Annotated in this window: 57 protein-coding genes (1 of these 57 only partly in view); 28 read left to right on the plus strand and 29 right to left on the minus strand. The window is 63.0% G+C overall.

Annotated elements, in window-relative coordinates:
• Together BUS12_RS35930 and BUS12_RS35935 are read left to right on the plus strand one after the other, a co-directional pair.
• Positions 1-147, plus strand: partial view of a serine hydrolase domain-containing protein gene (locus tag BUS12_RS35930; protein WP_074302241.1) — the end only. 1068 nt of this gene lie to the left of the window's left edge; only the last 147 of its 1215 coding nucleotides appear in the window; its start codon lies beyond the left edge, outside the window; the stop codon is at positions 145-147.
• Positions 140-1363 (plus strand): MFS transporter, encoded by a 1224-nt coding sequence (locus BUS12_RS35935; protein ID WP_074302242.1) that lies wholly within the window; start codon positions 140-142, stop codon positions 1361-1363. Before BUS12_RS35930 ends, BUS12_RS35935 begins: the two co-directional genes overlap by 8 nt.
• 248 nt (positions 1364-1611) lie before the next feature.
• On the opposite strand, the gene BUS12_RS35940 is transcribed toward BUS12_RS35935, so the two are convergent.
• Positions 1612-2067 (minus strand): GNAT family N-acetyltransferase, encoded by a 456-nt coding sequence (locus BUS12_RS35940; RefSeq protein WP_074302243.1) that lies wholly within the window; start codon positions 2065-2067, stop codon positions 1612-1614.
• Positions 2068-2214: 147 nt separating this feature from the next.
• The gene (locus tag BUS12_RS35945) at positions 2215-2910 is read right to left on the minus strand and encodes an immunity protein Imm33 domain-containing protein (protein WP_074302244.1); all 696 of its coding nucleotides are present in this window, start codon (positions 2908-2910) and stop codon (positions 2215-2217) included.
• Between the two features lie 165 nt (positions 2911-3075).
• On the opposite strand from BUS12_RS35945, the gene BUS12_RS35950 reads away from it, so the two are divergent.
• Complete coding sequence (locus tag BUS12_RS35950; protein WP_216352749.1) at positions 3076-3729, plus strand: nucleotidyltransferase domain-containing protein; 654 nt, start codon at positions 3076-3078, stop codon at positions 3727-3729.
• Positions 3730-4120: 391 nt separating this feature from the next.
• Here the strand turns inward: BUS12_RS35950 and BUS12_RS35955 are convergent, their stop codons facing one another.
• The 5 genes from BUS12_RS35955 to BUS12_RS35975 all read right to left on the minus strand — a co-directional run bounded on the left by BUS12_RS35955 (position 4121) and on the right by BUS12_RS35975 (position 7641).
• On the minus strand, positions 4121-4579 hold the full coding sequence (locus tag BUS12_RS35955) for a hypothetical protein (RefSeq protein WP_074302246.1): 459 nt from the start codon (positions 4577-4579) through the stop codon (positions 4121-4123).
• 154 nt (positions 4580-4733) lie between these two features.
• The gene (locus BUS12_RS35960) at positions 4734-5186 is read right to left on the minus strand and encodes a GNAT family N-acetyltransferase (RefSeq protein WP_074302247.1); all 453 of its coding nucleotides are present in this window, start codon (positions 5184-5186) and stop codon (positions 4734-4736) included.
• Positions 5187-5267: 81 nt separating this feature from the next.
• Positions 5268-6506, minus strand: a complete 1239-nt coding sequence (locus BUS12_RS35965) for an EAL and HDOD domain-containing protein (protein WP_143788581.1) — start codon at positions 6504-6506, stop codon at positions 5268-5270.
• Between the two features lie 163 nt (positions 6507-6669).
• Positions 6670-7194, minus strand: coding sequence for a DMT family transporter (locus tag BUS12_RS35970; RefSeq protein ID WP_074302248.1), 525 nt, complete (start codon positions 7192-7194; stop codon positions 6670-6672).
• A 45-nt stretch (positions 7195-7239) separates the two neighbouring features.
• Complete coding sequence (locus tag BUS12_RS35975; RefSeq protein WP_074302249.1) at positions 7240-7641, minus strand: hypothetical protein; 402 nt, start codon at positions 7639-7641, stop codon at positions 7240-7242.
• Positions 7642-7851: 210 nt separating this feature from the next.
• Here BUS12_RS35975 and BUS12_RS35980 point away from each other — a divergent pair, with 210 nt between their 5' ends.
• The 3 genes from BUS12_RS35980 (at position 7852) to BUS12_RS39165 (ending at position 9779) form a co-directional block, all read left to right on the plus strand.
• On the plus strand, positions 7852-8895 hold the full coding sequence (locus tag BUS12_RS35980; protein WP_074302250.1) for a rod shape-determining protein: 1044 nt from the start codon (positions 7852-7854) through the stop codon (positions 8893-8895).
• Between the two features lie 323 nt (positions 8896-9218).
• Positions 9219-9470, plus strand: coding sequence for a DUF1488 family protein (locus BUS12_RS35990; RefSeq protein ID WP_074302252.1), 252 nt, complete (start codon positions 9219-9221; stop codon positions 9468-9470).
• Between the two features lie 111 nt (positions 9471-9581).
• Positions 9582-9779 carry a hypothetical protein gene (locus tag BUS12_RS39165; protein WP_074302253.1) on the plus strand — a complete coding sequence of 66 codons (198 nt, stop codon included), beginning with the start codon at positions 9582-9584 and terminating at the stop codon, positions 9777-9779.
• Between the two features lie 100 nt (positions 9780-9879).
• Here the strand turns inward: BUS12_RS39165 and BUS12_RS36000 are convergent, their stop codons facing one another.
• The 4 genes from BUS12_RS36000 to BUS12_RS36015 all read right to left on the minus strand — a co-directional run bounded on the left by BUS12_RS36000 (position 9880) and on the right by BUS12_RS36015 (position 15596).
• The gene (locus BUS12_RS36000) at positions 9880-10284 is read right to left on the minus strand and encodes a GFA family protein (protein ID WP_367117702.1); all 405 of its coding nucleotides are present in this window, start codon (positions 10282-10284) and stop codon (positions 9880-9882) included.
• Positions 10285-10371: 87 nt separating this feature from the next.
• A complete protein-coding gene (locus BUS12_RS36005) occupies positions 10372-11634 on the minus strand; it encodes a multidrug effflux MFS transporter (RefSeq protein ID WP_074302254.1) in 1263 nt (420 codons plus the stop codon).
• 251 nt (positions 11635-11885) lie between these two features.
• Positions 11886-14597, minus strand: coding sequence for an aminopeptidase N (pepN, locus tag BUS12_RS36010; RefSeq protein ID WP_074302255.1), 2712 nt, complete (start codon positions 14595-14597; stop codon positions 11886-11888).
• A 234-nt stretch (positions 14598-14831) separates the two neighbouring features.
• Entirely contained in the window at positions 14832-15596 is a 765-nt protein-coding gene (locus BUS12_RS36015) for an SDR family oxidoreductase (protein ID WP_074302256.1), read from the minus strand.
• Positions 15597-15735: 139 nt separating this feature from the next.
• Between BUS12_RS36015 and BUS12_RS36020 the strand changes: the two genes are divergently transcribed.
• The 4 genes from BUS12_RS36020 (at position 15736) to BUS12_RS36035 (ending at position 19705) form a co-directional block, all read left to right on the plus strand.
• Positions 15736-16650: a LysR family transcriptional regulator gene (locus BUS12_RS36020; protein ID WP_074302257.1), complete on the plus strand. Its 915-nt coding sequence runs from the start codon at positions 15736-15738 to the stop codon at positions 16648-16650.
• A 163-nt stretch (positions 16651-16813) separates the two neighbouring features.
• The gene (locus tag BUS12_RS36025) at positions 16814-17554 is read left to right on the plus strand and encodes an ATP-binding cassette domain-containing protein (protein ID WP_074302258.1); all 741 of its coding nucleotides are present in this window, start codon (positions 16814-16816) and stop codon (positions 17552-17554) included.
• An 11-nt stretch (positions 17555-17565) separates the two neighbouring features.
• A complete protein-coding gene (locus BUS12_RS36030) occupies positions 17566-18606 on the plus strand; it encodes an ABC transporter permease (RefSeq protein ID WP_083640832.1) in 1041 nt (346 codons plus the stop codon).
• A gap of 1 nt (position 18607) precedes the next feature.
• On the plus strand, positions 18608-19705 hold the full coding sequence (locus tag BUS12_RS36035) for a sugar-binding protein (RefSeq protein WP_253190306.1): 1098 nt from the start codon (positions 18608-18610) through the stop codon (positions 19703-19705).
• A 69-nt stretch (positions 19706-19774) separates the two neighbouring features.
• Here BUS12_RS36035 and BUS12_RS36040 read toward each other — a convergent pair whose 3' ends face one another.
• Positions 19775-21292 (minus strand): aminotransferase-like domain-containing protein, encoded by a 1518-nt coding sequence (locus tag BUS12_RS36040; protein WP_083640859.1) that lies wholly within the window; start codon positions 21290-21292, stop codon positions 19775-19777.
• A 385-nt stretch (positions 21293-21677) separates the two neighbouring features.
• Between BUS12_RS36040 and BUS12_RS36045 the strand changes: the two genes are divergently transcribed.
• Positions 21678-22601, plus strand: coding sequence for an NHL repeat-containing protein (locus tag BUS12_RS36045; protein WP_074302259.1), 924 nt, complete (start codon positions 21678-21680; stop codon positions 22599-22601).
• A gap of 44 nt (positions 22602-22645) precedes the next feature.
• On the opposite strand, the gene BUS12_RS36050 is transcribed toward BUS12_RS36045, so the two are convergent.
• The 4 genes from BUS12_RS36050 to BUS12_RS36065 form a co-directional block, all read right to left on the minus strand.
• The gene (locus BUS12_RS36050) at positions 22646-23074 is read right to left on the minus strand and encodes a TOBE domain-containing protein (RefSeq protein WP_074302260.1); all 429 of its coding nucleotides are present in this window, start codon (positions 23072-23074) and stop codon (positions 22646-22648) included.
• Between the two features lie 77 nt (positions 23075-23151).
• Positions 23152-24213 (minus strand): glycosyltransferase, encoded by a 1062-nt coding sequence (locus tag BUS12_RS36055; protein WP_074302261.1) that lies wholly within the window; start codon positions 24211-24213, stop codon positions 23152-23154.
• 57 nt (positions 24214-24270) lie between these two features.
• On the minus strand, positions 24271-25584 hold the full coding sequence (locus BUS12_RS36060; protein WP_074302262.1) for a glycosyltransferase family 87 protein: 1314 nt from the start codon (positions 25582-25584) through the stop codon (positions 24271-24273).
• Positions 25581-26822, minus strand: coding sequence for a glycosyltransferase family 87 protein (locus BUS12_RS36065; RefSeq protein ID WP_074302263.1), 1242 nt, complete (start codon positions 26820-26822; stop codon positions 25581-25583). The genes BUS12_RS36060 and BUS12_RS36065 overlap by 4 nt, the downstream gene beginning before the upstream one ends.
• A 618-nt stretch (positions 26823-27440) precedes the next feature.
• Between BUS12_RS36065 and BUS12_RS36070 the strand changes: the two genes are divergently transcribed.
• The 14 genes from BUS12_RS36070 to BUS12_RS36135 all read left to right on the plus strand — a co-directional run bounded on the left by BUS12_RS36070 (position 27441) and on the right by BUS12_RS36135 (position 39136).
• On the plus strand, positions 27441-27680 hold the full coding sequence (locus BUS12_RS36070) for a hypothetical protein (RefSeq protein WP_074302264.1): 240 nt from the start codon (positions 27441-27443) through the stop codon (positions 27678-27680).
• Positions 27681-27773: 93 nt separating this feature from the next.
• The gene (locus tag BUS12_RS36075) at positions 27774-27944 is read left to right on the plus strand and encodes a Flp family type IVb pilin (protein WP_074302265.1); all 171 of its coding nucleotides are present in this window, start codon (positions 27774-27776) and stop codon (positions 27942-27944) included.
• A gap of 96 nt (positions 27945-28040) precedes the next feature.
• Positions 28041-28271, plus strand: a complete 231-nt coding sequence (locus tag BUS12_RS36080; RefSeq protein ID WP_429306411.1) for a Flp family type IVb pilin — start codon at positions 28041-28043, stop codon at positions 28269-28271.
• Positions 28272-28288: 17 nt separating this feature from the next.
• Complete coding sequence (locus tag BUS12_RS36085) at positions 28289-28834, plus strand: A24 family peptidase (protein ID WP_074302266.1); 546 nt, start codon at positions 28289-28291, stop codon at positions 28832-28834.
• Between the two features lie 229 nt (positions 28835-29063).
• The gene (gene cpaB, locus BUS12_RS36090; protein WP_074302267.1) at positions 29064-29903 is read left to right on the plus strand and encodes a Flp pilus assembly protein CpaB; all 840 of its coding nucleotides are present in this window, start codon (positions 29064-29066) and stop codon (positions 29901-29903) included.
• Between the two features lie 118 nt (positions 29904-30021).
• Entirely contained in the window at positions 30022-31755 is a 1734-nt protein-coding gene (locus tag BUS12_RS36095) for a type II and III secretion system protein family protein (protein ID WP_083640834.1), read from the plus strand.
• Positions 31756-31776: 21 nt separating this feature from the next.
• Positions 31777-32088 carry a hypothetical protein gene (locus tag BUS12_RS36100; RefSeq protein WP_074302268.1) on the plus strand — a complete coding sequence of 104 codons (312 nt, stop codon included), beginning with the start codon at positions 31777-31779 and terminating at the stop codon, positions 32086-32088.
• Positions 32089-32114: 26 nt separating this feature from the next.
• Entirely contained in the window at positions 32115-33323 is a 1209-nt protein-coding gene (locus BUS12_RS36105) for a CpaE/TadZ family protein (RefSeq protein ID WP_074302800.1), read from the plus strand.
• A 19-nt stretch (positions 33324-33342) separates the two neighbouring features.
• Entirely contained in the window at positions 33343-34710 is a 1368-nt protein-coding gene (locus BUS12_RS36110) for a TadA family conjugal transfer-associated ATPase (protein ID WP_074302269.1), read from the plus strand.
• A 49-nt stretch (positions 34711-34759) separates the two neighbouring features.
• The gene (locus BUS12_RS36115) at positions 34760-35737 is read left to right on the plus strand and encodes a type II secretion system F family protein (protein WP_074302270.1); all 978 of its coding nucleotides are present in this window, start codon (positions 34760-34762) and stop codon (positions 35735-35737) included.
• Between the two features lie 55 nt (positions 35738-35792).
• A complete protein-coding gene (locus tag BUS12_RS36120) occupies positions 35793-36764 on the plus strand; it encodes a type II secretion system F family protein (RefSeq protein ID WP_074302271.1) in 972 nt (323 codons plus the stop codon).
• Between the two features lie 28 nt (positions 36765-36792).
• Positions 36793-37245: a TadE/TadG family type IV pilus assembly protein gene (locus BUS12_RS36125; protein ID WP_074302272.1), complete on the plus strand. Its 453-nt coding sequence runs from the start codon at positions 36793-36795 to the stop codon at positions 37243-37245.
• On the plus strand, positions 37242-37763 hold the full coding sequence (locus BUS12_RS36130) for a TadE/TadG family type IV pilus assembly protein (RefSeq protein ID WP_074302273.1): 522 nt from the start codon (positions 37242-37244) through the stop codon (positions 37761-37763). Before BUS12_RS36125 ends, BUS12_RS36130 begins: the two co-directional genes overlap by 4 nt.
• A 35-nt stretch (positions 37764-37798) precedes the next feature.
• Positions 37799-39136 carry a vWA domain-containing protein gene (locus BUS12_RS36135; RefSeq protein WP_074302274.1) on the plus strand — a complete coding sequence of 446 codons (1338 nt, stop codon included), beginning with the start codon at positions 37799-37801 and terminating at the stop codon, positions 39134-39136.
• 71 nt (positions 39137-39207) lie between these two features.
• On the opposite strand, the gene BUS12_RS36140 is transcribed toward BUS12_RS36135, so the two are convergent.
• From BUS12_RS36140 to BUS12_RS36155, 4 genes are all read right to left on the minus strand, one after another.
• Complete coding sequence (locus tag BUS12_RS36140) at positions 39208-39546, minus strand: YbjQ family protein (protein WP_074302275.1); 339 nt, start codon at positions 39544-39546, stop codon at positions 39208-39210.
• A gap of 9 nt (positions 39547-39555) precedes the next feature.
• Positions 39556-40872, minus strand: coding sequence for a hypothetical protein (locus BUS12_RS36145; protein ID WP_074302276.1), 1317 nt, complete (start codon positions 40870-40872; stop codon positions 39556-39558).
• 67 nt (positions 40873-40939) lie between these two features.
• On the minus strand, positions 40940-41776 hold the full coding sequence (locus tag BUS12_RS36150; protein ID WP_253190307.1) for a glycosyltransferase family 9 protein: 837 nt from the start codon (positions 41774-41776) through the stop codon (positions 40940-40942).
• Positions 41777-42356: 580 nt separating this feature from the next.
• On the minus strand, positions 42357-42722 hold the full coding sequence (locus BUS12_RS36155; protein ID WP_074302278.1) for a hypothetical protein: 366 nt from the start codon (positions 42720-42722) through the stop codon (positions 42357-42359).
• A gap of 182 nt (positions 42723-42904) precedes the next feature.
• On the opposite strand from BUS12_RS36155, the gene BUS12_RS36160 reads away from it, so the two are divergent.
• Entirely contained in the window at positions 42905-43924 is a 1020-nt protein-coding gene (locus BUS12_RS36160) for a Crp/Fnr family transcriptional regulator (RefSeq protein ID WP_074302279.1), read from the plus strand.
• 14 nt (positions 43925-43938) lie between these two features.
• Here BUS12_RS36160 and BUS12_RS36165 read toward each other — a convergent pair whose 3' ends face one another.
• The 3 genes from BUS12_RS36165 to BUS12_RS36175 form a co-directional block, all read right to left on the minus strand.
• Positions 43939-44265, minus strand: coding sequence for a hypothetical protein (locus BUS12_RS36165; protein WP_143788582.1), 327 nt, complete (start codon positions 44263-44265; stop codon positions 43939-43941).
• Positions 44266-44718: 453 nt separating this feature from the next.
• A complete protein-coding gene (locus tag BUS12_RS36170) occupies positions 44719-45363 on the minus strand; it encodes a response regulator (protein ID WP_074302281.1) in 645 nt (214 codons plus the stop codon).
• Positions 45360-46775, minus strand: a complete 1416-nt coding sequence (locus tag BUS12_RS36175; protein WP_074302282.1) for a cache domain-containing protein — start codon at positions 46773-46775, stop codon at positions 45360-45362. The genes BUS12_RS36170 and BUS12_RS36175 overlap by 4 nt, the downstream gene beginning before the upstream one ends.
• Before the next feature lie 218 nt (positions 46776-46993).
• Between BUS12_RS36175 and BUS12_RS36180 the strand changes: the two genes are divergently transcribed.
• Together BUS12_RS36180 and mctP are read left to right on the plus strand one after the other, a co-directional pair.
• Positions 46994-47191: a DUF3311 domain-containing protein gene (locus BUS12_RS36180; RefSeq protein ID WP_074302283.1), complete on the plus strand. Its 198-nt coding sequence runs from the start codon at positions 46994-46996 to the stop codon at positions 47189-47191.
• Positions 47188-48669: a monocarboxylate uptake permease MctP gene (gene mctP, locus BUS12_RS36185; RefSeq protein WP_074302284.1), complete on the plus strand. Its 1482-nt coding sequence runs from the start codon at positions 47188-47190 to the stop codon at positions 48667-48669. The genes BUS12_RS36180 and mctP overlap by 4 nt, the downstream gene beginning before the upstream one ends.
• A gap of 170 nt (positions 48670-48839) precedes the next feature.
• Here the strand turns inward: mctP and BUS12_RS36190 are convergent, their stop codons facing one another.
• From BUS12_RS36190 to BUS12_RS36215, 6 genes are all read right to left on the minus strand, one after another.
• Positions 48840-49622: a tetratricopeptide repeat protein gene (locus BUS12_RS36190; RefSeq protein WP_074302285.1), complete on the minus strand. Its 783-nt coding sequence runs from the start codon at positions 49620-49622 to the stop codon at positions 48840-48842.
• A complete protein-coding gene (locus BUS12_RS36195; protein ID WP_074302286.1) occupies positions 49594-50130 on the minus strand; it encodes a tetratricopeptide repeat protein in 537 nt (178 codons plus the stop codon). The genes BUS12_RS36190 and BUS12_RS36195 overlap by 29 nt, the downstream gene beginning before the upstream one ends.
• Positions 50131-50187: 57 nt before the next feature.
• Positions 50188-51021, minus strand: coding sequence for a hypothetical protein (locus BUS12_RS36200; protein WP_074302287.1), 834 nt, complete (start codon positions 51019-51021; stop codon positions 50188-50190).
• A gap of 199 nt (positions 51022-51220) precedes the next feature.
• Positions 51221-53407 (minus strand): prolyl oligopeptidase family serine peptidase, encoded by a 2187-nt coding sequence (locus BUS12_RS36205; protein WP_074302288.1) that lies wholly within the window; start codon positions 53405-53407, stop codon positions 51221-51223.
• A 129-nt stretch (positions 53408-53536) separates the two neighbouring features.
• Positions 53537-55735, minus strand: coding sequence for a prolyl oligopeptidase family serine peptidase (locus tag BUS12_RS36210; protein ID WP_083640837.1), 2199 nt, complete (start codon positions 55733-55735; stop codon positions 53537-53539).
• A 27-nt stretch (positions 55736-55762) separates the two neighbouring features.
• Positions 55763-56416, minus strand: coding sequence for a glutathione S-transferase family protein (locus tag BUS12_RS36215; protein WP_074302290.1), 654 nt, complete (start codon positions 56414-56416; stop codon positions 55763-55765).
• Positions 56417-56511 lie beyond the last annotated feature (95 nt).

Raw genomic sequence — 56511 nt, forward strand, 5'->3', positions numbered from 1 at the left:
TTCGTCGACCGCGCGCGCGGACTGAGCGTGGTAGCGTTCACGAATACACTGTACGAAGGGATGTCGGGCGGGTTCGTTGCCGAGTTGCGCGATGCCGTGTACGGCGCGGCGCGCGTCTCGAACGACGGAGACCACGAGCATGAGTGACGTCGATCTCGCCGCGTGCGACGTCACGTCCGATGCCGTGGGTTCCGGACGGCCGCAGCGTCTGCCGGTTGCGGGCCTGCTTGTGCTCGCGACGTGCGGTTTCATCACCATCCTGACCGAGGTGCTTCCAGCAGGATTGCTGACGCAGATGAGCGGCGATCTCGGCGTCTCCGAAGCGCTGATCGGGCAGTTCATGACGACATATGCTATCGGCTCGTTGCTCGTCGCGATCCCGCTCGCTATCGTCACGCGTCACTGGCGGCGTCGGCCTTTGTTATTGCTGTCAATCGCCGGATTCGTCGTCGTCAATACAATCACCGCGGTCTCGACGCGTTATCCGGTAATACTCGTGGCGCGATTCCTTGCGGGCGTGTCGGCGGGCGTGATCTGGGCCTTGCTGGCCGGTTACGCCGCGCGGATGGCGCCGCCGCATCTTCGAGGACGCGCTATCGCGGTTGCGATGGTCGGGACACCACTTGCATTGTCGATCGGCATTCCCGTCGGCACGTGGCTGGGTGCGTCGGTGGGCTGGCGGATGACGTTCGGCGCGCTGAGCGCGCTGGCTTTGGCGCTGACGATTTGCGTGCGCTGGATCGTGCCGGATTTTGCGGGGCAATCGTCAAGCAAGTCTGGCGGTGTGGTGGCGACGCTGCGTCGACGCGGTCTCAAGACGGTGCTCGTGGCAACCTTTCTCTATGTGCTTGCGCATAACGTGCTCTACACGTATATCGCACCATTCCTCGCGTTGTCGGGCAACGCGAATCGTGTCGATGCAGTGTTGCTGGTATTCGGTTTGACGGCACTCGTGGGGATCGGTGTGGTCGGGTTAATGATCGATTCGCGGCTGAGGCAGTTGCAAATCGCGAGTACGCTTTTGTTCGCCTTTGGAGCGGTCTTGATGGGCGTTGCTGCTTATCAAACCGTTATGGTTTTTGCGGGTGTTGCCATGTGGGGGCTAGCATTTGGCGGCGTGGCAACCGTGTTTCAGACAGCAGCGGCGGAAGCGGCCGGCGAACTGGGTGACATTGCGCAATCGTTGATCGTCACGGTATGGAATCTGGCGATCGCGGGCGGCGGCATACTCGGCGCGATGACGATCACCTCGGTCGGTCCCGGAGCGCTGCCGTGGAGCGCGGCCGGATTGCTCGTGATTACGCTTTCGGTGGTGTTAGGGACTTGGCCGCGGGCGCTACGGCGTGGTAACAGGGGTGCCTGACGCTCGGTAATGTGCCGAATGACGTTCGTCCGGGATGGGAAACGGCCGTGATTGTTCAATCTACGCGCTCGAGTCGAGTGGCTGAAATTGGCCGAACCCCGCCCGATGCTGACTGGATCACCGATCCACCGGAGGCTGCCTGGTGTCGGGCTCAATTCGACCCGCAAGAGCCGGTCGCAACTCCAAAGAGGGGACACTCACTCAGCGCGTCTATGGGAGATGCGACATTGTCGCTTCACGCACTCGGCTCAATGTGACGGCACGATTTCGGCGATTACGTCGTTGTCTTCCTCATCGAAGCCTGACTCAACGAAACCGAAGCTCGCATAAAAATCCTTAGCGACCGGGTTGTCCGTCTTGTAGCAAATTTCGATGCGATCGACCCGGAGATTCTGCCTGATTTCGTCCAAGGCAAGTTGCAGTGCTTGGCGGCCGACCCCGTTTCCTTGATGGCGATGATCGATCATAAATCGAAATATTTTATAGTCATGAGGTTTGCCATCTTCTGTCAACGGCGCATACATCAAGAAACCTACCAACTCCTCGCCACTGTAAATTGCCCTGGGTCGAAAATCTGGATAGAAATGTAGTTGTGCCAGAGAGAAGGCATTACTTGCAAGGTATTTCCGCTGACTTTCGAGAAGCTGCAGCGCCCCTACCTTTTCATAATTTTCTCGGGTTACGTCTCTAAGGGTTACGGTCATTTGTAGTGGTATTGACAGAAGGTGGGAGATATCCGTCTTTGCCCTATCAATGCAGGAGGCGGCTTAATTGTCGACGAACTGGGCCTCGATGTCGACCGGCCGAAACTGGCCGCGTCCTGCCCGATGCTCAGCCGGAAATGTGCCGTGTCAGCTGCCGCCTTGAATCATGCGGCGATTCAATTCGCTCAGATATGACCCGGGAATCAGGGAAATCTCTCCGTTCGGACCGCAGACGCGCGTTCGACGATTGTCGATCGAGACTTCCACCATCGGCGGCAACGCGAAAAATTTGATCAGTTCTGGCCTGTCCAACCCCAACTGATATAGCGACGTCGTCAAGAGCCGCGCCGGGTCGCGTAAGCCGGCCGAATCCTCCGTGTCCGTGATAACCCAGCCGGAGCTTACCCCTTCCACCACTTTCCGCTTCAGCGAGACGGAGGCTGCGTGTTTGTAGTTGACGTGGACGACAGCACTTTGCCTTAGCGATGGGAAATGCGGATCGATTGCCGGGGACAGGCTTCTAACTACGTCGTTTTGGTTTCGCAAATGGACGAGCGTACGGTCTACGGAATCGACAAAGTTAACCGGGAAGCTTTTCATATCCGGCTCGGTTAATCGCAACGCTCCTGCCCGGCCTTCCTCGATGCGCACAAGCATCCATCCAATCTGCATGGTCTCACCGATGTTTAGGCGGGTGCCAGATGCGATGTAACTCTCGATAAACCCAAGGAGCCAGGTAATGTCTACTTTGGGAATCGCGGGATTTGACACGCGAATCTCGCATTCCGGATGATCGAAGCGCTTACAGCCGGTTGTCGAATGTATTGTTGCCACGGTGTCCATCAAACTATTGTTTTCGGCCAATCAAACGGTTAAGAATTGCACAGGTCCGAAGTCGATTGTTGACGAACTACGCCGCTATGTCCAACGTCCCTTCATGGCTGGTCGCTGTCTCATGCGACGGGCATAAGCGGCCTGCATTTGTGAACTGTGCGCGCCGATTATATTGTGAAAAAATCCGAAGCTCCGAAGCAAACGAGGTCGCTCGAAACGATGAACACTCAAGTGGACATACCGGACCAAGAAGCATGGAATGCGTGGCAACCGGCCGAACTGGCTCAACGGTTGAGCGATATCAGTTTGCCTTGGTGCGTCGCGGGTGGATGGGCACTCGATCTTTGGCACGGTGCCCAGACTCGCGAACATAGCGATCTGGAATTCACAATATTGCGAGAGAATTTCAGCAGCTTTCGTCGGACGTTCAGTGATTTGGAGTTCTACACTGCCCACGCTGGCGTAGTCGCAAGTCTGCCGGCAGATCGGGATCCGCCGACCGAGGTCATGCAATTTTGGGGTTTTGACCGCGCTGCAGAATGCTGGCGGATCGATATGATGATCGAGCCGGGAACTAACGAATTCTGGGCCTACAAGAGAGATCCATCGTTCAAGCGACCGCGCGCCGAAATGGTGATGAGAACCGCTGACGACATCCCCTATCTGAACCCGTCCGCTGTGCTTCTGTTCAAGGCTAGGGATCAGCGCCCAAAAGACCAGCAAGATTTCGAGAGAGCGTTGCCCCACCTGCCGGTTATCGAACGCGCCTGGCTGAAAGACTGCCTTGATGCCCTCCACCCCGGAAATGAATGGGCGCGAGCGCTGTAGATCGCTACTTATTAACCTCGCGGGATAGAGGTGTCGACGATTCCTGGAGCAGTGTCGAATGCCCCTTCATGGCCGGACTGAGGCCGACAACAACCGGCTCCGTGCGCCCCACATCCGCCTAGCGTCTTTCCTGAAGCAGTCGTTAAAAGATGATTAGGATCACGATCTATGGATGGCGTTCTTCGAGGACCCGGATAGGCACACTCTAGCGCCAATGCATGAAGCGCCGAAAGGTTACATTCCGATGATCACCTAAGGTAACGGCGTCTGCCCAAACTTTTATTCATCTAACAAATACAGGACCGTCAACTCAACGGTCCGTATTTGGCCTCCTCGCACGCCACCGCCACGACGCCCGGCCTAGGCAATACATCAGCGCATCTCTGGCGTCTCAGCGTACCGGTTCGATCTTGAAAGCATCGACTGCTACACCAAGGTCCACGCCTTCGCCGCTGCCGCTCAACGCCATCGACGTCGTTCCCTTGGTCAGCACCTGTGCGGTACCGCTACTCCCTGCACCGGCCGAAGCACCGGCCTGCGCATAACTGCCGTACACATCCCTGATGCTGTAGACATGGGTGATATCGCCGTGGCCGCTGACGTGAAACTTGCCGGCCGTCAGGCCACCGCCATGCACGCTGATGGTGACAGCGGCCCTCTGCCCATTATCGCAAGTTACTCTGCCGCGTCCTTCGGCGTGCTGATAAATCGCCGACCATCCGGACATGCTGAAGGTCAGATGGCATTTCACCGGCGCGCCGCCTGCCTGGGCCGGAGTAGCGGTCAAGCCCGTCAGCGCACCCACGCACAGCAATGTGGCGGCAGTCGATACAAGGGTATGCTTGCTCATAGAAGTCTCCTGGCACGTGAAACATGAACATAGGATAACCAGTGTAACCGTCATTCGCAGTGGCCCACCGGTGATGAACGCAGGAACGCAAATGGGATTGCGAACACAAACCGAATATCTGGTCACGCCGGGCGCCGGTAGACACCACCAATGATCAGGCCAGGTGCTTAGCCATAAATACCCGCTTCAGGCCATTCTCCTCGGCGCGGTGCGTCTCGGCATAACCAATGCGAGAGTAAAGCGCGATATTTTCCGTCATGGTCTCGTGGGTGTAGAGCCTGATGACGCGGTAGCCTGCCGCTCTGGCTGAGTACTCGGCGTATTCCAACAGGCTGCGGCCTATTCCTGTTCCCTTGGCGGAAGGTGCTACGGCCACGTTGTCCAGTAGCATCGCATCCTGCTCCGGGATCAGCACAAGAAGGCCTTGTATGGCACCTTCCAGTTCGACAACATAGACCCGGCCCTCGCTGATCAGTACTTCATAGTCGTCCAACATCGGTCCCGGCTGCCGCCCGATACGACTGATATAAGGCGAGTAGGCGTGTCGAACGATCTCCTCGATAGCTTGACGGTCAGCGAGAATGGCGATTCGGGGATGGGGATGCATTGGAATGTTTCCGAAGTAGTCGGCGACTAACAGCAGTTCACCGGAACGAGCGCATGGAATCCAAAACGGCGAGAACCCACATCAATAGCACTCCACAACCTTCCGAACCCCCGCCGGCGAAACCGCCAGCCGTTGAAGTTCCACCCTCGCCGCGTCCACCTCGCCCCGCTCCAGCACTTCCGCAATCGACAGCAATTCGCCGAGCACACCACCACCGCTAAGAATAGCCACCCGGATGGAATCGGAAACAGGTAGCTCCTCGACAAAGCTGCGCAATTCCATGTGATACGCGACATGCAGTAGCGACAGCATACCCGTCAGATAGGCCGTAGCCGCCAGCGAGCGCGATCCGTCCTCCATCGCCTCGATCGCTTCTTCCATGAAAAGCGCCCGTCGTTGCGCAAGCAGCACAAGCGGATCATCCGCGACCGGAAGGCCGTCCCGGTTAACGTAAAGCAGAAGTCCACACCAATGCAAAAGTCTGCGGCTACCCGCGATTGACAACGCTTGCTTCAGCGATGAAATGCGCTCCGTTTTACCGTTCGACTGCTCGCTGCTATTTGCAAGCCGCAACAGTTGAGCAACCAGCAGTGGCGTCTCTCTTAGCGCCCCCGCAATACTACCCAACGCGGCATCGCTGCCGACCAGTTCGACCACGTGAAGAATCGCCTTGACTGGCGGCATCGCGTGCTTGCCTGAAAGAATCTGCGGTTTGGCGAAGTAATAGCCCTGCAGCAGATCACAACCCAGTTGCCGGGCCAGCTCCGCATCCTCAGTACTTTCGATTTTCTTGGCGAGCACGACCTTTCCCGCCCGTTTGAACTGACCGACCAGCTCCGCTAACACCGAACGCTCCACAGACGGCCAGTCGATCTTGACGATGTCGACGGAAGGAAGAAACCCTCGGATCTCGTCAGTCATACCCGTGACGTCGTCCAGCGCTATCTGGAAGCCCGCTCCTCGCAACTCGCTGCAGCGTCGCGAGAGGTTCGATGTCAGTTCGGCAGACTTCCTGATCTCAAGAACGAAGCGTGACGCCGGCAGCACATACGGGTAATCCGAAAACAGAAAATCATGCGCGCAGTTCAGAAAGCAGGCCTTACTGGCGGAAAGCCGTTCGAGACCGATCGAGCCCAATGCGCGTTCTATCAGCGCCGTCGTACTCCGCAGTTCGTCCCCTATCCGTGCCGCTCCCGCGGCCCCGTCCCTGAAAAGCAGTTCGTAAGCGACAACGCGCCCCGCCCGATCCATGACGGGTTGACGTGCCACAAACACGTCGGCATCGCCCGGCGCGACGGGATCAATGGGAATGCTGCTCACGACGACCTCTGAAAGGAAGGCTTGAAGATGGATACGACGACACACCTAGGCTCGAACCTCAAGGCAGGATTGTCGGCGATTCCAGCGTGCCTGTCCAAAGGACACATCGTGGCCGCTCGCTGCTTCATGCGAACGGCATGGATTGCCTGAATCCAGGCCGGGTTTAAGACCGGGCGGCAGTTGTACCCAATGATTGCGCAGTCTCGCGCGCTGCCCGTTGCCTTCCAATCTGCAACATCGCGATACTGGCAAGAATCAAGGCGATGGCGCTCACTTCCAATACACCAACCTTTTCCCCGACGACCCACCCAATCAGTAGCGCAACGGTAGGTGTAATGTAAGTTGAACCCGAGGCCGCAACGGCTCCGAGTTCCTGCAGCAGAAAGTAGTAGAGCAGAAAGGCGGTTCCGGTTCCCAGGATACCCAGTCCGACCACGACGCCGGCTGCCGCCCGCCAATCGTGCAGGATGTGCCCTATCCCGGTGAAGTCTGTGAGTACGGTCAGGATCAGCAGGGCCAGTCCCATCTGCCACGTGACCAACGCCAGCGGCGGAAGGCTGAATGGCGATAGAAAACGGCGGACGTAAACATACGACGTCCCGAGGACGATCGAACCGGCCAGCATCCAGAAGACGTCGGCGAGATCGATGGGGTTGCCTGCACCTTCCCAAGGCCGCGCCGTCAGCACAATGCCGGATCGAAACAGGCGTACTGCGCGAATTCAGAGGACAAGCTAGCCGAAAACCCGTGTCCATGCTGACCGGAGACGTCGCGCGCGGTCCTCGAAGAGATATGACGCAACGAGCGTCAACAGACCCGAAATCAGCCCCGTCACGACGTGCTCCACAAAGGGAAACCGGTAGTGGCTCTTATGCGAGAAGACGTCGCCTGACATCGTCAGCACGCCCATGACCAGCGCGTTGCCGTAGCGGTTTTCGTAGCATTTCGCCGCGGGCGTGAAGGTCAAAAGGATGGCGAGGAGTCCAGTGAAGAGACCCGTCTGAAATGCAATGGTCCAGTGGGCGAGGCTCATGACATTGCCCCAGCTCCCCGGCATGCAACTCATGCACGCGCTGGTCGGCTGCCAGAAACGCTGGACAAACAGCTTGATACGCCGCTTCCATTCGCTTGACACAACGTATCTCCATCTATGCCCTTGCCACGGCTGAAGCCCATACTACACCGCGATGACGCGGCCATCGCTTCGACCGGGACCACAATGGGCGCGTGCACAAGCGGCACAGCGTCTCGCGATTGATGAAACTGTTATTCTGTCTTCTTCCGACTGTCGCATGGTCGCTCCTGGTGGACCAACCGCCTGGCATGAAGCCAGTCAGGATTTTGCATGTTCGGTTTTTTGCGCAGCTATTTCTCAAACGATCTGGCGATCGATCTCGGCACCTCCAACACATTGATCTACATGCGCGGCAAGGGCATTGTGCTCGATGAGCCGTCGGTCGTGTCGATCCGCCAGGAAGGCGGCCCCAATGGCAAGAAAACCATTCTGGCAGTCGGCAAGGAGGCCAAGCAGATGCTTGGCAAGGTGCCCGGCAACATTGAAGCCATCCGCCCGATGAAGGACGGTGTGATCGCCGACTTCAACCTCACCGAGCAGATGATCAAGCAGTTCATCCGCATGGCCCACACGCCGCGCGTTTTCGCGCCCTCGCCGCGCATCATCATCTGCGTGCCGTGCGGATCGACCCAGGTCGAACGGCGTGCCATCAAAGAAGCCGCGCACAGCGCGGGCGCGTCGCAGGTGTTCCTGATCGAGGAACCGATGGCCGCTGCAACCGGCGCCGGCCTGCCCGTCTCCGAGGCGACCGGCTCGATGGTGGTCGATATCGGCGGCGGCACCACCGAAGTCGGCGTGATCTCGCTTGGCGGCATCGTGTACAAAGGTTCGGTGCGCGTCGGCGGCGACCGGTTCGACGAGGCCATCGTCAACTACATCCGCCGCAACTACGGCATGCTGATCGGCGAACAAACCGCCGAAGCGATCAAGAAAGAAATCGGCTCGGCGTTCCCCGGCTCCGAAGTCAAGGAGATGCAGGTGAAGGGGCGCAACATGTCGGAAGGTATACCGCGCAGCTTCACCATCTCCAGCAACGAGATCCTCGAAGCCCTCACCGACCCGCTGAACCAGATCGTATCCGCGGTCAAGATCGCGCTCGAACATACCCCGCCCGAACTGGGCGCCGATATCGCCGAGCACGGCATCACGCTCGCGGGCGGCGGTGCGTTACTGCGCGATCTCGATCGCCTGCTCGCCGAAGAAACCGGTCTACCGGTGTTCGTTGCCGAGGCTCCGCTGACCTGCGTCGTGCGCGGCTCCGGCATGGCGCTCGAGCGCATGGACAAGTTCGGCGGGTTCTTTTCCTACGAATGAGCCTGGCGACGCACCACGCCGGCGCACTATCGAGCCTTTCGGGTAATAAACGACGCCGCCACTCCAAGAAGGGTATACAGTGGGCAAAGGACGGCTCGCGCCTCGCGACCTCCAGCTTCGGGATCAATCATGCAATCAAAGACCAAACCCGCTTCGGCCACTGTCCATAGCGTGAGTTCGTACGCCCACGAACGCCGGACGAATGCCCTTGTTCTCGAGACGGCGGACGCTTTGCGTGCAGAACAGCGCCGCGTGAATGATGCCACTATTGATTCGAACGCCAGTAAGTGGCGTTACTCCGTCACACGCAGGGAAGGCTGATCGTGGCGCTTGAATTCCCCAATCCCAGTCGTAGTTACGATGCCGCAAGACATTGTGTGTGTTTCTGGGGTTACGACAATTCGCGCGAGATCACTTTCCAGATTGACGACGCGATGATCCGAAATCTGCAGCCCGATGCCGGCTCAGACGAGCGTTCGATACTCAGTGCGTTCGACCAGTTCCGCGAGAAGCTCCTCGATATCGCTCGCAAGCGGTATGTAGCCGGCCCACAGAACCGGTATTCCATTTCCTGAGCAACCGTCTCCGGCGATAATTCGCATTCCTGCAGATGGGCGCGGACAAAGCGCGCCACTTCCGCTCGCAGTTCCCGGTCTTCCGGCGCCCCCATAAAGCCGCCGTGGGGCATGGTTTCGAAGATGTGCAACTCGCAGGGAACGCTCGCGCGCAACTGGCCGGCCAACTGGGCCATGGCGGCGCCGTATTGCGCGTCGACGGCGGCTTTGAAGCGCATCCAGCCGTCGATGTCCTCGGGGTGGGGCGGGCTATGCAAGGCGTTCAGCGGCATGCCGTCGGCATTCACCGGGCGGCGCAGCGCGGCCTGAGCCTCCGCGCTGATGCTTTGAGGAAAGCGGATGTCATGGACCAGCTCAGCCTCGGGCAACGCATAGCCGCGCAGCTCAGCTTTAGGACACACATGCAGGGTCAATTCGCCGGCGGCCATTCGGGGTGGCGCGGAATCGGCTCGTCTTCGCAGATCCACGAACGATCGTGCGAAGTCCAGATATGCATAGCAGGCGTGACGCCGGGATCGTCGTCGAGGGTCGGCACTCGCAGAATGACGTGCGGCTGTTCGGGACGTTCGGCAACGAGGTGCGTGCCGCAAACCGAACAGAAGTGCCGCAGCTTGCCCGGAGAAGATTCGAAACTGCGCAACAGGCTCTCGCCGGAGGTCCAGCGAAAGTGCTCTCGCTGCACGCGGGCAGTCGTGGCATATGCACTCGCGTGGGCCTTCTGACACGTCCGGCAGTGGCAATGAGAAATAGCCGTGGACAGCGCGTCTACCTGATAGCCGACCGCCCCGCATAAGCAGCTGCCTTTCATTTCCATCCGCCTCGATCCAGGTTGATCAACCGTTGACCCGTACACCTGCCAAACGAATCGCAGTGCGGGCCGCCGCGGCTTACGCGCCGCTACCTACGCCGCCTCGCCGTTGGGGCACGCGACGGCCTCGGTCTGCAGTTGCGCCAGATGCCGCAGCAGTTTCGTCACCATGCCGACGACCGTGAGCGCGAGGATCACGAAGAACACTGCGAGCGGCGTCAGGACCTGCACCGACACGAAGCCGGCGAGCCCCATCATCGCCGACGACACCAGCAACAGCGCACACCCCAGGATCGCGCTCGTCAGGCCGGCGATATGCGGGAACAGCGAATTGCCCTTGGCCATCAGCGTGGGATACATCGCCCCGGCGCAGAAACCCATGACGAGCACAGGCGTGGCGAGCGTCCAGACGCGCAGGCCGGCCGTGAGCGCGAGCACCAGCATCGCGATCGACGACGCCGCCATCACGCGCGCACCGATCTGCAGCCGCCGCTCGGCGCTCGGCAAACGCGGGCTATGCACGCGATTCGACAGACCGCCCAGGAAGTACATCATCCCGATACCGAGTGCGAGGTAGGCGAAATAGGTCGGTGGCTTGTGCAAGGTGTTCTGCACCATGAACGGCCCGACGATGTTGAACACGAGCAGGATGCTGTAGCACAGCCCCTGCGCGAGAAAGCAGCTCTGGAACACGGGGCTCGAGAGCACTTTGCCGGCGTTGGTCAACAGCGTGCGCGGCGCGAGGTGCACCGGCCGCCGCAGCGTCTCGCGATAGCGCCACACCAGTGCCCACATCACAAGCGAATAGACGAGCAGGAAGACCAGGCAGGACTTCCAGCCGAACAAGGTTTGCAGATGGGCACCGATCACCGGCGCGACAATCGGTGCGAGTCCCCACGCAATCGCCATGTAGGTGAACGCGTGGACCAGCGCCTGACCGGAAAACGAATCGGTGATGATCGCCTTCGCGAGCAGGTTGGTGGCGGCGATACCGAAGCCCTGCAGACAGCGGGCGAGGAGGAACGTCTCAAGATTCGGCGCGGCGAGCGACAGCAGGCAGCCAATCGTAAAGATGACGAGACCGAAAGCCAGTACGGGCTTGCGCCCATGCGCGTCGGCGACGGGTCCGAAGACGAGCTGGCCGATCGCATAGGCCGCCATGTAGCCCGACACGCTCGACTGGATCGCCTGAGGCGAGGTCGCGAAGAAACGCGCCATGGCGGGTAGCGCGGGTACGTAAATGTCGATCGCGAGCTGCCCGGCGGAGGCGAACAGGCAGATCAGGAGCAGCAGAAACCGCGGCGAGTTCGGCTCGCGCGCGGGCATGGCGGCGCGCTCGGGGATGGTGTGGTTCATGACGACATTGAAGAGACGGATTCCAGGGGCGCGACAGGTTACGCTGCGGGCGGCCGCAGCGTATGTCTGGCGCCGTCGTCACGTATTGTGCCTGTTATCGCGCAAATCGACGCGATACCCCTTGTTCCGTGTCCGCTTCCCGAGCGTCGGGCGCCGCCTGATTTGCCATGCTCTGTGCAGGTGCGTGCGCGGAGCGCCATGACGGATGGGTACCGGAACGCCTCGATACCCACCGCCACATCACTCGCCGTTCAACCGAGCGCCTTTTCGACGATCTCGCGTACGGCGCGCGACTTCACCCTCGCCGCGACCTGCTCCAACGCAGCGCGCATTTTCTCGCGCAGCGTGGGCGTGAAGCGATGCCACATTTCGAGCGAACGCGCGAGGCGCGCCGCGACCGCCGGATTCAGCGCATCCAGCGCGATCACCTGCTCGGCCCAGAAAGCGTAGCCGGAGCCATCCGCAGCATGGAACTGGGCCGGATTCGCCGCACAGAAGGTGAAGATCAGGGCATAAACCCGGTTCGGATTTTTCAGCGTGAAAGCCGGATGCGAGCTCAGGTTGCGAACCATGTCGATAGTCGGGCGGCTCGCGCTGCCACGCTGTCTCGCCAGTAGTGCGAACCACTTGTCGATGACGAGCGGCTCGGTCTCGTAGCGTTTGTAGAAATCGGCGAGCACCGGTTCCGCGATCGCGTCACCGCGTGTGGTGGCCGCACTCAACAGCGCCGAGAGTGCCGCTTCGCGATCCGTCATGTTGTTGGCCGCGTCGTACTGGGCACGGGCGAGACGGATGGCGTCCGACGGATCGTCGAGTTCCGCGAGGTACGACAAGGCAAGGTTCTTCAGCGCGCGATGGCCGATTGCCTTCGCCGTGGCTTCATACGCACCGGGCGTGCGGTTCTGCTCGTACGCGGCGAGCCATGCGTTTTTCAACGCGGCGGCGAAGCGCTTGCGCACATACTGGCGCGCCGTATGGATCGCGGCGGGATTCGACTCGGCCATCTGCTCGGCCAGGTAGCCCTCCGACGGCAGCATCAGCACCAGTTCCCGGAACGACGGCGACAACGATTCATCGGCTAGCACGCGGCCAAACGCGTCGACGACGGAATCGTCGAGGCTCAATGCGGTGCCTTCGGCAGCATGCTGGGCGAGCGACAGCAGCTCGCGCGTGATGAGCCGTTGGCCGGCGTCCCAACGGTTGAACGGATCGCTGTCGTGGGCGAGCAGGAAAGCCAGTTCCTCGGTGGTGTAATCGTATTCGACGATCACCGGCGCCGAGAAATCGCGCAGCAGCGACGGCAGCGGTTGCTCGGCGACATCGACGAACGTGAACGTCTGCGTGGCCTCAGTCAGTTCGAGCACGCGCGTGGTGCCCGGCGCAGCGCTCGCCTCGCCTTCGAGCCGCAGCGGCAGATCCTTACCGTCCTTGCCGATCAGGCCAATCGAAAACGGCATCAGCAGCGGTCCTTTCTGCGTCTCGCGCGCGGCGGCGAGGCTTTCACCGTAGCTTTGCGTGAGCGTCACGCGGTAGCTGCGCTGCGCGGCGTCGTACGCGGTCTTGACGGCTACGCGCGGCGTGCCCGCCTGGCTATACCAGCGCTCGAACTGCGCGAGGTCGCGCCCGTTGGCATCCGACATGGCATGCCGGAAGTCGTCGCACGTCACCGCCTGGCCGTCGTGCCGCTTGAAGTACAGGTCCATGCCCTTGCGGAAGCCGTCGCGGCCGAACAGCGTCTGATACATCCGCACGACTTCCGCGCCGTTGTTGTACACGGTGGTCGTATAGAAGTTGTTGATCTCGACATAGCTCTCCGGGCGCACCGGATGCGCCATCGGGCCCGCGGCTTCCGCGAACTGCGCCTGCTGCAGCGTGCGGACGTTCGCGATCCGCTTGGTGGCGCGTGCCGCGTCGGCGGATGCATTTGCTTCGTCGCCAGCGGCCATGTCGGCGGAGAATTCCTGATCGCGGAACTTGGTCAGGCCTTCCTTCAGGCTCAGCTGGAACCAGTCGCGGCAGGTGACGCGGTTGCCGGTCCAGTTGTGGAAATACTCGTGACCCACCACCGCTTCGATGTTGGCGAAGTCGGTATCCGTTGCCGTTTCCGGGTTGGCCAGCAGGTACCGCGAACTGAAGATGTTGAGCCCTTTGTTCTCCATCGCACCCATGGTGAAGTCGCTCACGGCGACGATCATGAAGCGGTCCAGATCCAGCTCGAGGCCATAGCGCGCTTCGTCCCAGCGGATCGAATGGATCAGCGAATCCATGGCGTGACGGGTCTTGTCCAGGTCGTGCGGTTCGACCCACACCTGCAGCAGCTTTTCCTTGCCGGAGGCGCTCTTCACGCGCTCCTCGATGCATTCCAGCTTACCCGCGACCAGTGCGAACAGGTAGCTAGGTTTCCTGAACGGATCGTCCCAGCGGGCGAAGTGCCGGCCGTCGGGCAGGTCGCCTTCTTCGAGCAGATTGCCGTTCGACAGCAGCACCGGATATGCGGCCTTGTCGGCGCGCAGCGTGACCGTGTAAGTGGACATCACGTCCGGGCGGTCGAGGAAATAGGTGATGCGCCGGAAGCCCTCGGCTTCGCACTGGGTGAAGAAGTGGCCGCCGGACACATATAGCCCGGAGAGCGTGGTGTTTTCAGCAGGGTGGCAGAGGCTTTCGAGCGTCAGCTCAAACGCGTCCGGCACCTGGTCGATGCTGAGGCCGGACTCGTGCACGTGCACCGCGGTATGCGGCTTACCGTCCAGCGTCGCGGAGACAAACTGGATCTGTTCGCCCATCAGATCGAAACGCGCGGCATGCACCGCGTGAGGATTGCGGCGCACTCGCATCGTGTTGCGCACCCGCGTGCGTTCAGATGCAAGGTCGAATTCAAGCGCGACCGTCTCGATGAGGAACGCGGGTGGCGCATAGTCGGCGCGATGAACGACAGCAGGTGTCGCGATGTCTGAATCAGCCATGATGTCTCACTTGAAAGGTCTGTAGGCGTTGACGAGTGCCGGCATCATGCGAGAAAAACAGGAAATTGAAAACGGATAGGATTGGTCTTTCAGATTTCCTCTTTTATGGTCTGGAATGCGAGGCATGTCCAAAGCGTTCGGCGGAGTAGTTTCAAGCGTGGCGCAAAAACCGAATATGGCGATGCCCGGCATCGCGTTGTCGACGACGCTAATGCTGGGCACCGCCAACGAAGCTTACGTACGCGTAATCGATGCGCCGCCATCGACCAACGAGGCGGTACCGGTCACGAAGGACGAATCATCGGACGCGAGATAAAGCACCGAGCGAGCGAGTTCTTCGGGGCGTGCGACCCGCTTGAGCGCATGCAATCCGGTCACGAAGGCCTGCGACTCGGCGGTATCGTTCATGTCGCGATACATCGGTGTGTCCACAGCGCCAGGCAAAATGGCATTCACGCGCACGCCTTGCGGTCCATACTCGGCAGCCAGCGCCTGCGTCAATCCAATCAACCCAGCCTTACTCGCAGCGTAGGCCGCGGTCCCTGGGAACGCGAATGAGTAGCCGACGAACGTTGACGTGAAGATGATCGATCCACCCCCTTGCTTCACCAGTTCGGGGATCTGGTGCTTCGCACCTAAAAAGGCGCTCGTCAGATTGGTCGCCAATGCGGCCGACCAGCCTTCTTCCGACACGCCCGTGCTCGGCCCCATTTCGCCCAAGGTGCCGGCGTTGTTATAGGCGATATCGAGGCGGCCGAAGCGGCTCACCGCGAGCGCGACCAGCGCTTTCGCGAACGCTTCCGACTGCACGTCGCCCGCGAGAAGCGCGACCTCGCCGCCTTCGCTGACGATCTCGGCAGCGAGCGTTTCAAGTTCGGCTTCGCGCCGCGCTGCAATGACGACTTTTGCGCCTTCCGCCGCGAACAGCTTTGCGGTGGCACGGCCAATTCCCGCACTGGCGCCGGTCACGATGGCGACTTTTCCTGTCAGGCGTTCCATGTTGAATCTCCTGCTGCTGTTGGTTGGCCGGTGCCCAATGCCCCGGTCCATGGGAAGCAATATAGGCTTCAGCCGCAGAGGCAGAAAGGCGCAAAACATGGGTATATCATTCAGCAATTGTGAACGATCGGGGAAGCACATGGATCGGCTGCGCGCTTATGAAGTCTTCGTGACCGTGGTGAACCGCAGCAGCTTCACGCGCGCCGCCGATGCGCTCGACACGTCGCCCGCCAACGTGACCCGCTACGTCAATGAGTTGGAAGCGCACCTCGGCACACGCCTGCTGAATCGCACTTCACGCAGGCTTTCTCTCACCGAAAGCGGCGAGACCCTTTTTGCCCGCTGCAAGGCGATCCTCGACGACGTCGCCGAAACCGAGGGCCTGGTGTCATCTGCATCCGTCAAACCCCGCGGACGGCTTCGCATCAATGCTCCTGTAAGCTTTGGCATTCTGTATCTGGCGCCTCTATGGCCCGAGTTCATGCGGAGATATCCCCATGTGGAACTCGACGTTGCACTGATCGACCGCGTTGTCGATATCGTCGATGAAGGCTATGACCTCGCCATTCGCATCTCACACGCCGGCTCGACCCATCACGCGGCTCGCAAGCTGGCGACATCGAGAAACATCCTGTGCGCGTCACCGGCCTATCTCGCGCGCTGCGGATATCCGGCGGCAACATCGGACCTGATCGGGCATCGATGCATCGGCTACTCGTACGCGGCCACCGGCGACGAGTGGCAACTGATCGATAGCGAGAACACGGTTCACCCCGTGAAAGTCAACTGTCACATGCACACCAACAATGGCGATACGGCGCGCGCTGCGGCGCTCGCCGGGGAAGGCGTAATCTGGCAACCCACCTTTCTGGTCGGCAAGGACCTGCGCGCCGGCAAGCTCGTTCGGGTCCTACCTGAGTATCGCTTGCCCGACATCGACGTGCTCGCGTTGTACCCGAGTCGCCGGCACCTGAGTGCCAAGATACGTGTGGCGATTGATTTCCTCGTCGAGGCGTTCGGTGAGCTGCCGCCGTGGGATCGGGCGGATACATGAGGTTGTCCGAGGCTTCGATCCCGGCCCGCAGGTAAACCCGATAAGCGCCGGAACCCTGCTTGCCAAACAGCGCCCGTGTGCTATAAAAAAATGCTAGTTAGCACATCTACCGGTCGCTCGGCCGCAGCAACGGGCGGCTCTACGGGAGCGAGCGCGACATTCCATGAGTCTTCTGGAGCTCAGAGACGTTTCCAAGCACTTCGGCGCCATTCGCGCCCTGAACGACGTCACGTTCAGTCTGGAGCCGGGCCAGGTGGTCGGGCTCATGGGAGACAACGGCGCCGGTAAATCGACCCTGGTGAAGGTCATCGCCGGTAACTTTCCGCCCTCGCACGGCGAAATCCTCATCGACGGCAAGCCGGTGCATTTCAACAAGCCGGTCGACGCCCGCGCCCGGGGAATCGAAGTCGTCTATCAGGACCTCGCACTTTGCGACAACCTGACGGCAGCCGCCAATGTGTTTCTCGGCCGCGAGCCACGGCTCGGTTTCTGGCCCATCCGCATTCTCGATCACGCCACCATGTACCGCCGCGCCGGCGAGCTCTTCAAGGAACTGAAATCGGAGACGCGTCCGCTCGATCTGGTGCGGCAGATGTCGGGGGGGCAGCGGCAAGCGGTGGCGATCGCGCGCACGCGCCTCTCCGAAGCGCGGCTCGTCATCATGGACGAGCCGACGGCCGCGATCAGCGTGCGCCAGGTGGCGGAGGTGCTCGAACTCATCAAGCGGCTGTCCGAACATGGCATCGCGGTCATTCTCATCAGCCACCGCATGCCGGACGTCTTCGCCGTCGCCCAGCGCGTGGTCGTCATGCGGCGCGGGCGCAAGGTGGCGGACAAGCAGACCGAAGCGTCCTCGCCGGAAGAAGTGACCGGCCTCATCACCGGAGCCATCGCCACCGCCTGAAGCCGACTCGCATGGGAGTCCCGAACGTGAACGATCCGCAGGAAAGGCCCACGCCCATCGCCGCATTGATGGACGATCCGCAAGCCACGAAGACCCACACCCGCTGGACGGGTCTGCTCGCGAGCCAGGTGTTCTGGGTAGTGCTGGCCACGATCGTCGCCTGCGTCGTGCTGTCGTTCGTCACCTCGACCTTCGCGACGCCGCAGAACCTCTTCAACGTCACGCGCAACTTCGCTTTCGTCGCCATCGTCGCGCTCGGCATGATGGCGGTAATCGTGACGGGCGGCATCGATATTTCGGTCGGTTCGACGATTGGCCTCTCGGGCATCGTTCTCTCGGTGGTGATGAATGCCGGCTATCCGATCTGGGCCGGCATCGGCATGGGCCTCCTGACCGCCGGGATTGTCGGCCTCGTGAACGGTCTGCTGATCGCCTATCTCGACATGCAGCCGTTCGTCGTGACGCTCGGCATGCTGAGCGTCGGCCGCAGTCTCGCGCTGGTGTTCTCGGGCAGCCGGACCATTTTCGATTTCGGCCCCGACGGCAGCAAGCTGCTTGCGCTCGGCGGCGGCAAGACATTCGGCCTCGCCAATCCCGTGTGGTTCCTCCTCGTCCTCGCCGTGCTGTTCTGGTTCGTGTTCGCCTGGACACGCTGGGGCCGCTACGTCTTCGCGATCGGCGGCAACCGTCATGCGGCCAGACTCACGGGTGTGCCGGTGCGCCGCATTATCTGCTCCGTCTATATCCTCGCCGGCCTGATGGCGGGCGTCGCGGCGATTCTCGAAGTCGGCTGGCTCGGCGCGGTGACGACCGGCCTCGGCACCGGCGACGAATTGCGCGTGATCGCTGCGACCGTGATCGGCGGCACCAATCTGATGGGCGGCGTCGGCAGCGCCTTCGGGACCGTGGTCGGCGCCGCACTCATCGAAGTGATCCGCAACAGCCTGATCCTGCTCGGCGTCGACTCGTTCTGGCAGGGCACGGTCGTGGGAGCTTTCATCATCGTCGCCGTGCTGTTTAACCGGCTCGGCGGCGAGCGGCAAGGAGATTGAAATGTCTTTGGGCGCAACGGCCGCGCGACGACCGTTGCCCGAGGGGCGGCCGGATAACGAGGCACTGCCGGACGCCGGGATTCACAAGATCACACAGGAGACGACCATGAAGAAAGTATTGATGTGTCTGGCTGCGATCGGAGGGCTCGCGCTAGCGGCCTCCTCCGTCTTCGCAGCCGATAAGACCCTGGCGCTGGTGGTGAAGGGGCTCGACAACCCCTACTTCGACCTCATGCATCAGGGCTGCGAGCGGGCCAACAAGGAACTCCACAAGGAAGGCTATACCTGCTACTACACGGGCCCGGCAACGGCCGCGGACGAAAGCGCCGAAGTGCAGATCATCGACGACCTGCTGACCAAGGGCGTGGCGGCCATGGCGATCTCGCCCGCCAACGCGCCGGCTGTGGCCGAGGTGTTGCGGCGCCGCAATGTGCCGATCCCGGTCATCACCGCGGATGCGGATCTGTTGCCGAAAGACGCGTCGCTGCGCAAGAGCTACGTCGGCACCGACAATTACGAACTGGGCGTCAAGCTCGGCGAGCAGTTGAAGGCGCTGATGCCGAAGGGCGGCAATATCTGCCTCGTGATGGGCAATCCCGCGGCGGAGAACATCAACCAGCGCGCCCAGGGGACGCGCGACGTTCTCTCCGGCAAGAAGGGCATCGCCAAGCTCGCCGGCGAAAACGGCTGGCAGGAGATCAGCGCCTGCCCGCTCTACGTGAACGACGACGCCGCCAAAGCGAACCAGATGATGCAGGACACGCTGACCGCCAACGCCACCGGTCTCGATGCCTTCGTGCTGGAAGGCGGCTGGCCGCTGTTTGCGCCGCAGGCCTATTCGCAGGTCGTCGCGCCGATCATGGACAAGATCAACAGCGGCAAGTTCGTGATCGTCTCGGCCGATACGCTCGGACCGGAACTGCAGGCCCTCAAGGATCACAAGGTCAATGTGCTGGTTGGGCAGCGGCCGGAGGAAATGGGTTATCAGGCGGCGATGGTCATGCGTGACCTCGCGGAAGGCAAGACGGTGAAGCCGGTCATCCACACCGGGCTCGATACCTGCACCTGGAAGAATGCGGATACCTGCCTCAAGCATTGAGGTGCGGCGTGGCCCGTTGCGACGCTGGATGCGGCGGGCCACGCTGGGCCGAGGCGGCGATCTCGGATATCAAGAACGATGCGAGGCGGGACTGCTACATGACACGTCCTCGACCACGTCGCTATCCGCCCTTTGAGCAACGACCGCGACCTTCCTGCGCGCCTCGCGCTTCAGCGTGGCGGTCAGCTTGCCGAGCGTGACCAGCGCCTTCTCGATCGACGCCGACCACGCGTAGCTGTAGTTCAGGCGGATAAAGTTGCCGTAGGCGTTGGACGTCGAGAACATATATCCCGGCCCCACCGTGATCCGTCTTTCGAGCGCGAGTTCGTACAGCCTGAGCGAGTCGACCTCCGGCGGCAGTTCGACCCATAGCACGTAGCCGCCCATCGGACTCGAGGTCCGGGTGCCCGCCGGAAAGCATCGTTCGATCGTGCCGCGCATCAGATTCGCGTTCTGCTGATACACCTTGCGCAAGCGGCGCAGGTGATGCTCGTAGCGGTCGTTCTTCAGATACTCGGCGATGGCCTGCTGCGGAATCGTCGGCGTGGTCAGCGTATTGAGGAATTTCAGCTTCTCCACCTGGTCGCGATAACGCCCTGGAATGGCCCAGCCAATCCGGTGCCCGGTAGACAGGCTTTTCGAAAACGACGAGCAATGCAACACGAGTCCGTTCTTGTCGAGAGCCTTGAGCGAGCCGGGATGGACCTCGCCGAAGTAGAGCTCGTGATACACGTCGTTTTCGATGATCGGCACGTCGTGATGCGCGAGCAGATCCACGAGCCGCTGCTTGTTCGCATCGGACATGCGAAAGCCCAGCGGGTTCTGGAAATTCGGCATCACCATGCACGCGGCAATCGGCTCGCGCGCGATTATCCGTTCGAGCGCATCGAGGTCCATGCCTTCGTCGGGATGCGTCTCCACCTCGATGGCGCGCATGCCCATCCGCTCGATCGCATGCAGCATCGCGTAGAACGTGGGCGACTCCACCGCGATCGTGTCACCCGGTTTTGCCACCGCCTGCAGGCACAGATTGATCGCTTCCGTCGCGCCGATGGTCACGATGATCTCGTTCGGGTCGACCGGCTGGCCGTTCTCCAGATAACGTCGCGCGATCTGCCTGATCAGTTCCGGATTGCCCGGCGGCAACTCGTCCGCTGTCCCGCAGGGCGGATCGCGACGCGCAGCGGAATAGCCGTAGGCATTGATCTTCTGGACCGGGAACAGCGACGGGTCAGGATAGGGCGAGCCCAACGGTATCGCATCGTCGCCGCGAATCGAGCGCAGCGTGGAGAGGACGAGACGGCTGACGTCCACCTGTGCCGACACGGCAATCGGTTGCGACGCCCGCAATTCGCGCGCAGCGGGCGGGCCCGGCAGGCGGCCCGCCTGCACGAAATAGCCCGACTTCGGGCGGCTCTGGATCACGCCCTTGCTTTCAAGCAGGAGGTAGGCGTGCAGCACCGTCTTGATGCTCAGACGATGCTGCTGACTGGTCTGCCTGACCGATGGAATGCGTTCGCCGGGAAGGAAAACGCCGCTACGCACCTGATCTTCGATTCGGCTAGCCAGCGCCTCATACAACTTCACGGCCTTCACGTTCGCCTTGGCTTGTTCGGCGTGCCTGGTGTTCAACATGGGCGGAATTCAATTTCGGTCGGGGACACATCCCGCGCAGCATCATGGAGGGCCAAAACCGTAATATACCATCGGATATAACGGTGAGTGTTTTGCAGGCCCGCTTTGCATGGGCCGCTGCATGGGCCGCTGCATGGGCCTTTACACGCCGGCAGCGTGGCGTCACGCGCCTTGCCGCGCCTTGCCGCACTTCACCCGCGCGCCGCTGCATAAGCCACCGGACGCTTATGTGTATATTACGAACCCATGGCGTCGCAGCACCATCCACCCTGCGACCGCGCGCAACACGGCCTTCGGGTCCGCCGTTTATTCAGCTTGAATGCCTTCTGGAGGAAGCATGCTCATATCGCATGGGGTTTTGCGTAAGGCCGCAGCGGCTTTCGCAAGCTGGAGCCTCGCTGCCGCGTTGATAGGCTGCAGCACGCCCGAAGCCTCCGTCCAACCGCACAAGGTCGCCGTCGATGCGTTGCCGAACGGCATTGCCGTACGGCCCGGCGATGGCGCCGTGTTCATCACGGATGACCGCACCAGCAGCGTGCTGACTTCGACCGGCGCGACCTATACACCATACGCATCGATTCCGGTCGAAGCGGGTCAAGGCAAGAGTCTTAGTCAGTTGAGCCTGACCCGCTCGGGCGAACTGGTCGTCGAGCGCTTCGGCTTTGGCAGCGCGAGCGCGATCTTCGACATTGGGGGCAGCGGCATCGCGGTTCCGCTGGCGGGCCTTAATCCGGCCCGGCGCAGGCTCGGACTGATTGAGCTCGCCCCTGGCCAGTTGCTTTCCACCTGGTTCATCAAGAACGGCAACAACCCGCCGCTGGGTGCGCTGACGCTGGTGACGTACAACCCGGCCACCCACACGGCCAGCGAACGCGATTTGCTGACGGGGCTCGGCAAGCCGGTGGGCATTGCCGTATCAGGGGGCGATGTATTCGTCTCGGATCAGGCCAACAACACTATCGTGAAGGCGAATCTGAGCGAACTTCTGAATGCGGCCGCACCGGTGACGCCTACGGTGTTCGCGCACGTCGACAGCCCCGATTTGATGACGGTGGATGCACAAGGGCGGCTCTATACGAAGTGCAACAAGAACGGCCTCTGCGAGATCGCACCGGACGGCACGATCCGCGTGCTTGCCAACGACTTCCAGGATGCCCGCGGCGTGGCGATCGACCCCGTGCGTCATGTGCTGTACGCGGTGGATCGCGCGACACCGTCAGGCGGGACCAGCTACGTGCGCACCTTTGCCATCATCCCGTGACGGCAACGCTTGTGTCGCGATAGCGGCTCGCGGGCCTAGCCCGGTTATTGATCCACGCCGACGATCACGCTCGACGCCTTGAAAATGGCGGTAGCGGCTTTGCCGGTGGCGAGACCGAGGCGGTCCACGCTTTCATTGGTGATGATGGCCGCGATCTGCGCGCCGCTTGCGCCGGCGATCGTGACCTCGGCATTCACCGCACCCTTGGTCACGGCCGTTACCGTCCCGGCGATGCAGTTGCGCGCCGACACCTGATTGCTGCTGACGTCCACCATGACGATCACCGACGACGCCTTCACCAGCCCGAACGCCGGCTTGCCCTGGGTCAGCCCAAGCGATTTCGCGCTGCCATGCGTGATGACCGCCACGATGTCGAGACCGTCTTTGGTCCGCAGCGTGATCTCGTCGTTTACGGCGCCGTGTTCGACGTTGACAACCTCACCTTCAAACTGATTCCGTGCACTGGTTCGCATGTTCGATCTCCTGATATCGAGCGTTCACGTGATAGATCGAGCGCGCTCTGTTTAAGGTCAGCGAACAAGTGTACTACCTACCGTCCGGCCACACGCATGCGCGGCGCAATCCGCTTGCGCGCATGCTCGAAGCGCAGCGCCGCAGCCGCCCCCGTCGCCCCTTGGCGCACCGGCAACGCGCTCACCTTGCTGCGGGCCTGATAGCGGCGCCGCACGAGATACACCGGCCGCTCTTTCGACTCGTAGTAGATACGTCCGATGTATTCGCCCACCACACCAATACCGATCAGTTCGATGCCGCCCATGAAAAGCAGCACGCACAACAGCGACGCATAACCCGGCACCGGATTGCCGAACAACAGCGTGCGTCCGATCATGAAGCCGCCATACACGAACGACAACGCGGCAATCGCGAGACCGATATACGTCCAGCAGCGCAGCGGCACCGTGCTGAAGCTCGTGATGCCTTCGAGCGCGAAATTCCACAGCCGCCATCCCGAGAACTTCGAATGACCGGCGCTGCGTGCTTCACGCTGATACTCGACGATTACCGTGCGATAGCCGACCCACGCAAACAATCCCTTCATGAAGCGACGGCGCTCGGGCAAGCGCTTTAGCGCGTTGACCACCTGCCGGTCCATCAGGCGGAAGTCGCCCACATTCTCCGGCACCTTCAGATCGGACAGCGCGTTGTGGACGCGGTAGTACAGCGCGGCCGCGGTGCGCTTGGCGAACGAATCGCAGGCGCGGTTGGTCCGCCTGGCGGCGACCACGTCGGCGCCGGCGCGCCAGTGTTCGATCATCACCGGGATCAGGCTGGGCGGATCCTGCAGGTCGGCGTCGATGGGGATCACCGCGTCGCCGAGCGCCTCGTCGAGGCCCGCCGTCAACGCCGCTTCCTTGCCGAAGTTGCGCGTGAGGTCAACCACGCGCACTCGCGCATCTTTCGTGCTGGCTGCGATCAGCTTGTCGAGCGTCGCGTCCTTGCTGCCGTCGTTCACGCAAACGATCTCGAAGCGGATCCCTTCGATGCCTTCCAGCACCGGCACGATCTCGGCAAAGAAATGGTCGACGGCCTCGCCCTCGTTATAGAACGGCACCACCAGCGAAATCAGATTTCTAATGTTATGTGCGGACATGATGCTCCCCTTCCCCTTTGATTCACTTGTTTTGACTCACCTGTTTTTGACCGGTGCCTAACGTCGCCATCCTCGCAGCGGGGCAAGCGGCAAAGCGGTATGCTCGCCGCCCCCTTCCAGCACAACCGGTCCTTGCCGTTCCTGCGCAATCCGCCGCATCAGCATCCACAGCGTCGCCGCAATCACCAGCGGCATGAACTGGAATTTCACCTGCGTCACCACGAGGACACCCGCAATGGGCACGCACCACAGCCCCACCAGCCATTCGCGCTCATAGCGCTTCCAGCCGCGGGCAAGTCCGTGCCGCGCGCACCACGCAATCAGCACGCCCAACCAGGCGAAGTCGTAGTCGAACAGATACGGGCTGACCAGCAGACTGGCGCAGATCAGCACGGCGGCGCGCAGCGCATAGGACGATTCGCGGCCCCATGCGTTGCATACCGCTGCTGCGGCTGCGAGCGCGGCTGCACCCTGTGCGGCATACGCCCATGCGGCCGGCACATGCGCGAGCGTCGCCAGCGCAAACACGGTGGGTATCCGGGCGAGTGCGGCGCGGCCTGAGGCGACCAGGCCAGCCATCATGCCGGCGTTGTGCAGAAAGGCCACCAACGTCCCGCTGCCGAACATCAACACGGAAACCGCCAGCATGAGCGCCGCCGTCGCCGCCATCGCGGCAAGCGCGCGCCACGACCGCGAACACAGCAGCGCAAGCGGAAACAGGACGGCCAGATGCGGCTTCATGCATAGCAATCCCAAACAAATACCGGCCATGACGGGATAACGCCGCAGCAACACCAGACCCAGACCCGCGATGGAAGCGGTCAGCAGGCCATTTTGGCCGCTGACCAGGACGAGGGCTGCCCCCGGAAACGCGACAGCCAACAGCAGCGTATGACGGCCCGGCACGATCGCGCACACGACTCTCACAAACAGCGCCAGCGTACTGCCGAGGAACGCCACCGCGGCAACCTTGAACGGCAGCAGTGCCAGCGGATACACCACCAGCAGAAAGGTCGGCGGATAGAGCCAGGGCAGCATGCCCGGCGCGCGTGCAATCGCCTCTGTTTCGACGGTGGTCAGTGCCGCGAGGTTGTAGGCGTCGATGGCGTGACGATGCAACGCAAGGAACGACGCGCTCCAGAACGGCAGAAAGTCCATCGCCAGTGGACCGAAGTCGGGCCGGTGCTGCCACTCGGTCCGATACAGATACACGAGCAGGAACAACGCATAACAGGCCAGCGCGACCAGCGAATAGGTACGCAGACGTCCGCTGTCGAGCCAGTGTTGCCCGCGCGGGGCATGGGGGGTCCGGCTAGCGTGCAGCGGCGAGGGGCGCATGGCCCGCAGAGGATTCGGCGAAATCGGATTCATTGCACGCTCCCAGCGCCGGCGCGCACGCGCTGCACGATCATCAGGAGCATCAGCAACAGGATGATCGGCCCCACTTGCGGCCATTCGGCGACGCGGTTGAAGAACTCATACAGCGGCAGGATCCACGCAAGCGCGAGGATCGTCTGCTCGCCGCGTGCCCAGCCTCGGCGCAGTCCCGTCGCGACCATGCACGCCAGCGCGATCCCCAACCATGTCAGCTCGTAGTGCCAGGTATAGGGATTGGCGATCAAGGTCGCCACGGCGAGAATCGACGCACGCGCGCCGATCTCTTGTGTGCGCCGCCACACATAGCAGGCAGCCGCCGTTGCGACGAGCGCCACGCCCGCTTGCGCGAGATAAGCCAGCGTCAGATCCATGCCGGCGAGCCGGAACGCGGCAAACGGCGTGGACGACGCGAGCCAGAAACGATCACCGTGTTCGAGCGTGATATCGCGCGCCAGGCTGGCGCTAGCAAGAAACAGATGCAGCGACTGCGGCCCGCACACCGCCAGGCTCAACACCGTGAACAGCCCCGCCGTCACCGCCGCGACTGCCATCACGCGCCATGCGCGCGCCGCAATCAACACCAGCGGAAACAGCAGCGCCATCTGCGGTTTGGCGGCCAGCAAACCGATGCAGAGACCGGCAAGGACCGGCTTGCGCTCGACCCAGTACACGGCGAACGCCGCCAGCGCCGCCGTCAGCAACGCGTTCTGTCCAAACGTCGCACACACGAATACACAGGGACAGGCCACCACGACGAGCCGGGCCAACTTCGCATTGCCGAGAGCGTTCGCGAGACCCGACACACGCAATACCGCCGCCACGAAGACCGCCGCGCTTGCCGCCACGAACACAAAGAACGCCGGCCAGAACGGCAACAACGCCAGCGGCGTGACGAGCAGAAGAAACATCGGTGGGTACAGCCATGGCAGAAAGCCGCCGTGCTGATAGCCGTCCAGCAACAGCCTCTCGAGCTTGCCGAACGCGACATAGTCGTAGACCTGCGCCGGCGCGCCATGCAACATCACGTGAGAGGCGACCCAGAATACCGAGAAGTCCGTACCAGGACGATAGCTGCCGCTCGCCGTGAAGCCGTCGCTACTCCAGGCCCACAAGCCCAGAATCGTGGCATGGACCACGAGCGCCACCATGCTATACGCGACCACCCGGTCGCGTCTCACCCAGTCGCGAATGCGGCGCTCTGTGGAGGCTAGTCCCCGAAGAAAGATATCCATCACCCCGCCCTATGTATGCGCCGAATGGCAGTTCGGCGTATCCGGTCACTTATGATTTTGTTTCGATTCCTAAGCATGCACGCTGTGTTTCGCACGCCCACGTTGGGTTCATTGTTGTAGGAAAACAATCCAACTTTCAAGCTCCGCGTTTTCCATCGTGGACGTCAACTGACACTCGTTGCCCTCGGAACGGACGAAATTCACGCACGCACCGCCTCGACGCTCAGGATTTGCGTCAACCGTGAGACATCTTGTCCAAACGGCCCATTTGAAACTCGGCCGTTTTTCGCAAAATCGTCGTTCGTGCGAACTCATGGAAAGTCCCTGGTCGAAAGACGCGAGGCAGACAGCACGGGCGTTTCCGCGCGGTTGGAGAGATCGCCTGGCACCTCGATTCGTCTCAATGTTGCGACAAACCGGACACGGACGCCTCGCCAGGCGCGTGAATCGGCGGGCACCCCCAATGTTTTCGCGGTTTTGCGCGAGCTGGCCCACCCCTTGCGTAGGGATGAGCGCGGCAGTCGAACAGGTCCTGTGCAGATAACGGACCGGACACCGCGGACAGGGGAGCCGACCAGCCCCATGCCCTAGATAAGCAACCGAACACGGGGAAACATCATGAACAACGACACCTTGACGCGGAAGACCCACCGCCTTCACCGCGACCCGCTGAACTGGACGCCGCTGGCAGCTGCCTCGAAGCGTCGCGGCGAGCCGGCCGCCAGCGGTGCGTTCGTGTCGTTGCCCGCATGGCCGGGCTACCGCGATGGCGGCACCCCGACTCCCCTCGACTGCAATGCTGCTTGCCAACAGCTCCCTGTATCTGACGATACGGATCCGCCGCGCGAGATCAGCTAAGCCAGTCCACCATTTTTTGCTGTACCCGCAGTCCCTTCCCGACGCCAATTCCGGCTCAGGGTTATATCCGTAGTAGTCCTCTTGGAGTTAATCATGCAAAAGATCCTCAACAACGCAAAGCGTTTCCTCCGCGACGAAGACGGCGTCACCGCCATCGAGTACGGCCTGATCGCAGCGCTGATCGCCATCGTCATCATTGGTTCGGTGAAGACCCTCGGCACCAACCTGAACACCGTGTTCAGCGACATCGCCGCTTCGGTTTGAGCCTCCCGGCGGCGGACGACTCCATGCCTCGCGTCGTCCGTCCCGCCTGTTTCCGCTGCTTGGGGTCCGCGCCGGCCCATCGACCAGGAGTCAATCGTGAACACAGTCCGTTTCGTTTTCCGAATCGCCCAGCCGATGCCGGTCGCGCCCATTCGTTGGCTTCGTGCCGCCACCGCCGCGCAAGTCTTTGCCGGCGATGAAGACGGTGTGACCTCCATCGAATACGCGTTGATTGCCACGTTGATCGCCATGGTGATCATCGGTACCGTCCTCACGCTCGGCACCAACCTGAATTCGCTGTTCGGCAGTATCGCAACGTCGGTTTGAACCCAGTCACGAGGCTCATGATGCCAGGCTTCCCGCTTCCTCCTCACCCGATCCCCGCATGCGTCGCCTTGCTGGTGATCGTGACGGCGAGCACGGATCTCGTGAGCCGCCGCATCCCCAACCCGATCATCGTGGCGGGGCTCGTCGGCGCCCTGCTGGTGCAAGGTTGGCTGCATGGTCCGCTCGCGGGCAGCGTCACCTGGTTCGCGGGCGCCCTCACCGGCTTCGCGTTGCTGCTGCCGTTTTACCTGCTGCGCGGCATGGCAGCCGGGGACGTCAAGTTACTGATGATGGTGGGCGCGTGGGTCGGCGCATTCATGACCTTCCATATCGCGCTCGCCACCTTTGTGATCGGCGGTATCTGGTCACTGGCGCTCGCCGCCCGGCGCGGGCGGATCGGGCACCTCGTGACCAACCTGCAGTACCTGATGACGAGCGCCACGCAACGCGGCCTGAGCCGCGCGGCAGGCGAGCCGCCCGCGCTCGACTCGGTCGGCTCGCTGCCCTACGGCGTCGCGATTGCGGCAGGAACCCTGGGCGTGCTGTTCACGACGCTCGCATGAGCACGCTGCCGCACCACGCGAGCCGGGCAGAACGCCGCGCGGCGGCGAAGCAAAGACGGCACCGGTCGCAGACCGGCACCGGGCATCACGAACACCAGGCAGGCAGCGCTCATGGCGGTTTCGCCGCCCTCATCGCCGCCCCTTTCACTGTCACGCTGGCCGGACGTCAGACAGGCGCTAACACGCCGGACGACCGTCGAGTTTCACCCGCTTTACGAGGAGTCACGTCATGAAGAACAGTCGCGCATTCGTCATGCTGGCGGTCGCCATGCTGGCAGGATTGGCCGCCGTGGTGTTCGCTTCCCGATGGCTGGTGCAAACCTCGTCGGGGGCGGTCACCCAGGTGGCCGTCGCCACCGACGACCTCAACCTCGGCGAGCCGATCAGCGGCGCCATGGTTCACACCGTCAGCTGGCCGACCAACAGCATCCCACCGGGCGCGTTCACCGATCCGAAGTCGCTCGACGGTCGCGTGCTGCGCGCCAGTTTGCAGCGCGGCGAACCGGTGCTCGAATCGAAGCTCGCGCCGGTCGGCACCAAAGGCGGCCTGTCCGCGGTAATCGGCGAAGGTCATCGGGCCATTACGGTGCGTGTGAACGACGTGGTCGGCGTGGCGGGCTTCGCACTGCCTGGCAATTATGTCGACGTCATCGTCAACACCCAGCAGGACCAGGCCAACAAGAGCGACACGCAGCAAAGCATTTCGAAGACCGTGCTCGAAAAGATCCTCGTGCTGGCTGTGGCTCAACAGGTCAATCGCGACGACACGGCGCCGAAGGTGGTCAACGCCGTCACGCTCGAAGTCACGCCCGATCAGGCGGAAAAGCTGGATCTGGCGCGCAGTGTGGGCACGCTCTCGCTGGTGCTGCGCAACCAGGTGGATGCCGACACGCTCGCGACCGCCGGCGCCACCAAGCTGACCCTGCTCGGCGCTTCGGCTCCTGTGGTGGCGTCGGCTCCGGTCGCCGCGCCGCAACCGACCCGCGTGAAGTACGTCGCCCGTGCGCCGGTGAAACGCGACTGCATCGGCGTGCTGTCCGGCGTGAGCGGCAGTCAGGAATGCTTTTGACGGAGACCGGGATAGCGCAGCGACGGCCTGAAGCCTCGCGCGCCAACCGCAACCCGCACGAACACCACACCAAACAACGACCGCGGTCTACAGCATCTAGCAACGGGGGCACGACAAAATGACTAGCAAACCTGATTTCTCGTCCGGCCAGGCGCCGCGACGCACCAGAGCGAGCCGCGCGGCATGCGTCGCGTGGCTGAGCGCGGGACTGTTGCTCGGCCAGGCCGCACTCGCAGGGGATGAAGGCGCGGCCGCCAAGGCGAGCGCCACCGCCCCCGTCCCGACCGGCCGCCAGCCGCTGCAGATGACCATCAGCATGGCGCCCGCTCCCGCCAGCGCCGCGGGCGCAGCCGCCGCCACCGCACCGCTGCGCGGACCGAACTGCACCGGCTCGATTCGCGGCGAAAGCACCGTGTTCGTCTCGGTGGGCAAGTCCGCGCTGGTGCCGGTCGACGAGCCGGTGCGCAATCGCACGCTCGGCAATCCCGCGGTCGCGCAGGCCACCATGGTCTCGCCACAAACGCTCTACGTGCTGGGCGAGTCGGTCGGGACAACTAACATGATCGTGCAGGGACGCAGCGGCGCATGCCAGATCATCGACGTGGTGGTCAACGTGGATTCGGGCGGCCTGCAGGCGTCGCTGACGCAACTGATGCCGGAGGAACACGGCATTCGCGTCTCCACCGCGGCGGACAACCTCGTGCTCGCGGGTCATGTGTCGAGCGCCCAGGCCGCACAGCAGGCGGTTGAAATCGCCACGGTCTACAGCAGCCACACCACCGCCGACGGCAGCGGCGCGGGTGCCGGCGCCGGCAAGTCCGGCGGCGTGCTCAACATGCTGACGGTCGATTCGCCGCAGCAGGTGATGCTCGAAGTGAAAGTGGCCGAAGTCGACAAGACGCTGATCAACCAGCTCGGCGCATCGCTCAATATCCAGGGCGGCTTCGGTTCGTGGACCGGCGCACTGGTGAGCAGCCTGCTCGCGGGTGTGTCGAGCGGGATCTCGGTGAACAAGAACAACAAGCTGCCGTTCCAGGTGTCGGTGGATGCGCAAAAGACCGACAACCTCGTGAAGATTCTCGCCGAACCGAATCTGGTGACGATCAGCGGTCAGGAAGCCACTTTCCTCGCCGGTGGCGAAGTGTTCATCCCGGTGCCGCAGAGCAGCAGCACGGGAGCCACCTCGATCGTGCTGCAGCAGGAAGACTTCGGCGTCGGCCTCAAATTCACGCCGACCGTCCTCGGCAACGGCCGCATCAACCTGAAGGTCGCGCCTGAAGTGTCGGAACTCTCGCCCACCGGCGTGACGCTCTCCGCCACCAACATCAGCGGCACGACGATCCTGCCGCTCATCACCACACGCCGCGCCTCGACCACGGTACAGATGAGCGACGGCGAGACCTTCGCGATCGGCGGGCTGATCAGCAACAACATCAGCGGCGCGCTGAAGGCGCTGCCGGGGATCGGCGAAGTGCCGGTGCTCGGTGCGCTGTTTCGCAGCACGTCGTTCCAGCAGGATCGCACGGAACTGGTGTTCATCATCACGCCGCATCTCGTGAGGCCGCAACGCACCGCCAACGTGCCGCTGCCGACCGACAGCTTCACGCAGCCCAAGGACGCCGACATCTACGCGACCGGCAACATGGAAGGCCGCGCGGCGACGCCGAGGATGGATGCGCCTGCAACGGGCAATGCGCCCGTGCCGGCACCGGTGAGCGCTCCCGCCAACGTAACGCCCGCAGCACCTGCAACGCAACCGCCGGTGAACACGAGCGCCGCACCGCAGGCCGCACTCACTGCACCGCAGGACCTTGCCAACGCGGGCAGCACCAACGCCGCGCCCGCTCACTGATGTGACGTAAAGGGGAATTCCATGAAACTCACCACCCTCCTCTGCGCGGCTCGCGCCGCGCTGATCGTGCCGGTGTTCGCCGCACTCGGCGGCTGCATGACCAGCACGCCGATCTGGGACGCGCATTTCGGCGAGGCCGAAAGAGCCGCCACTCAGGCGCAGATCATCGATCCGCAAGCCGCCGAGCACACCGCCTCGCCCGACGGCATCGACGGTAAATCCGCTGCCTCCGCGATGACCCAGTACGACAAGTCGTTCTCGCAACCGGCCACGAACACCAATCCGTTCGTGATCGGCGTGAGCAGCGGCAGCAGTGGCGGCAGCGGCCAATAACCTCAGACAGCGTGGCGCAGACGATCATGATCGACATCCTCATCACCTCGAAAGACGCGGCGCGCCTCTCCCAGGTCGTGCACGTGCTCGGCGAATGCGGCGACTACCGCACCACTCGCGCCGCCGACAGTCCTTCGCTGCTGGTCGAGCGCGGCGACAGCCTCGATGCCTTCGATGTCCTGATCGTGGATGCGGCGTCGACCCAGGATGCCGAGCTGCCCGTGGTAGCGCAGTTGTGCCAGAAGCACAAGCACCTCTCGTGCATCCTGCTCACGCCCGATGCTTCGCCTGAGACCTTGATCGCCGCGATGCGCGCCGGCTTTCGCGATGTGCTGAACTGGCCGCTCGAGCGCCGCGCGCTGGCCGACGCACTGGTGCGCCTCGAAGCGCAGCGCCTCAAGACCCACACGCACACCACCGAGATCGTCTCGTTCATGTCGTGCAAGGGCGGCGTGGGCACCAGCTTCATCGCTGCGAACGTCGCGGACATGATTGCCGGCGCGCGGCAAAAACGCGTGCTGATGATCGACCTCAACCAGTTGTTCGCCGACGCCGCCTTCCTCGTGACCGGAGAAACGCCGCCGTCGACGCTGCCGCAACTGTGTTCGCAGATCGATCGCATGGACGTAGCGTTCTTCGATGCAAGCGTGCTGCACGTCAGCGACACCTTCCATATCCTCGCCGGCGCCGGCGATCCGGTGAAAGCCGCCGAGATCAAGGAAGACCGGCTCGAGTGGATCCTCGGCGTGGCTGCGCCGCGCTACGACTTCGTGATCTTCGACCTCGGCCAGACCATCAATCCGATCTCGATGCTGGCGCTCGACCGCAGCGACCAGATTCACATCGTCCTGCAAGCCACCATGCCGCACGTGCGCGCCGGCCGCCGGCTCCAGGAGATTCTCGGCTCGCTCGGCTACGCGGCGGAACGCACGCGGCTGCTGCTCAACCGCTACTCGCGTCACGAGGAACGGGCCCGCGCCGCGATGGAACAGGTGCTCGGCATGCGCCCCTACCAGGTGATTCCGGACGACGTCGCGGCCGTATCCGAGGCGATCAACCAGGGCGTGCCGGTCTCGAAGACGGGCCGCAAGAGCGGCGTGTCGCGCAGCCTGCAGACGCTGGCCGACAACATCGCCGGCGGCGCGTCGAACAGCGGGGCCGAGCGGCCGAAGAGCGAGTCGCTGTTCGCGCGCATGCTCGGCCGCCACCCGGCGCCGAACCTTGAAATGCAATAGGACCAACAGGGGAATCATCATGTCGCTTCGTGAGCAGATCACCGCCCAACGTGTCCAGCCCTTCGTCGAACGCTCCGAGATGAGCGGCGCCCAGGGCAGCATGATGCGGGCCGCCTATCAGAAGCTCAAACGCGAGATCCATCTGGCGGTGCTCGAACGCGTCGAACTGGAGCGGCTCTCGCGCATGCCGCCCGACCAGGTGCGCCAGGAAATCGCCGCGCTGATCGGCCGCATTCTCGACGAGCAGAAAGCCCCGGCCAACGACCTCGAACGCAAGCAGCTGGTAGTCGACGTGCATGACGAAATGTTCGGCTTCGGTCCGCTCGAACTGCTGCTGCGCGACCCGACCGTCTCCGACATTCTGGTCAACACGTATCGCCATACCTACGTCGAACGCCGCGGCCGGCTCGAGCCGACCGACGTCACGTTCTACGACGACGCGCATCTGATGAAGGTGATCGAGAAAATCGTCTCGCGCGTGGGGCGGCGCATCGACGAATCGTGCCCGATGGTCGACGCGCGCCTGCCCGACGGCTCGCGGGTCAACGCCATCATCCCGCCGTCCGCGGTGGATGGCCCTCTGCTGTCGATCCGGCGTTTCGCGGTCACGCCGCTGCAGGTCTCGGACCTGATCGAACTGCAGACCTTGACGCCGCCCATGGCGGAAGTGCTCGACGGCCTCGCCCGCGCCAAGGTCAACATCCTCGTCTCGGGCGGCACCGGCAGCGGCAAGACCACGCTCCTGAACATCCTGTCCGGCTTCATTCCGGCCGACGAGCGCATCGTCACGATCGAAGATGCCGCGGAACTGCAACTGCGGCAGGAGCACGTACTGCGGCTCGAAACGCGCCCGCCGAATATCGAAGGACGCGGCGAGATCACGCAGCGCACCCTCGTTCGCAACGCGCTGCGCATGCGCCCCGACCGCATCATCCTCGGCGAAGTGCGCGGCGACGAAGCCCTCGACATGCTCAACGCCATGAACACGGGCCATGAAGGCTCGCTCGCCACGATCCACGCCAACACCCCGCGCGACGCCCTCACGCGCCTCGAAAACATGATCAGCATGGGCGGCCTGTCGTTGCCGACCAAGACGATGCGCCAGCAGATCGCCTCGGCGATCTCGGTGGTCGTGCAGGCCACCCGCCTGACCGATGGCCGCCGCAAGATCATCAGCATCTCGGAGCTGACCGGCATGGAGGGCGACATGATCAACATGCAGGAAATCTTCACGTTCCGGCGCTCCGGCGTCGATTCGAAAGGCAACGTGCAGGGACATTTCTGCGCGACCGGCGTGCGGCCGAAATTCTCCGAGCGCCTGCAGGCGTTCGGCGTGGCCCTGCCCGAGCGCATTTACGACCCGACACGGCACTTCGACACCGCCTGAACCGCGCGGGCAGCAAGCGCACCCGCACCCTTAGCGTCTGGAGACTGGCATGGCCCCGATCTTCTATGCATCCATCGTTCTGCTGTTCGCCGCCATCGTGCTGTCCATCGAAGGTGTGTACGAGTGGTGGAACAGCCGTCACGGGCCCGCCGCACGGCGCATCGAATCGCGTATTCGCGCGGTGTCGGCCGGTGGGCACCTCGACGGCGAACGCCTCTCGATCCTCAAGCAGCGTCTCCTGAGCGAGTCGTCGCTGCTCGACAAGGGCTTGATGTACCTGCCGCGCGTGCATGCGATCGACCTCTTTCTGCAGCAGTCCGGCGTCGGCTGGACGGTCGGGCGTCTGCTCGGCACCTGCGCCACCCTGCCGCCCCTCGCGCTCGCCATTCTGCTGTTCGCCGGCGTGCCGCTGCTGATCGCGCTCGCCGCCGCGCTGGCGAGCGCCGTGGTGCCGCTGCTGTATGTGCGCTTCCGGCGCGGCAGACGGCTGCGCAAGCTCGACCGGCAGTTTCCGGACGTCTGCGACATGCTCGCCCGTGCGCTGCGTTCGGGGCATGCGTTCACCGGCGCAATCGGCATGGTCGGCACGGAATTCGCCGAGCCGATGAGCAGTGAATTCCGCATCACGTTCGACGAAATCAACTACGGCATCTCGCTCAACGACGCCTTGCTGAATCTCGCCACCCGTGTACCGATCCGCGACCTGCGCTACCTGGTGATTGCCGTGCTGATCCAGCGCGAGACTGGCGGCAATCTCGCCGAACTGCTCGACGGCATCACCGCGCTGATTCGCGAACGCTTCAAGCTGTTCGACAAGGTTCGCGTGCTGTCCGCCGAGGGCAAGCTGTCGGCATGGATTCTGGGACTGCTGCCGTTCGGCACGGCCGCCATCATGATGACGATCAATCCGGGCTTTCTCGATGTGCTGTGGCAAGACCCGGCCGGCCTGAAACTGCTCTATACCGTGCTCGGCTCCATGGTGTTCGGCATGTTCTGGATGCGCCACATCGTCAGGATGCGCGTGTAGCGGCACACCCGTTTAATCGCAGTACTGATCGTTAATAGAATAGTTGGGGGATACCATGCAAACGCCAGATCCGATGCACATGTTGATGCTGTTCGGCGTGTTCGCCATCGTGTGCGGCGCGGCATTCTTTGCGATGCATGCCTTCGCGCCGCGCGACATGCGCCAACGGATCGAGCAGGCCGGCGGCGCGAATGCCGCGCCCGCCGCCGCTACGCCCGAGCGCGACGAGTCGTCGGGCAGCGACTGGCTCGAAAAGCTCGCGGACATCTCGAGGCCCATCTCCCAGTTGTCGATCCCTAAGGAAGGCTGGGAACGTTCCTCGCTGCGCGTGCGGCTCATGAACGCGGGATGGCGCGCGCCGGGCGCCGCGCCCGTCTACTTCCTGGCCAAGACCGCTCTCGCGATCGTCTTGCCGCTGTCGGCCATGCTGTGGCTGGTTCACACCTCGGTGGCGCAAGACACCTACGAATTCTCGGTGGTGCTGTTCGCGTTGGGCGGCATCGGCTACTACCTGCCGAACCTCGTGCTGGCGCGCCGCATTGCATGGCGCAAACGCACACTGTTCGAAGACTTTCCCGACGCGGTGGACCTGCTCACGGTATGCGTCGAAGCGGGCCTGAGTCTCGATGCCGCGCTGATGAAGGTGTCCGCGGAAATCCGCATCAGCAGCCCGGTCGTGGCAAGCGAGCTCGATCTGATGCTGCTCGAAATGCGCTCGGGTTTTACCAAGGACAAGGCGCTGCGCAACTTCGCGCTGCGTACCGGCGTCGACGATATCGATTCGTTCTGCACGCTGCTGATTCAGTCGGAGCGCTTCGGCACGAGTATCGGCGCGTCGCTCAGGGTGCTGTCCGACACGCTGCGCACGCGGCGCCGCATGCGCGCCGAAGAGCAGGCCGCGAAAATCGGGCTGAAGCTGCTGTTCCCGCTGATGTTCTGCATCTTCCCTGCCCTCCTCGTGGTGTTGCTGGGACCGGCGTTCATTCACATCTATCGGGTCCTGCTGCCCGGCATGGCAGGCGCCTGAAGGCGCTACGACACGACACGGAGGACCTATGAAACGTGAACGTCAACGCGGTGCGACAGTGGTCGAGTTCGCACTCGTCTTGCCGGTCCTGTTCCTCGTGCTGTTCGGCGCGGTCCAGTTCAGCTGGCTGATGAACAACTACCTCATGCTGACGGATGCCGCCTCGGTAGGCGCGCATCTGCTCGCCTCCGAACGCGGCTATACCACGCCCTATAGCGACACCGAAGCGGCCGTGCTGGCCGCAACGTCGACGCTGAAGAACACCTTGTCGATCACCATCAAGGTGGGCGGCGCGACCTGCACCAGCGACTCGGCCTGCGCCAGCGCGCTCGGCACCCAAACCCAGCCGCCCGCGACGGGGACGCAGGCCAGCGTGTCGCTCAGCTATGCGTTCAGCGCGCCGTACAAGGGTGCCTTATACAGCCTCAAGTCGATGATGCCCTCGTCGTTGAGCGCCACCATGACGGAGATCGTGCAATGAACACCGGCACCGTGCGTCTCAGGAAGTGGACCTCGTCGCGACCGGCAGCGTCCACGCCGGCACACGCGCGCAAGGCCGCGCCGCGGCAACGGCAACGCGGCATTGCCGCGGTCGAATTCGCGCTGCTCGCGCCGCCGTTGCTGGTCATCGTGCTCGGCATCGCGCAGTTCGGCTGGTTGCTCGGCAACTACGTGATGGTGACCAACGCGGCCTCGTCAGGCGCGCGCTACTTCGCGGCCCAACGCGGCACCGCCACGCCGTATACCGCCACCAAGACGCAGGTGGTGAGCTCGGCCGCTTATCTGAACTCGGGGAATCTCTCGATCACCACCTACGTCAACGGAACGCAGTGCACGAGCGATTCGGATTGCGCGACCGCGCTGTCGGCCGCCGCGAGTGCTCCGGCGACCGTCACCGTCACCTACAGCTCGTTTTCCGCACTCTTCAAGGGCACGTTGACCGGGCTGATCGGCATGCCCGGCTCCCTGAACTCAACGATGGTGGAGCGTGTGCAATGAACCCAACAAGCCATCCGCCTGGCCGGAGGACCAACATGAACAAGACTCTTGCACGCCACCGCGCGCGCGCCGGACAACGCGGCTCCGTGTCCGTCATCGTCGCGCTGTCGTTGATCGCGCTGCTGGCGTTCACGGCCGTCGCCGTGGATGTCGGCTATCTGATGTTCAGCCAGCGGCGTCTGCAGGCCGCCACCGACGCGGCCGCGCTTGCCGGCGCGATGGATCTGTGGACCAAGAGCTGGGCAACCGCCTCGGGCAATGCACAGAACTATGCCGCGGGGCAAACCGCCAGCACGAGCAACACGCTGCCGGGCAATGTCACGGTCACGAGCACGTCGATTCAGGGGCTCAAGCTGGCGAGCGTGACCTTGCCCTATGCGCAGGCGGTCTCGGGCTACAACGGCATACAGGTGACGCAGCAGGCCAGCGTGCCGACGTTCTTCGCGCGGGCCATCGGCATCAAGTCGTCGACGATCTCGGCCACCTCGAAGGCGGGCGCGGGCGGCGGCACCCAGGCGGCCCAATACAACGTGATGATCATTCTCGACACCACCGCGTCGATGAATACCACGGACAGCAACTGCAAGAACGCCAAAGGTGTGGCGCAGACCCGGGAAAATTGCGCGAAGGCCGGCGCCCTTCAGCTACTGACGGGGCTGACCAACGCCGGGGACAACGTCGGCCTGATGGTGTTTCCACCCATGTCCTCCACCTACAACTTCTCCTGTTCGAAAACGCAGCCCGGCACCGGCAGTAGTTATTCCGCCATTGCTTCGGGTGCCAGTTCAACGCTGGCGGGGTACCAGATCGCTTCGCCGTCTTCGGGCTTTCTGAGCAGCAGCGGTTCGGCGAATACGAGTTCCGGCGTGGTGCAGGCGCTGGGGGGCGGCAGTTGCGGCGGCCTCTCGGCGATAGGCGGTCTCGGCACGTTCTACGGCGACGCGATCACCCAGGCGCAAAGCGCCTTGAGCACGCTTTCGGCATCGCAGAACCCGGCGGGACAGAATGTCATCGTGCTGCTGAGCGACGGCGACGCGACATCCAGCAAAGCCCAGTTGGGCAGTACCTTTAGCAGTACCTATAACCAGGAATGCCAGACCGCCATCAACGATGCGGGCGCAGCCAAGACGGCGGGGACGCTGATCTATACGGTCGCGTATATCGGCGGCGAGTCGGCCTCGTCCACCTGCAGCGACGGCTCGGACAGTCTTTCGCCGTGCGCCACGATGGCGTCGATCGCGACCAGTTCGGCTTATTTCTACTCGGACACCTGCTCCAATGCGACGGGCGGCACCGCCAGCCTCAGCACGATCTTCGGGCAGATCACGTACACGTTGACCAAGCCGCGGCTGATTCCCGGAGGCGCGACCTGAAGCCGGGCGCAGGATGCCGCGCCGGTTTTGGCGCGGCGCGTCCCTCGTGCCTGTACTTGCGCTCGTGCTTGTTACGCGGCGGCCGGCCGCGCCAAAACCGCCGTTCCATAGCACAGCACTTCCGTCACGCCAGGGGCCACTTCAGTCGCGTCGTAGCGCATCCCCACAATGCCGTTAGCGCCGAACCCAACTGCCTGCGCCAGCATCCGCTCATACGCGTCTTCCCGGGCGCGCTCGCACAGCGACGTATAGAGGGAGATGTTGCCGCCGAAAATCGTCTGCAGCGACGCACCGATCGAACCCACCACCGAACGCGAACGGACAATGATCCCCCGCGCGATACCGAGCGACTGCTCGACCGTGTACCCGGGAATTTCAAATGCGGTCGACACCATGTGACGTTCTACCATTGCGCGCTCTCAAGTTGGATGGCCAGTGGTAGGCAGCTTGCCGTCACGGCGCACGCGGCGCAAGAGTTTTGACGCACGCAGCTTGCGGACGCGTTTGATCAGGCGCAACAGCGGCGATTTGTGCAGGCGTGCCAACTCGCTCCTGACCTCGGCCAATGCCGCGCGTGTCGAGGCGAGTTCGCTCAGCAAGATCTCGTCGATACCCACACCGTCGATCAGCGCGACATCCACCATCCGGGTGGCGCGCCCCGCCGATACCTGCGGCTGCGGCCAGTTCGCCGCCGCGCCGAACGCCATCACCTGGGTGGCCTGGGCCAGCTTGCTGGTCCAGAGCACCAGCGCATCGGCGTCGACGCTCCCGCTGCCCGCCAGGGTCCGCGCGAAATCCAGGGCTTCCAGGTGGACCTGCAATCCTTCGACGGCATCGAAGCCCACGCTGCGTTCGGCCGCCTCTTCGCGGCGTGCGCTGCCGAACGACGGCTTGAGGCCGGTGAGCTCGCCGATCCACTGTTCGGCGCCCGCGATATATGCCGGTGAGTGGCCCGCCAGATCGCAGTCGAAGATCGCATGGGCGTGCGTCGCCGCATCTCTTAGCGTCAACAGCCAGTGCGCGAGAAAGGCCCGGTAGGCCTGCAGCGGCGTGATCGCCGCAATGTGTTCCTTATAGACGGCGAGACACGCTTCGACCGTCTGTGCTTGCGCATCGCCGGTCGGCGGCGGCAGCACGACGCCCAGCGCAGCCATGGTCTGCTGGACGAGCGGCACGTGCCGGTTCAACGCCAGCACCACAAACGGCACGGCAACAAAGTGCGGATTGCGATGCGCGGCGAACAATTGCCAGCACGACTGCCACTGCGAGATCGGATTTTTCTCGACCACGATATGCACGGCATCGGGAAAGGTGGCGCGGAACCACTGCAGGCGGCCTAGCGAGCGGCAGAACTTGAGTACCGGCACGCGGCCCTGGTCGTGCGCGCTGCGCATGAGACCGCGCACATAGGCCTCGAGACGTTCGGCGGCCTCCGGGGTTTGGCCGTCGAGGCGGTCGATCGAGAACACCGCGTCATAACCGGGGATGCCGCGCCCCTGCGGGCCCAGCAGGTGAGCGAACTCGGCAAAGTACGGCGCCTCCAGCGCCGGGTGACCCGAACGCCAGCTATTAGCCGTACTGCTCGCCAACTTGTCCGTGTCGATCGTCGCCAGCATTTCGTGCAAGGGCTCGTAGTAGGCGGTGACGTTGTCGAGCTTGCGAAAGCATGACCATAACCACGTTCCGGCCGTTCTGTAACCGGTATGAAGGAAGACGGCCTGGCATTGAGCGTTCATGGTGTCTGGGGAAAAGGCATGCGGTTGCACCGGACAGGGTCCGGGCAAGGTTGAGGGAGCGCGGGGGTCATGCGAAGCTTGGATTGGCGCGCATCTGGTCGAACGCGCGAGAGACCTGCCTGACGGACAACATGTATTTCCAGTAACGCTCTTTCAGAAATCCGGTGGGCAGAAAAGTGCTGCCGATCAGCACCTGCCCCGCCCCCCAGTCCGGCCGCCAGGTATGCGCAATGCCGCGGCGCATGAACAGCGACAGCGTGGGAATATGCAGGCTCGACGCCAGATGGCCGATTCCCGAGTCGTTGCCGATAAACCAGCCGGATTCGAAAACCCACGCGGCGACGTTGTCGAGCGAACCCAGGTCGGGCAGCGCGAGGCCAAGACGTTCGATGTGAATCCAGTCGGCGCGCTCTTGCGGGGCGACGACGAACTCCGGACTGAAGCCCAGTTCGCGCAGTTTGATGGCAAGGCGGATGAAACGCGAAGGCAGCCAGCACTTGTCGGCGGTGCTGGCGGTGGGGTGAATCGCCACGCGCAGCGGGTACTTCCTGTGTTGCAGTCCGGCAGGCGCCGTCATGCCGTTGCTCTTGTGCGCGCTCGCCAGACCGAACTCGTCCTGGCAAAAACGTGCGAGCCGGTCCGCCATCGAATGCGACGATCGCACCCGGCAAATGTGATCGAGCAGGATCACGCGCGGATGGGCCTGCTCGAGGCCAGCGAACGGCTTGTTTCGATGCATCTGGATGACGCGGTCGAAGCCGCCCAGCCTTGCCGCGAGATCGCCGGCGCTCAGGTCGTCTTCTGTTGCGACATCCGGAAACCAGTCGCGCAACGCATGGATCTGCCGGCCGAACACCGTGACCGCAATACCGCTTTGCTGCAGATTGCGCGCAATCGTCATCATCAGCAGCGAATCACCGATTGCTGGCGAAAGAACCAACGCTACGCTAGAGATTGGCGGTACAGCCGGCCACATAGGTCAATCCGGATAACGCGCCCAATGATGGGAGAACGCTTGCCCGCCCGGAAATGCATCACCGCCTTCCGAACCAGCAGCAGTCTAGAACCGATGCATATTATTAAAGTTACAGAATCGGTTACGGTCGTTTACGTCTGCATAACTTGACGGGGCGCCGCAGCACGGCGAGGCACAATGTCAAATTGACTTGACGTCGAGACCATCTGGCTGAAAGAATGAAGAAACGCGACGGGTCATATCAATGCGCACACGACGGGGAAATCCTGGACGCCCTGTCCAGGCGGCAACGCGCAATCTCCGCACCCGGAAAATCGGCGGCGACGATCTTCTGATCTGGGGCGGCGTATCGATCGGGGGCTTGTTCACGGTCGTGCTGGCGATACTCGTCTGGTACCTCTGAGCCTTTAACGTTCGGAGTCCGTATCGAATGGCGCGGACCGATCGCCGCGCTGCGCATCATTCTTCGCTCCACTTGCGCCGCTAGCGCGACGCGTGTTCTCCCGACTTACTCCGCACCGTCGGTCTCGATCGCCGGCGTGACAGCATGGGGCGCGATCGAATTCGCGAATACCGTCGAACCGGGAAAGATGACCGGGATAATCTGCTGAAGCTGGACGGCGCACGCCTGTGCTTCGCCGGGCGCATTTAACTCCAGCGCTTCCAGAAGATTGACGAAGGTCGCGAGGAAAGCGTCGGCAACCGGCGTTGCACGCGAGCGTTCGCGCAGGTAAGCGACGTAGCCGAACAGATCCTTGATGAACTCCACTTGCCGGGCGGCAAATTGCTCGCCATCCAGTGCGTCGGAAACAATAGCGTCCGAGGCAAGCGCATGTAATGCGACGGGCAAACGGATGGAGGAGAATTCGCTCATGTGGCAGGCCTCGAGAGCGCAGGCGCCCGTCGAAAATGGTGAGCCCTATCGCGTCTCCGCGAGACGTGCGCAGCTATGATATAAATGTCGAATGAATTTGACAGATTTAGCCAATTTTTGATTCTTTCATTCGACTCAGCGCGCGTCAAGTGAATTTGACACCATTCTAACTATCGAACACCATGAACGATTGGAACGCCCTATTCGATGAAGTAAAAGCGAAGGGCCAGTTCGGTAGCGACGCCCAACTGGCGGAGAGCCTCGGCCTGACGCGCGCGCAGATTTCGGCCTGGCGGACCGGCAAAAGCGACCTCGGTACGCTGACCAAGCTCAAGCTGCTCGACGTGCTCGGCTATGCCGACCTCCGTTCGGCCGTGCTGAGCCTGGTGCCGGAGAAGAGCCGCGATCATATGATTGCGCAGCATCTGTTGCTCGCACAGCGGGTCACGCGTGGCGCGCAAGTCGTTGAAGAAGAAGTGCAGCCTATCCAGGTGGGTCAGCACAAACCCGAGACCAACCGGCTGCTGGCAGCTCTGCCGGCCGAGGAGCGCGAGCGTCTCACCCCGCACCTGTCACCGGTGTCGCTACCCTTGGGGCATGTCGTCTACGAGTCGGGGGATCGTCTGAGCCACATCTACCTGCCGACCACAGCGGTCGTGTCGATGCTGCATGTCATGGAAAATGGCGCGTCGGCGGAAATCGCCGTGGTCGGGAAAGACGGCCTGCTCGGCGTCACCATGTTCATGGGCGGCGAGACCATACCGAGCCGCGCCATTGTGCAAAGCGCGGGCGAGGCTTACAGGCTGAGCGGCGATGTCGTGCGCCAGGAGTTTGCGCGCGGCGGCGCGGTCCAGCATCTGTTTCTGCGCTACACACAAACACTGATTACGCAGATTGCGCAGACCGCCGTCTGCAACCGCCATCATTCGATTGCGCAGCAATTCTGCCGCTGGCTGCTGCTGACGCTCGACCGGGTCGAATCGAACGAGATTCGTATGACCCAGGAGTTGATCGCGAACATGCTGGGCGTGCGGCGCGCGGGGGTGGCCGAGGCGGCGGCCAAGTTACAGGGCGACGGTGTGATCCGCTACCGGCACGGCGTCATCGAGGTACTCGACCGGCCGGCCCTTGAAGCGCACGCCTGCGAATGCTACGGCGTGGTCAAACGGGAATGCGACCGGTTGTTTAGCCGCTTCCTCTGAGAGGGGTCCGGTCGTCAGACCTCGCTGGTCCCCAGCACGTCCCCATGCTTGACGACCGTAGCGATCCAGCTATGCAACTCATGCCGGTCCATCTCAAGCAGCAGCTCCGGCAAGCCGGGTGTGTCGGCTACCGCCAGTACGTTATGCAGCGCGAGAAACGCCTTGGTTTGCGAATACATCACGTGGGCGAGACGCTTGCGCGCTTCCGGGTGAGCCACGCCGGCCGCGTGCGTATCGATGATGGCGTGCGACAACTTTTCGCTGACGTAGCTGAGCGGCACGCCCTGTCGAATTTCGCGTGCCGTGTACGCTGGCCCTCTGGATGACAGATTCAGACTCACAGCCATTCCTCAAATATTTGCAGACGCATCGAATATCACTCTATCGGTATGCCTAACTACCTGCACGGGTGGACCGGCCGGTCGCAAAACGCTTTGAGGTGCGACGGCCTCAGCCTCATCAGGATAGCGCTGCGCGTTTCGCGCGAGGTTCGGAACCGGTAATGTCGGATCGTAAACGGAATGACACGATCGATCTGTGGATCGTTCGTCTATATTTGTGTCGATTTGTCACAGGTGCTTCACGTTCGCCCGGCGGCGCTCCGGCTTCTGCCCGAAGGACGCTCCCCGTCTACCCGGTTGCCGGCAAAGGGTGACTCGCCGCGCAAGCCCATCGTAGCGAGTATTTTGCCCGCACAGCCGCGGCGCCGATACGCTCCCACACCCTTATGAGGCGGCGCAGGTGGAAACATTGATCGGAGGAAATATACCGGTTCCGCCGCTTCAACGCCGCTTCTAACGCTTGCGCCGATTCTCCACGGCGAACTTGATCAGCTCCGCCTGCCCTTCAATCTCGAGCTTGCGTTTCATATTGAGCCGGTGGGTCTCCACAGTGCGCACGGACAAGCCATTACGTTGTGCAATCTGTTTGCTGGAGAGTCCTTCCGCGAGCGCATCGAGAATGTCCCGCTCGCGTGGCGTCAATTGCTCAACGGGCGTTGGCATGGCCGAAGCCTGGATCATCCGCTCCCCGAGCCCCGCACTGAAGAACGTGCGCCCATCGAGTACCGCGGCAATCGCCTGAACAATCTCCGTCGCGGGCGAATCCTTCAGCACGTAACCGCTCGCACCGGCCCGCACCGCCTGCGTCAGATACTCGATGTTGTCGTGCATCGACAGCATCAACACCCGGATCGCCGGAAACCGCTCATGGAACACACCGGCGAGCGCGATGCCGTTCATCCCGCTCATGCCGACATCCATCAGCGCGAGATCGGGATTTTGCTCGGCCGCGAGCGCCAGCGCGTCGTCCGCGCCGCCCGCTTCGCCAACCACCTCGAGATTCGGCACCGCTTCGAGCCGCGCGCGCAAGCCGTCGCGCACCAGAGGATGATCGTCGACCAGAATCAGCCGGGCTGCACGGGACGGCGCGTCGTTCATAGCGAGTTTTCCTGCAAGGTTTGCGGAGCCTGTGCACGTGCCCCGACCGGCACATGCGCCGTCACATTCGTATGACCCGGCTGCGACACCAGAGACAAGCTGCCGCCCAACGTATCGAGCCGCTCGCGCATGTTGCGCAGGCCGATGCCGCCACGCGGATCGGCAAGCGCGCGCTGCACATCGAAGCCGCAGCCGTTATCGGCAATCGACAAGGTGACGGCGCTGGCCGACACCTCGAGCGACAGCGACGCGCGCGAGGCCCGCGCATGCCGCACGATGTTGGTCAGCGCTTCCTGGGCGATCCGGAACACCACCGTGTTGACGGCATCAGGCAACACGGCGGCATGGGTGTGGGCGATCTGCGTGAAGCCGATTTCGATCCCGGCCTGCTCGCTCAGTTCGCGCGTGAGTTGCTGCAGCGCCGCGGCGAGCCCGAGGTCGTCGAGCATGGCCGGCCGCAGCGCATGCGAGATGCGGCGCACTTCGCGCAGCGTATCGCCGAGGCGCGCGAGGCTGGTGGCCAGCGCGGCCTCCGCCGCCGGCACGCGCGCCTCGCCGCGCTCGAAGCGCATCAGCGCCGATTCGAGCAGCAGCTTCACCGACACCATCATCTGGCTGATACCGTCGTGCAGTTCGCGCGACAGCCGCGCCCGCTCCTTTTCCTGCGACTCGACCACCTGCTGCGCGAGCCGCTTCAACTTCGCATCGGCACTGCGCGACTCGCTGACGTTCAGCACCAGCGCGCACAGCGCAATCACGCCCAGCCCGGTCAGCGCGATCGCATCGATCCACATCATCGTGCGCTCGATGTTGGCCGACGCGCGCTGGTCGATGCTCGCGAGCGTCGTATCGACGTCGTCCAGATAGATGCCGGTGCCGACCAGCCAGCCCCAGCGCTCGAGCGGCACGACATAGCCGAGCTTCGGCTCGAGCTTGCCCGTCGACGGGCGATGCCACACATAGCGCACATAGCCGCCGCCGCGCGCCGCCGCAGCGATCAACTGCTGGATCACCAGCGCGCCTTGCGGGTCGCGCATGGTCCACAGATCGCGGCCCACAAGATCCGGCTCGCGCGGATGCATCAGCGAGCGGCCATGCATGTCGTACACAAAGAAATAGCCGTCCTTACCGAAATCCATCTTCTCCAGCGCGGCGAGCGCGCGGCTGCGCAACATTGCGTCGTCCCGTGCGTTATCGCGCGAGGCGTCGTAAAGTGGCTCGATGGTGCTCGTCGCCAGTTCGACATAGTGCTTGAGTTCGATCTCCTTGCTCGCCAGATAGGCGGCCTGCATCGTCGCATGCTGCGTCCCGGCGAGCGCCGTCGCCTCCTGGCGAACACCGATTTCGATCCCGGCAATAGCGGCCAGAAACGGTACGATGGCGAGCAGGAAGATCTTCGCTTTGAGTTTCATCGCTGAAAGGACGGATGGGCGGTCTACGTAATTGTACGTAGCGTGCTTACGTAGTTGTGCGCTTGTAAGGAGGCAGACGAAAGCGAATACTACACGCCCAGGACGCGGCCCGCATTCGTCGATGCGCCGCGCCGTGCGGCGCGTAGCAATGCATGCGCCGACGATCGACCATTCCTATAAATATATGGCGTTTCAGTTTCAAACCTAAGGAGAAATTCGTGGAGACCACTCATCCGGCCGGCCGTTCATGGCTATGGCTCATCTTGCTGCTTCCGTATATCGCGCTGTTATGGCTGCCGTTCTATAACGACACGCGTCCTTCGTTCGCCGGCTTTCCGTTCTTCTACTGGTATCAGTTCCTGTGGGTCCCGCTCACGTCGCTGCTGATCTACGTCGTGTACCGAGGTCTCAAATGAGCGGATCGATTCCAGTCAACCCGGTCGCAATGGCCGTTTTCATTTTCTTCTTCCTGCTGGTTACCGTGGTGGGTTTCTTCGCGGCGCGCTGGAAAGCAGGCGACCTCACGCAGTTGCATGAGTGGGGCCTCGGCGGCCGGCAATTCGGCGTGGTGATTTCGTGGTTCCTGGTGGGCGGAGATTTCTATACCGCCTATACCGTGATCGCCGTGCCGGCGCTGGTGTATTCGGTGGGCGCCTATGGCTTCTTTGCGCTGCCTTATACGATCATCGTGTATCCGTTCGTGTTCGCAGTGATGCCGAAGCTATGGCAGATCGCCCATGCGAAAAATCACATCACGGCAGCCGACTACGTGCAGGGCGAATACGGCGGCAAGTGGTTCCCGGCTGCGGTGGCGCTCACTGGCATTGTCGCGACCATGCCGTATATCGCGCTGCAACTGGTGGGCATGCAGGTGGTGATCAAGGGCCTCGGCGTGGACGGCGAACTGCCGCTGATCGTCGCGTTCGTGATCCTCGCGCTCTACACCTACACCAGCGGCCTGCGGGCGCCGGCGATGATCGCCTTCGTCAAGGACATCATGATCTACATTGTCGTAATCGCGGCAGTGTGGCTGATTCCAGCGAAACTCGGCGGCTACGCGCATGTGTTCGATGCAGCCGATACGTATTTCAAGGCCAAGGGCGGCGCGACCGGCATCATCCTGAAGCCGACCCAGTTCACCGCGTATGCGTCGCTCGCACTCGGCTCCGCGCTGGCTGCGTTCATGTATCCGCATACGATGACGGCGGTGCTGTCGTCGTCGTCCGCGGCAACGGTGCGCAAGAACGCCATCTTCCTCCCGGCGTACACGCTGCTGCTCGGCCTGATCGCGCTGCTCGGCTATATGGCGATTGCAGCCGGCGTGCATGTGAAGTCCGCTTCGGATGTCGTGCCGGCGCTGTTCGGTACGCTGTTCCCGTCGTGGTTCGTCGGCTTTGCCGCGGCGGCGATTGCGATCAGCGCGCTGGTGCCGGCCGCCATCATGTCGATTGGCGCCGCTAACCTGTTCACGCGCAATCTGTGGCGTCCGATCGTCTCGCCGGATATGTCGTCCAGCGCCGAAGCCTCGACGGCGAAGATCGTCTCGCTGGCGGTGAAGTTCGGCGCGCTGCTGTTCATCGTGTTCCTGCCCACGCAGTACGCGATCGATCTGCAGTTGCTCGGCGGCGTGTGGATCCTGCAGATTTTCCCGGCCATCGTGTTCTCGCTGTACACGCGCCGCCTGAATACGCCGGGGCTGTTCCTCGGCTGGCTGGTGGGGATCGTGCTGGGGACCGGGCTGGCGATTTCGCAAGGCCTGAAGCCGGTGTTCGCGCTGCATCTGGGCGATGCGACGTATCCGCTGTATATCGGCCTGATTGCGCTCGCAGCGAATATCGTGGTGACGTTCGTGGTGTCGGTGGTGACGCCGAAGCGCGTGAGCGTTAGCGCTTAAGAAGCTGGTTGAGCGGGCCGGCCTCGATTTCGCAGGCCGGTCCGCGAAGTGGCGTTGCGTTAGTGGCGTTAGTGGCGTTAGTGGCGTTAGTGGCGTTAGTGGCGCTGGCAGCGTCCACGGCATCCGAAGCGTCCAGGGCTCCCCTCAAGCGGGCTCGCCCTTCGCCTCACTCAGTATCCCGGCAAGAACGGCGCGTTCAGATTGAACGCGCTCAACCCAACATACCCCGGCGGTTCGTCAGCCAATACCACGTCGCTGCCCGGTTGCCATGCAGCAGCGGCCCGTTCGGCCTGCTTGCGCTGATCGAGCGAGACGCCGGTCCTGCCCTCCGCCAACGACGTCTTCGCAAGCGCGTAACCATTCGCTGCCGAAACCACCAGCCAGGCACAACCGCGTCGCAAGTCACGGCTCACACCCGTACCCATCAGGTAGGTCCAGCCCAGGTCGTACTGCGCCTTGTTATTGCCGCCACGGGCGCCGAGCGTCAGCCACTTGAGCGCCGCGGCGTAGTCGAGCGTCGCATACTTTCCGTGCTGGTACACGCTGCCCACAATGCCTTGTGCGTTCGCGTCGCCCTGCTGCGCCGCGCGCAGCATCCAGCGCATGCCCTCGGCGTTGTCTTCGGCCACCCCACGTCCAAGCATGTAGAAGCGCCCCACCGAGATTTCCGATTCCGTATAGCCGCTATTGGCCGCCTTGCGATACCACGCCAACGCCTGGGCATCGTCCTTCGGCACGCCGGCGCCATGCTCGTAGAGATAGCCCACCCCTGCTTGACCCACCGGGTCGCCCAGCGCGGCAGCTTTCGCATACCAGGTCATCGAGGCCTTGTAGTCCGGCTTGCCGTCGATGCCTTTATAGAACAGGCTGCCCAGTTCGTCATAGGCCGCCCCATCGCCGCGATCCGCGCCTTTGCGAAGCCAGTCATAGGCTTGCGCACCGTCGGCCTTCACGCCAAGACCCGCGGCGTAAAGCCGGCCGATGCCCGTATAAGCCTGCGCGAAACCCTGTGCCGCAGCCTGTCAGATACAAGCCGCCTGGTCCAGCCTGCGCCATTGCGTTGCCTTCCAGCGCGTGCTTGCGGTAGAGCGCTTCCGCCCTGGCATAGCTTTGCGGGCCCGGCTGCCGCAGCACATAAAACGACGCGAGTCCAAGGTCGCCCAGCGGATCGCCCGCTTTCGCGGCCTGGTTGAACAGGGTGAGTGCCGCCGCGTCGTCGCGAGGCAACCCTTGACCGAGCATGAGGAGCGTGCCGAGGTCCACCTGCGCTTGCGCGTTGCCCGCCTTCGCAAGCGGCTGCAGTTCGGCCAGCGCATCGGCAAAGCGCTGTTGCTGCATCGCCTGCTCGGCGCTTTTGATATCGGCGAATACGTGCGGCGCGTAGAGTGAAAGCACGCCGGCAATGAGAAGCGCACTTGAACAAACGGGGCGCAGCGTGGCGATAAAGTTCGGTCGGGTCACGGAGCGGTACCAGGCGAATGCGTGTTGAGTGAGATGCGCTGTCACGAGGCCGCCGCGCTACAGATAGTCGGGCATCGTCAGCGGCGCCCTCGGACGCGGCACACGGCTCATCTGCAGCATCGTCAAAGCGAGCGCGCCGATGATCGACGTCAAGGCAATCGCGACGCCCCACAGCATGTCATAGGGACGGTAAGCCGGGCCCAGATAACGCGCGAGTGCCGGCGCATAGGGCAGATATCCGAGCAGCGCGAAAGCGTCGACGACAACGAACACCATCAGCGCAACACCGCTGCGCCACACGCGCGAACCCTTTTGCGACAGGAGCGCCCCGACAGCGATCAACACGGTCGATGCGATCAGCGTGGTCCAGGCCGGCCAGCCGGGCAGCACGCGCACGATCCAGCCCGCCGTCGTGCACATGGTGAGGTGGGTCAGGTAGAGCAGCGTGCTCGACAGTACGAAGCACAGCGTGGCGAAGCGCGCGCGCCATCCCGAGGCGGCGTTGTGCCGCGCCGCGTCGTCGCGCAGATAGTGCGTGCCCGCACGGCTGAACAACACCGCTGTCGTCGCTTCGGCAACAGGCACCGCGCACAACGCAAGCGGCCACGGCGCCACGATGAAATACGCAAGGAGTGCCAGGCATGCCGCGCACGCGTACGACACGCGTCCCCAGCCGCGACCGCGCAGCAGCGCGAGGCCGGAGATCAGCGTGACCAACGACCACAGCAGCGCAATCAGCCACAGCCAGCGCTGCGCGACAGGATAGGCGGCGTAAAGCGACGCCGACGCATGCCGGTACGCCCGCACGAAGCTCGCGAACGACACGAGTGACAGAGCGGACTGCAGGATCATCGAGAAAATCGCGATCCGCACGGTGGTGTAGCGCCTCACGGCACTATGCGTGGACGGTAAATTGGCTGAGGACAAGGCGTAGCGAGGTGGGTAGAAAGGTCTAAGCGGAATGCTTTCTACCCTGCTATATCGGCCCCTCCGCTCGCAACTTGAGGGCACGCGCTCGACGCAAACGTCAAACGCTGCTGTCCCGCGACCGGGCATCCACCCCGCAACGCCCGGTCGCGCACCGCCTCAATTAATGCTTCGGCTGAAAACCCGGCTCGCCCATCTGCCACAGCGCGAATGCCCACTCGTCGGCGAGCAGGTTGGCGTACTGCGACACGCTCGAACCGAAACCGTGACCCGCGTCGTAGTCGATGCGCAACAGCACCGGCCGCCCGCTGCTCGTCGCCGCCTGCATCCGCGCCGCCATCTTCAGCATGTGCCACGACGAGACGCGCGGATCGTTGGCGCCGGTCGTGAAGATGATCGCAGGGTACGGCGTGCCGTCATGAATGTGCGTATAGGCGCTCATGCCGTAGAGCGCATGAAAGCCCGCCTCATCCGATGACGAGCCCATCTCCGGCACGTTCGGCGGTCCATTGGGTTCCGTCTCGAAGCGCAGCGCATCGGACAGGCCCACGTCGTCCATCACGACGCGGAACAGGCCCGGGTTGATCTCCATCGCGCCGCCCATCACGAAGCCACCCGCGCTGGCGCTGTTCGCCGCCAGATACTTCGACTGCGTGTAGTGCTGATCGATCATGTACTGCGCGCTCGCGTTGAAATCGAGCAGGGTGTTGATCTTCCAGAGCTTCTGACCGGCACGGTGCCAGGCATCGCCATATTCGCCGCCGCCGCGCATATGCGACACCGCGATGATGCCGCCCTGCGCGAGCCACGCTTGCCACGCGGGACGATACGCCGGATCGATCGACACCCCGTAGCTGCCGTAGCCGAACACAACCGTCGGATGCGAGCCGTCGCGTTTCACGCCCTTCTGCGCGATGATCGACACCGGAATGCGCGTGCCGTCATAGCTGATGGCAAACTCGTCGTGCGCTTCGACATCGGCCGACTCGGACTTCGCCGGCGGAATCAGCCCCGTATCGGTCGCGGCGTTGCTCTTCGGATCGTAGGTGAACTCACGCGGCGCCTTCACCCAGCCCTGCAGGTTGAACATGACGCCCGGCTCGCGCGGATCCGTCGTCAAGCTCGCCACCGTGCCGCCGAAGGGCAACGCGATGTCCTGGCTCTCCTTGCCGTCGAAGGACACCCGCTTTAGCTGGAAGCTCGCACCCGCACGTTCGCCGACATACATCGCATCGTTAGCCAGCACGAAAGCGTCGATCACGTTCGGGCCCTCCGGCACGACGACGTCCGCATGCGCGAGATCCGGATGCGCGGCCGGCAGCGAAAGAATCTGGAAGCGCGAAGCACCCTTCTCCGACAGCAGATACAGGCGGTCGCCGTGCAGATGCACGTCAGTCACGCCGTCTGCGGTTTCCGCAAATTTTTGCCAGGGCGTGTCCGCACCATGGATCTGATCGAGTCTCGCCACATAGAAGATGTTGGGGTTGTCATCCATGTTGTGATTCACCACCGCAACCGCATAGGGCGAATCCGGCGACAGCAACACATAGGTCGCCTGACCTTCCGCCACCTCGAGCTTCGCCGACACGCCGCGGCCAAACACGGCCTCGTCGCCCTCGCCGTTGGGATTCTGGCCGAGCACGTGGAGATAGGTCACGGCGTTGTACTTGCTCTTCGCCAGCGGCGTGTCCGGCCCCGGCTTCGGATAGCGCAGATAGAAGAACGAGCGGTTGTCGTTGCGCCATGAGACGACGTCGTCGCCGGCACGGTCGATGACTTCGGCGGTATCGCTGCCCGACTGCGTGTCGATCACATGCAGCACGCTGTTTTCCGAGCCGCCTTCGGAGATGCCATACGCCACGTAGCGGCCATCCCATGAAGGCGAATACCAGTCCAGCGCGGAGTGGTGGGCGCTGTCTTTCGCCAGCTTGGCCGGGTCCACCAGAATGTGTTCCTCGCCGTTGACGCCGTCGCGGTAAGCGAGCTTGGGCAGATTGGCGCCCGGCTCCCGCACCTGGTAGAAGATGCGCTCGCCGCGCCGCCTGAAGTCGCCGCGATGCAGGTCGTTACCCGTCAGCGCATCGATGCGTTGCGCAAGCGCGGCGAGGCCGGGAATCGCATCGAGCACCTTGCGCGTGTAATCCGCCTGCGCTTTCATCCAGCTCTGCACTTCGGGGTCCTTCAGGTTCTCCATGTAGCGGTAATTGTCGACGACCGGCGTACCGAAGTAGGTATCCGTCACCGGACGCACAGGCGCCACCGGCGGAGCGTCGGCGGCATGCGCCGCAGCGGAGGCGGCGAGCAGGACAGCAGCAAGCGTGACGGCCGTGAAAGACTGGGTTGGTTTCATTCGAGCTTCCAAAGATACGAGGCGCCGCAAGATTAACGCGACTTGCGGCAGCCCGGCTAGAGAGTCAAAAATCGCGGACGTGAACCCCGCCACGCCCGCTCGACGTGTGCGCTACGGCTACGGCTACCGCTACGGTTTCGGTTTCGGCTCCGGCTGAAAACCCGGCTCGCCCATCTGCCACAGCGCGAACGACCACTCGTCGGCGAGCTGGTCGGCCGCTTGCGAGAGACTGGAGCCGATCCCATGGCCCGCGTCGTAGTCGACCCGCAACAGCACCGGACGTCCGCTGCTGGTCGCCGCCTGCACGCGCGCCGCCATCTTCAGCATGTGCCACGACGCCACGCGCGGATCGTTGGCGCCGGTGGTAAACATCACCGCCGGATAGGGCGTGCCGTCCTCCACGTGCGCATAGGCGCTCGTCGAGTACAGACCGTGAAAGCCGCTTTCCGTCGAGGTCGAACCAAACTCGGGCACGTTCGGCGGTCCGTTAGGCTCGGTCTCGCCGCGCAGGGTATCGGAATCGCCGACGTCGTCGAGGATCACATGGAACAGTCCCGGATCGATCTCCAGCGCGCCGCCCATCACGATGCCGCCCGCGCTGGCGGCGTTCGCCACCAGGTACTTCGACTGTGTGTAGTGCTGATCGATCAGGTATTGCGCGCTCGCGTTGAAGTCGAGCAGCGTGTTGATCTTGGTGAGCTTCTGACCGGCCCGATGCCACGCCTCGCCATATTCGCCGCCGCCGCGTATATGCGTCACCGCGACGATGCCGCCGTGCGCGAGCCACGCCTGCCATGTTGCGTCGTAGTACGGGTCCATGGAATCGCCATAGCTGCCGTAGCCGATCACCAGGGCAGGATGCGAGCCGTCGCGCGTCACGTCCTTGCGCGCGATGATCGACACCGGAATGCGCGTGCCGTCGTAGCTGGTGGCGAATTCATCGTGCGCCTCGATCTCGTCCGACTCGGTCTTCGCCGGCGGGATCAGTCCGGTGTCGATCGCAGCGTGGGTCTGCGGGTCGTAGGCGAGTTCGCGCGGTGCCTTGACCCAGCCCTGCAGATTGAACATGACGCCGGGCTCACGCGGGTCGACCGTCAAACTGGCGACGCTGCCCGCAAACGGCAAACCGATTGCCTGGCTATCCTTACCGTCTAGCGATACGCGCTGGAGCTGGAAACTCGCGCCCGCACGCTCGGCGAGATAGATGGCGTCGCCGGCGAGATCGAACGAGTCGATCACGTTGGCGCCTTCCGGCACCACCACCTCGGCATGCGCGAGATCCGGACGATCGAGCGGCATCGAGAGGATCTGAAAACGCGACGCGCCCTTCTGCGACATGAAGTACAACCGGTCGCCGCGCAGGCGCACATCGATCACGCCGTCTTCGGGCGCGGCGATTTTTTGCCACGGTGTCTGAGCACCGTCGATCTGCGCGAGCGGCACCACGTAAAACGTATTGGGTGCGTTGTCCATGTTGCGGTTCGCGACGGCTACCGCATACGGCGAATCCGGCGCGAGCAGCACGTAAGTACCCTGTCCTTCCGGCACGTCGAGGCTCGCCGATACGCCTTTGCCGAACACCGCCTGGTCCGCATTGCCGTCGTGATGCTCGCCGAGCACGTGGACGAACGTCACCGCGTTGTACTCGGTTTGCGACGGCGGCGTGTCGGGGCCGGCCTTCGGATAGCGCAGGTAGAAGAACGAGCGGTTATCGTTGCGCCAGGAGACGACGCAGCCGCTTGTGCGATCGATGCGCTCCGCGAGCGTCTTGCCGGTGCTCAGATCGACGACATGCAGCACGCTTTCTTCCGAGCCGCCTTCCGAGACCCCATAGGCCACATAGCGGCCATCCCAGGAGGGCGAAAACCAGTCGAGCGAGACATGATGCGCGCTGTCTTTGGCGAGCTTCGCCGGGTCCACCAGAATATGTTCCGCGCCATCGATGTCGTCGCGATACGCGAGCCTGGGCAGATTGGCGCCCGGCTCCATCACTTCGTAAAAGAGGCGCTGGCCGCGGCGCGTGAACTGATCGCGGTGCAGGTCCTTGCCGCCCAGCGCGAGGATGCGTTGCGCGAGGGCAGCGCGGCCGGGAATCGCATCGAGCACCTTGCGCGTGTAGCGCGCTTGCGCTTTCATCCAGCGCTGGACTTCGGGGTCCTTCAGATTCTCCATGTAGCGGTAGTTGTCGACAACGGCCGTACCGAAGTAGGTATTTGTCACGGGCCGCACCGCTGCAACGGGTGGACCCTCAACCGCTTGCGCGGCCGTGGATGAGGCGAGTACTGCAACTGCGAGAGAGATGGCCAGGAAAGTCTTTGTTGGTGTCATTCGCGCTTCCAGAAGTACGAGATGCTGCTAAGCCTGGCCCACCGGATTGCTCCAGTCGCTCAGGCCTTCTCTTGCATTGAGTTCGATGAACGACGGCAAGGCGCGCACGCGGATGATGTAGGGCATGAGGTTCTCCCGGCTTGTGGCCTTGCGCGGCATGTTGCGGGTCCAGCGCATCAGCATCAGGGCGAGGAAGTCCGCGGTGCTGAGCCGGCCGCCTACGAGGAAGGCACGGCCGTCGGCAAGCGTTGCGCCGAGGCGCTCCCACGCTTCTTCGATGCGACGCTCCGCAAGTGCACGGACCGCTTGTGCGCCGGCCGGGTCGCCGTCGCTATCGGCGTAAAACCAGTCGCGCATCGCGGGCAGCAGTGTGTTGGCAAAGAAGACCATCCACTCGAACCACTCGGCGCGATCGGGCGAACCCGGTGCGGGTGCAAGACCGGCCGTGGGATGGCGCTCGGCCAGCAGCATCAGCAAGGCGGCGGACTCGTGACGCGGCACGCCGTCGACGATCAGCGTCGGCACGCGCCCCGCCGGATTCAGCCGCCGATACTCGGGGTCGTGCTGGGCGCCGGTGTCGATGTCGATGAGGCGTGCCTCGAACGGAATGCCCGCTTCGATCAGCATCCAGTGTACGGCCATGCTGGCCGCACCTGGCGAGTAATACAACACATAGCTCATGTCTCGACTCCGTTTCTGTGTCTTGCGACAACGTCGCCATACCCGGAATATTTGTCTACCGTGCCTTTCGACAACGCTTGCGTCCTGAGGCATCA

The sequence above is a fragment of the Paraburkholderia phenazinium genome (assembly GCF_900142845.1).
In the GTDB taxonomy this organism is placed as follows: Bacteria; Pseudomonadota; Gammaproteobacteria; order Burkholderiales; family Burkholderiaceae; genus Paraburkholderia; species Paraburkholderia phenazinium_A.

What these genes read in the sequence shown, in the direction of transcription:
- BUS12_RS35935 (WP_074302242.1), top strand. Translation starts at nt 140, where the DNA reads ATGAGTGACGTCGATCTCGCCGCGTGCGACGTCACGTCCGATGCCGTG.
- BUS12_RS35940 (WP_074302243.1), bottom strand. Translation starts at nt 2,067, where the DNA reads ATGACCGTAACCCTTAGAGACGTAACCCGAGAAAATTATGAAAAGGTA.
- BUS12_RS35945 (WP_074302244.1), bottom strand. Translation starts at nt 2,910, where the DNA reads ATGGACACCGTGGCAACAATACATTCGACAACCGGCTGTAAGCGCTTC.
- BUS12_RS35955 (WP_074302246.1), bottom strand. Translation starts at nt 4,579, where the DNA reads ATGAGCAAGCATACCCTTGTATCGACTGCCGCCACATTGCTGTGCGTG.
- BUS12_RS35960 (WP_074302247.1), bottom strand. Translation starts at nt 5,186, where the DNA reads ATGCATCCCCATCCCCGAATCGCCATTCTCGCTGACCGTCAAGCTATC.
- BUS12_RS35980 (WP_074302250.1), top strand. Translation starts at nt 7,852, where the DNA reads ATGTTCGGTTTTTTGCGCAGCTATTTCTCAAACGATCTGGCGATCGAT.
- BUS12_RS39165 (WP_074302253.1), top strand. Translation starts at nt 9,582, where the DNA reads ATGGTTTCGAAGATGTGCAACTCGCAGGGAACGCTCGCGCGCAACTGG.
- BUS12_RS36000 (WP_367117702.1), bottom strand. Translation starts at nt 10,284, where the DNA reads ATGGAAATGAAAGGCAGCTGCTTATGCGGGGCGGTCGGCTATCAGGTA.
- BUS12_RS36005 (WP_074302254.1), bottom strand. Translation starts at nt 11,634, where the DNA reads ATGAACCACACCATCCCCGAGCGCGCCGCCATGCCCGCGCGCGAGCCG.
- pepN (WP_074302255.1), bottom strand. Translation starts at nt 14,597, where the DNA reads ATGGCTGATTCAGACATCGCGACACCTGCTGTCGTTCATCGCGCCGAC.
- BUS12_RS36015 (WP_074302256.1), bottom strand. Translation starts at nt 15,596, where the DNA reads ATGGAACGCCTGACAGGAAAAGTCGCCATCGTGACCGGCGCCAGTGCG.
- BUS12_RS36020 (WP_074302257.1), top strand. Translation starts at nt 15,736, where the DNA reads ATGGATCGGCTGCGCGCTTATGAAGTCTTCGTGACCGTGGTGAACCGC.
- BUS12_RS36025 (WP_074302258.1), top strand. Translation starts at nt 16,814, where the DNA reads ATGAGTCTTCTGGAGCTCAGAGACGTTTCCAAGCACTTCGGCGCCATT.
- BUS12_RS36030 (WP_083640832.1), top strand. Translation starts at nt 17,566, where the DNA reads ATGGGAGTCCCGAACGTGAACGATCCGCAGGAAAGGCCCACGCCCATC.
- BUS12_RS36035 (WP_253190306.1), top strand. Translation starts at nt 18,608, where the DNA reads ATGTCTTTGGGCGCAACGGCCGCGCGACGACCGTTGCCCGAGGGGCGG.
- BUS12_RS36045 (WP_074302259.1), top strand. Translation starts at nt 21,678, where the DNA reads ATGCTCATATCGCATGGGGTTTTGCGTAAGGCCGCAGCGGCTTTCGCA.
- BUS12_RS36050 (WP_074302260.1), bottom strand. Translation starts at nt 23,074, where the DNA reads ATGCGAACCAGTGCACGGAATCAGTTTGAAGGTGAGGTTGTCAACGTC.
- BUS12_RS36055 (WP_074302261.1), bottom strand. Translation starts at nt 24,213, where the DNA reads ATGTCCGCACATAACATTAGAAATCTGATTTCGCTGGTGGTGCCGTTC.
- BUS12_RS36060 (WP_074302262.1), bottom strand. Translation starts at nt 25,584, where the DNA reads ATGAATCCGATTTCGCCGAATCCTCTGCGGGCCATGCGCCCCTCGCCG.
- BUS12_RS36065 (WP_074302263.1), bottom strand. Translation starts at nt 26,822, where the DNA reads ATGGATATCTTTCTTCGGGGACTAGCCTCCACAGAGCGCCGCATTCGC.
- BUS12_RS36070 (WP_074302264.1), top strand. Translation starts at nt 27,441, where the DNA reads ATGAACAACGACACCTTGACGCGGAAGACCCACCGCCTTCACCGCGAC.
- BUS12_RS36075 (WP_074302265.1), top strand. Translation starts at nt 27,774, where the DNA reads ATGCAAAAGATCCTCAACAACGCAAAGCGTTTCCTCCGCGACGAAGAC.
- BUS12_RS36085 (WP_074302266.1), top strand. Translation starts at nt 28,289, where the DNA reads ATGATGCCAGGCTTCCCGCTTCCTCCTCACCCGATCCCCGCATGCGTC.
- cpaB (WP_074302267.1), top strand. Translation starts at nt 29,064, where the DNA reads ATGAAGAACAGTCGCGCATTCGTCATGCTGGCGGTCGCCATGCTGGCA.
- BUS12_RS36095 (WP_083640834.1), top strand. Translation starts at nt 30,022, where the DNA reads ATGACTAGCAAACCTGATTTCTCGTCCGGCCAGGCGCCGCGACGCACC.
- BUS12_RS36100 (WP_074302268.1), top strand. Translation starts at nt 31,777, where the DNA reads ATGAAACTCACCACCCTCCTCTGCGCGGCTCGCGCCGCGCTGATCGTG.
- BUS12_RS36105 (WP_074302800.1), top strand. Translation starts at nt 32,115, where the DNA reads ATGATCGACATCCTCATCACCTCGAAAGACGCGGCGCGCCTCTCCCAG.
- BUS12_RS36110 (WP_074302269.1), top strand. Translation starts at nt 33,343, where the DNA reads ATGTCGCTTCGTGAGCAGATCACCGCCCAACGTGTCCAGCCCTTCGTC.
- BUS12_RS36115 (WP_074302270.1), top strand. Translation starts at nt 34,760, where the DNA reads ATGGCCCCGATCTTCTATGCATCCATCGTTCTGCTGTTCGCCGCCATC.
- BUS12_RS36120 (WP_074302271.1), top strand. Translation starts at nt 35,793, where the DNA reads ATGCAAACGCCAGATCCGATGCACATGTTGATGCTGTTCGGCGTGTTC.
- BUS12_RS36125 (WP_074302272.1), top strand. Translation starts at nt 36,793, where the DNA reads ATGAAACGTGAACGTCAACGCGGTGCGACAGTGGTCGAGTTCGCACTC.
- BUS12_RS36130 (WP_074302273.1), top strand. Translation starts at nt 37,242, where the DNA reads ATGAACACCGGCACCGTGCGTCTCAGGAAGTGGACCTCGTCGCGACCG.
- BUS12_RS36135 (WP_074302274.1), top strand. Translation starts at nt 37,799, where the DNA reads ATGAACAAGACTCTTGCACGCCACCGCGCGCGCGCCGGACAACGCGGC.
- BUS12_RS36140 (WP_074302275.1), bottom strand. Translation starts at nt 39,546, where the DNA reads ATGGTAGAACGTCACATGGTGTCGACCGCATTTGAAATTCCCGGGTAC.
- BUS12_RS36145 (WP_074302276.1), bottom strand. Translation starts at nt 40,872, where the DNA reads ATGAACGCTCAATGCCAGGCCGTCTTCCTTCATACCGGTTACAGAACG.
- BUS12_RS36150 (WP_253190307.1), bottom strand. Translation starts at nt 41,776, where the DNA reads ATGATGACGATTGCGCGCAATCTGCAGCAAAGCGGTATTGCGGTCACG.
- BUS12_RS36155 (WP_074302278.1), bottom strand. Translation starts at nt 42,722, where the DNA reads ATGAGCGAATTCTCCTCCATCCGTTTGCCCGTCGCATTACATGCGCTT.
- BUS12_RS36160 (WP_074302279.1), top strand. Translation starts at nt 42,905, where the DNA reads ATGAACGATTGGAACGCCCTATTCGATGAAGTAAAAGCGAAGGGCCAG.
- BUS12_RS36170 (WP_074302281.1), bottom strand. Translation starts at nt 45,363, where the DNA reads ATGAACGACGCGCCGTCCCGTGCAGCCCGGCTGATTCTGGTCGACGAT.
- BUS12_RS36175 (WP_074302282.1), bottom strand. Translation starts at nt 46,775, where the DNA reads ATGAAACTCAAAGCGAAGATCTTCCTGCTCGCCATCGTACCGTTTCTG.
- mctP (WP_074302284.1), top strand. Translation starts at nt 47,188, where the DNA reads ATGAGCGGATCGATTCCAGTCAACCCGGTCGCAATGGCCGTTTTCATT.
- BUS12_RS36205 (WP_074302288.1), bottom strand. Translation starts at nt 53,407, where the DNA reads ATGAAACCAACCCAGTCTTTCACGGCCGTCACGCTTGCTGCTGTCCTG.
- BUS12_RS36210 (WP_083640837.1), bottom strand. Translation starts at nt 55,735, where the DNA reads ATGACACCAACAAAGACTTTCCTGGCCATCTCTCTCGCAGTTGCAGTA.
- BUS12_RS36215 (WP_074302290.1), bottom strand. Translation starts at nt 56,416, where the DNA reads ATGAGCTATGTGTTGTATTACTCGCCAGGTGCGGCCAGCATGGCCGTA.